A 56749-nucleotide genomic window follows, 5' to 3' on the forward strand; every position below is an offset into this window, starting at 1 on the left:
CGCTTCACCTTCCATTCCAGCCGCATGCGCATGCACAAGGTCACCAAGGAAGAACTCGAAGCCATGAACCGCGAAGGCCTGCGCTGCGCCGCCGAACTGGCCGACGCCCGCGTGGATGTCATGAGCACCGCCTGCCTGGTCGCCATCATGGCCATGGGCCTGGGCTACCACCGCCAGACCGAACGCGAGCTGACCGAGGTCGCGCGCGCCAACCACTGCGACGCGCCCGTCATGACCTCGGCCGGCGCGCTGGTCGAGGGATTGCACCGCCTGGGGGCCAAGCGCATCTCGCTCATGGCCCCCTACATGCGCCCGCTGACCGACCTCGTCGTGAAGTACATCGAGAACGAAGGTATCGAGGTGGTCGACGCCAAGTGCTTCGAGATCCCCGACAACCTGGAGGTCGGCCGGCGCGACCCCATGCAGCTGGTCGAGGACGTGAAGACGCTGAATACCCGCGGCGTCGACGCCGTGGTGCTGTCGGCGTGCGTGCAGATGCCGTCGCTGCCGGCGATACAGGTGGTGCAGGACCGGCTGGAGGTGCCGGTGGTCTCGACGGCGGTGTGTACGGTCAGGGGGATGCTGGAGAGGCTGGGGCTGGAGGCCGTGGTGCCGGGGGCGGGGGCGTTGCTGGCGGGGTAGGCCGGGTCAGGACGCGTAGCCGTCCGGATTCTGCGATTGCCAGCGCCAGCCGTCGGCACACATGTCTTCCAGGGTGCGGGTGGCTTGCCAGCCCAGGAGAGCCTGGGCGGCGGAGGGGTCGGCCCAGCATTCGGCGATGTCGCCGGGGCGGCGGGGTTGGAACTCGTAGGGGATCTTTCTGCCGCTGACCGTGCTGAAAGTGCGCACCAATTCCAGGACGCTGGTGCCCCGTCCTGTGCCCAGGTTGATTGCGGTAAAGCCCCCCATCGTTTCCTGGGCGTGTTCAAGTGCCTTGACGTGGCCGATGGCCAGGTCCACGACATGGATATAGTCGCGCACCCCGGTTCCATCCACCGTGGGGTAGTCGTTGCCGAAGATGTTCAGATGGGAACGTTTGCCAACCGCGACCTGGGTGATGAACGGAAAAAGGTTGTTGGGTATGCCCTGCGGCGCCTCTCCCAGCATCCCGCTGGGATGGGCTCCGATGGGGTTGAAATACCGCAGACAAATGGCCCGTCGTTCGGGGAACGCCGCGCACCAGTCACGCAGGACTTGCTCCACCATGGCTTTCGTCTGGCCATACGGATTCACCGGCGCGATCGGATGCCTTTCGGTGTACGGCTGTTCGCGCGGAATACCGTAAACGGTTGCGGATGAACTGAAGACGATGGTGCGGACCCGTGCCCGGTCCATCGCCTGCAGCAAGGTCAGCGTCCCGGCGACGTTGGTCTGGTAGTAGTCCAGGGGTGCAGCGACGGATTCGCCCACCGCTTTCAGGCCGGCGAAGTGCACCACCCCCTGGACGGAGGCTCCGCGTGCCGCGGCCTGGCGAAATACTGCATCCAGCGTGGCGGCATTCCTGATGTCTCCTTCGATGACATCGAGGGCATGGCCGGTCAACGCTTCGACACGCCTGAGCGCATGCACCGAACCGTTCGAAAAATCATCGAGGACGATCGGACGATAGCCGGCTTGGATGAGCTCGATCAGGGTATGGGGCCCGATGTAGCCGGCGCCGCCGGTGACGAGCAGGGTCGGGCTGGAAGCTCGTTGCAAGGCGTGACCTCGAAGGCTGGATGACATGGCGCCAACCATACCGGACCGGCGCGTGGGCATTGTAACGAAAAGCGCGGGTATTCCCGTGGATGAGCGAGGTGGTCGGGTTAAACTGCGGCTTCGCCGTCGGCCGGCCCCGTGTCGGGCTTTTTTTCTTCGTCTTCTAGGACTACTGCCAGATGGGACTTGTTCCAATCATCCTCTCCGGAGGCAAGGGTACGCGCCTGTGGCCGGTGTCTCGGGAACTGCATCCCAAGCCTTTCATTCGTTTGGCGGATGGCGAAAGTTTTCTCCAGAAGGCGTATCGGCGGGCCATCGGGCTCGACGGCGTCTCCCGGGTCATTACGGTCACGAACCGGTTGCTGTCGTTCAAGACGATGGATGAATATCGGGCGCTTGGCCTGTCCGAAATCGAATGCGGCATGATTCTGGAGCCTGTGGGACGCAACACGGCGCCGGCCTTCGCCGCCGCCGCGGCGACTGTGTCTCGGCGATTCGGGCCGCAGGAGGTATTGCTGTTTCTGACCGCCGACCACCTGATCGAGGATATTCCCGCGTTCACGCAGGCCGTGGAGCAGGCGGTTCGACTGGCAGAGTCCGGCAGGATCGTGACGTTCGGAATCCGCCCGGACGCGCCGGAGACAGGCTATGGCTACATCGAGGCATCGGGATCCGACGTGCTGCGGTTCGTTGAAAAGCCTACCCAGGAACGGGCGCAGGAGTTTCTTGCCAGTGGCCGATATCTTTGGAATTCGGGCATGTTCTGCGTGCGCGCCGACGTGGCCGAGGCCGAGCTGAAGTTGCACGCAGCCGATGTCTGGCAGTTCGCCGAGCAAAGCGCCGCATCGGCGCGCGTGCTGGAAGGGCGCCACGAATGGCAGGTCATGCTCGACGAGGCGGCCTTTGCCCTCGCGCCTGATATTTCCGTCGATCACGCTCTCATGGAAAAAACCGAAAGGGCGTCGGTCGTGCCTTGCGACATAGGCTGGAGCGACATCGGGTCCTGGGCGGCGTTCGGCGAGCTGTTTCCCAAGGACGGCGACGGCAACCGGATCGATGGCGACGTCATCGCGGTCGATACCGTGAATTGCTATGTCCATAGCGATGCCAGGGTCGTCGGTACCGTAGGTTTGAAGGATCTGGTCATCGTCGATACGCCCGATGCCTTGCTGGTCGCACATCGGGACAACTTGCAGGATATCAAGCAGGTCGTGGCGCGGCTCAAGCAACGGGGGGACGATGCCTACCAGATTCATCGAACGGTTCACCGTCCTTGGGGCACCTATACGGTCTTGGAAGAGGCGCAGCGGTACAAGATCAAACGCATCGTCGTTCATCCCGGGCAGACCCTTTCCCTGCAGATGCACCACCATCGCAGCGAGCATTGGGTCGTCGTAAGCGGCATGGCGAGCGTGACGAATGGAGATCAGACTTTCCTCGTGCGTAGCAACGAGTCCACGTATATCCCTTCTGGCCACAAGCACCGGCTGGAGAACCCGGGGATCATCGATCTTGTCATGATCGAAGTGCAAAGCGGGGAGTACCTGGGCGAGGACGATATCGTCAGGTTCGAGGATGCCTATGGCAGGGGCTGAATGGGGGAGGTGGAGCGCATGGCCATGTTCATCGTGCCGGAGGCATCGCCTGAAACATGTCTGATGTGAACGAGCCTTTCATTTCCGGCCTTGTCTCGGTCGTCATGCCTGCGTACAACTCGGCTGCGACCCTTGCTGCCGCCATCGAATCGGTGCTTGCCCAGGAGTACGGCGAACTCGAGCTCTATGTCGTGGACGACCATTCCATCGACGCGACCCGTCGTCTTGCCGAGGCATTCGCAAAAAAGGATGCCAGGGTCCGTGTGCTGAGCACGGACTCGGGAAAAGGCGTCGCTCCTGCTCGCAATACCGCGTTGCGCCGTTGCAGGGGGGAGTTCGTAGCCTTTATCGACGCGGACGACAGGTGGGACCCTGAAAAACTTCGGGTGCAACTGGCAGCCCTGTCCGATTCCGGCCTTGCCCTTGCCGCGACGAGTTACCGTGTCGTGGACCAGCATGGCGCAGACTGCGGCCTGGTCCGGATCGACGGAACCGCCGGCTATGGCGACCTGCTGAAAGGCAATGTGCTGGGCTGTTCCACGGTCGTGGTCGATCGCACACGGACAGGCACTTTTCTGATGCCCGAGGAAGTCAATGAAGACTACCTGACCTGGCTGGCTTTGACGAAAAAATACGGGCCGGCGTTGTGCGTTCGCCAGGTGCTTGCCACCTACACCAAATCCAGCGCATCGCTATCGGGTTCCAAGCTGCGTGCGGCACAATGGCAGTGGCGCGTCTATCGCGAGGTGCTGAAGTTTTCGGCCGTTCGCTCCGCGTATCTGTTCGCTCACTACGCCTGCAGAGGCGTGGGAAAGCATTTCTTTTCCGGCCGATCGGCTGAGCGGCCGTCGTCGAATTCAGCATGATAGTTTTCATCCGCTCACATGTTCCCCAGCTCGATGGAAGGATGCGGAAATACCGGCAGGCCTTGGCGGAAGCCGGCATGCGGACTGTCGCCCTGGGCTGGCTGCGGGGCGAGAGCATCCCGAATGTGGACGAAGCCAACGACGCCTTTTACCGGCGCCCGGCTCCGCTGGGAGGCGGCTGGCGGAACGTGCTGAATCTCGTGCTGTGGAATGGTTTCGTATTGCGGTGGCTGTGGCACAACCGGCGCGATATCGATCTCGTCCACGGTGTGGATTTCGACTCCTGTCTTCCCGCCTACGTGTTCAGTCGCTTGCGCCGGGTGCCTTTCGTGTTCGACCTCTACGACAAATATACGGAGACCCGCGGCATGGCGGGCCCGGTCGCGGCTGTGATCGACACGCTGGAATCCTGGGTGGCGAGCAAGGCCGATCTCGTCCTGCTGGCCGATGCATCACGCTACGAACAGCATGGCTTGCGCCCGTCTTCCCGCATCCGGGTGCTTGAAAACGTGCCAGTGTCCGGGCACGACTTGTCCTACCGGACGGTTCAGCCGCAGGTGCCGATACGTATCGGCTATTTCGGTGTCCTGGAGGAACGCAACAGGGGACTGGAAGATCTGATCGCCGCCTGCACACGCTCGGCGGGCAAGGTGGAGTTGCATCTGGCCGGTTATGGTCCGGTGGCGCCGTTGGCGCGAGAGGCGGCCCGACAGCATGAAAACGTGACGTTCCATGGCGCGATGGACGTGGCGGCGGGCCTCTCCTTGATGTCGTCGATGGACGTCGTGGCGGGTTTCTATTACCTGACCGTGCCCAATCACCGCTTTGCCGCTCCCAACAAGTATTACGAGCATCTGCTGCTGGGGCGACCGTTGCTGACGACGAAGGGGACGCCACCCGGGGACAAGGTCGGTCAATATGAAACGGGCTGGGCATTGGACGAAGGTGAAGCCCCTATTCTGCAGTGGCTGGCTGATGTCGGCCCGGCAGAGATCGAAAGGCGTGGCCGAAATGCCCGGATGAAATGGGATACGGAGTACGAGAACTATTACGAGGAGAACTATGCCGGGTTTTATGCCGAGTACGTGCGCGGCCGAATTGCGGCGCGCAGGAATGATCGGGTGAAATGATGAAAGTCCTACTCGTATTTGGCACTCGCCCCGAAGCCATCAAGATGGCGCCGGTATACAAGGCGCTGATGGCCGCCAAGGGCGTGCAGGCGGAAGTGTGCGTTACGGGACAGCACCGGGAAATGCTGGATCAGGTTCTTGACTGGTTCCGGATGAAGCCCGCCTACGACCTGAGCGTCATGAAGAAGAACCAGTCCCTGTCGGACATCACTTCCCGCATTCTGACTCGGATGGATGAGGTCTTGTCGGCATCCAGGCCGAACCTCGTGCTCGTCCATGGAGACACCAGCACGACCTTCGCTGGCGCGTTGGCGGCCTTCTATCACAAGATTCCCGTGGGCCACGTCGAAGCCGGCTTGCGCACGCACAATCTGCTGTCGCCGTGGCCGGAAGAGGCCAACCGCCAACTGACTTCGGTGTTGACCCGCTTCCATTTCGCTCCGACGACGACGGCGCAGCGGAACCTGCAGGGCGAAGGGGTCGCCGCAAGCAACATTCACGTCGTGGGTAATACTGTCGTGGACGCCTTGCTCGAAACGGCTGCGCGTTTGAAGAGCGAAACGCTGGAACTGGAGATGCGTGCGCGTTTCTCCTTCATTCGCCAGGATGCCCGCATGATCCTGGTGACCGGACATCGGCGCGAGAATTTCGGAGCCGGTTTCGAACAGATCTGCGCGGCGTTGAAACAACTGGCGCAGCGGAAAGATCTCGACATCGTCTATCCCGTCCATTTGAACCCGCAGGTGCGAGAGCCGGTTCAGCGGGTGCTGGGGAAAATCAGGAACGTGCACCTGATCGAGCCGTGCGACTACATGTCCTTCGTGTGGCTGATGCAGCGCTCGTACCTCATCCTGACCGATTCGGGAGGCGTCCAGGAAGAGGCGCCGTCGTTGGGCAAGCCAGTCCTGGTCATGCGGGATACGACCGAGCGGCCCGAAGCCGTGGAGGCGGGAACGGTCAAGCTCGTGGGGACCGATTCGGACAGGATTCTGGACGAGGCCTGGGCCCTGCTGGATTCCACGGAAAAATATCGCGCCATGGCGGAAAGGCACAATCCCTACGGAGATGGCCGCGCCGCCGAACGGATCGTGAGCTGCCTGCTACAGCAGTTGCCGTCCTGAAGACGGGGCTGCTGTGTCACGTGTCTGGCGTGTCACCTGCCTGTTTCCAATTGCTTGAATAGCGCATCCCACAGCGCGCCTACTTTCTCCATCCTGTAAGCCTGCGCTGTCTTCAGCGCTACGAGGCTCATGGCTTGTCTGACGGCGGGGGCGTCGATCAGCGTTTTTATTCCCTTGGCCAGCGCACCAACATCTTCCGGGGCGCACAGCAGGCCGTCGACCTGATCCGTGATGATGTCCCGCGGACCGAAGTCGCAATCGAACGAGACGATGGGCAGTCCGCAGGTTTGAGCCTCCAGCATGACCAGGGGAAAACCTTCGAATCGAGAACTCACCGCCAGCAGTGACGCGGTCTCGTAGAACGAAGCCAGATCGTTCGAAAAGGGAAGAAACTCGACCGAACTTCCCAGGTCCAGTTCCTGGGCCTGCCGCTCCAGCTGTGTGCGCAGTTCACCTTCGCCGATTATCGACAGGCGCCAACCGGCAACATCACTCCTTATGAGATGCCATGCCGCCAACAACAGGTCGAACCCCTTTTGATGGCTGCAACGTCCCACGGCTAGAACAATTGGCTGTCTTGTCCGTCCAGCGGACGGCACGAGGTTTACCGGATTCGGTATTTGCACGACAAGCCGGTTGTATCCGTGCGCTTCATAGTAGCGTCGTTGCGTGGAGGTCAGTGCGATCAGGGCGTCGGCCCTGGGGTACAGCAACCGGCATAACCAGCGAGTGTGCCGTCCAAACCCGCGCGGGTTGTTGTGGTCGCATATCACCAGTTTGAACCTTCGGCCGAGCATGAGCAGGAGCAGGGCCGACCAGGGGCCATTTGCGACCACGACATCGGCCGAGGCCAGCGCCGCACTCTGTTTCAGGCGGCGTAGAGCCTTCCAGTATTCGAGCAGGCGCTGCCAGCGGCGGCTCCTTTCTTTCCCGCCGAGGCTGTGAACCGCCACCCTCGCATCGAGATCGTACGGAGGAATGACGGGTTCTTGCCTGATCAGTAGCGTCACTTCGTGGCCTTGTTCCGCCCAGTGGCTGCTCATCAAGCTCATGACGCGCTCGACTCCGCCTTTTATCCTGAACTCATCGTAGACTGAGACGATTCTCAAAGCGCACGCACTCCCATACGCGATTTACGAAGCTTGAAAAATACGGTGCCCATGCCGATTGATGCGGCGGTCGTATATCCAGCGATCAGCCCGGCAATGCCAGTCAGCCATTCGCCCCGATCGCCCAGCCACAGCACCAGGAAGCACACCAGGAATCCGCCCAGCCACTTCGCGGCAATCAACCTGAAGTACCTCAGGCGTACCAACAAGGCCGTGACCCCGGTATCGAAGAAACCGACTACCGTGATCCACGAGGCTGCGCGCAAGATTTCCTGCACTTGCACGAATCTTTCCCCAAAAATCGCGGTGGTAAGTAAACCGGAGAAGAGATAAAAACCAATGACGGCTGCGAGCCCCAGGCACGTCAATATTATCAAGAGCCGTCCGGCGTTTCTGGCCACTATTGACAGGTTCTCATGTCGATACAAGAGTCTTGGGGTCAGGGCTGTCATGACGACAGGCCCGAAGAACATGACACTATCCATCAGACTCATGGCCGCGGCGTATTCGCCAAAAATCGCTGGCGGCAGTGAAATGCCTAGAACCAGCCGGTCCATGCGCTGCATGCCTATCATCAAGGCAAGCCCCAACCATACGGGGACGCTCGCCCGAAGCAATCTCGCCGTGTGTCGCCGCGTTGGACGCCAGTCCCAGGGCCGCCCGTCATCCGCGATGAGGTAGACGTAGGCAGCGGCGATGACGATGGTTTCAGCCAGGTAGATTGCCAGCATCGAGAGGACACCGCCGCCCAGCGCGGCGACCCCGGCGATAGCCACCAGCTTCAGGACACTTGTCTGGAAGCGGATGCGCGCGATCACTCTGGTATTGGACGCGGATTCTCTGATGATCCGCAGGATATTGAAGGGTTCCGCGATGAGCAGACTCAGCGCCATGATGGCCACCCCTTGTCCGACCGTGCCGCTGAACCAAAACAATCCGCTCGTTGCCATGAGAAGCATGGCAACGCCGCCAAGGGCCAACCGGATCAATAGTGCAGAACCCAGGATGCCTTGCCGGGATTTTACGTAGGACAGTTTCACCAGATCCGGAGCGATGACTTCCGCTCCGCAGCCCAGCGTAACTGCGGAAAAAATGAACAGCACGGCAAGTACGTACTGAAATTCGCCGTAATGCTGGGGACCCAATGCCCGGGCAATGATTCCTATGGATATGAAGGAAAAGGCCAGTTGCACGGCCTTCTCTATGGATAGCCATGCCAGACTATGTATGCTGGGATTTCGCAGCAGATTTGCGCAGCGGTCGAAACGCATGGAGGGCGGGCCTATATCGATAGTCGCGGCATTCAAGCAGATTCAGAGCTTTCTTCGGATAGATGCTTTCGTGATGCTCGCGCGAGCCCGCATACCCGTGCTCCTTGCCCTGGAGCCCCTGGGGGCCACGGTTTTCAGAAGATGCGTGCGCGGATCATGCCTGGCGAACTGCTCTACAGTCCGTGTCATGTCGTTTCGACCGACGCCATGCAAGCCAACGGTTCCATGCAGAGCCGGCGGCGATTGCATCGGGACTGATGGCGAAGAACAGCCACAGGAAGGGAAGATGGAAGTACGCGCCCTTCAGCAGGAATACCCCTATCAGTAATAATGTTGATGGCCGGTAACTCGTGAACAAGTAGGCAGAAAAAACAAGCAGGATGACGATGCCGACACCCAGGCCGTAGGTGGTAAGAGTGGTGATGGGAAAGGTCAGGTCGTTCAGCGCCTGGTAGTACATCGGGTCGCCGCTGATATAGCCTTCCAGTCCATAGCCGGTTGCCCACAGCGTCGGGGTTTTCAAAAATTCTTCGATTACCTGGAATTTTACCTGCGTGCTCGGATCGTTGTTGTTTCCAACCTCGGCCGAACGGGTCACGGCATGCCCCAGCGGGCTGTAGGCGTCGCTCGGGATTATTTGTGAAAGAAAATATTGTCCGCCGAAGTAAACGACTATCGCGATCAGGCCGACACGAATGTTGATGAATAAGAGAATCAGGAAAAAAACGACCAGAGCGAGCAGCGACGAGGTAAGCACAAGGGATATCATGCCCGCCCACCAGAGCGTGGTCATTTTTCTCTGGCGGACATAAAGTGCAATGCAGAGCCCGGCCATGACCATGGCGTAAAGGGCTGGCTCGTCAAAAACCCCGGTCGGCCGGTACAAATCTCCCTGGAGCGATCGGTGTCCCTCTCCTCCCAAGGCATTGCCTATGTCCAGATCATAACCCCAGCCGTACCATGCGATGAGTTGCGCGACCATGACCGTCAGGTGGAGCGCAAGGCACAGCTTGATGGCTTTTGTGGTTGCGTCGGAGTACTGGTTGTAGGCATGAACGAGCGTGGGAGTCAGCACGCAGCCGAAGCCGATCATCAGCGTATTTTTCAGAGATCGGCTGGAAACGGGAGGAACGAGAATATATCGGGCGACGAAATAGGCGGCGATGATGGCCGCCAATAATATCAGGCGCCGGTCGATCTCGAACCGCTGTCCAGAGGACACATGCAGTGCGACGAGCCCGCATGCGGACAGGGCCCAGCCGTAGGCGGCGATCGATGAAAAACCCAATGCGGTATCGAAATACAAGGTGGGCAACAAGATGGAGAGGAAAATCAGTCCATCGTGCAACGGTTTCGAATTTTTCAAAGAAAAAATCACTAAAAATATGATGTAAAAATCATGATGGCTGGCTGCGCCGGAAAACATGGATTTTCCGGCGCTTGACCGCATTTCGTCAAGGTTGAGCGCGGAGTTTTTTGTCGACCGAGGTGTTTCTTAGGTTTTTACTCTTTGGCGCCATGTCTGCCTGTAACTGATGGCGACGACATGCGAACTGTCGTGCGCCCGTCCTTGGTGATCGGAATACTCCATCAGGTCAAAATTGGATTTACTGCGAAGGCCACGGCGATGCCAATGCCGATACCAGCGGCAATTTCCAACGAGTATGCCCCATGCGGTCAGAGGCGGTGGATGACCGAAACACCCTACGGCCAGTTTGTTGATTGCCGTCGCGTGCTTGCCCACTTGCCGGCGCAGGCTGCTGGCGTCGAGCGTGACGATAAAGGCCAGCGTGATAGCTACGCCGAAAGCGGGATGTTCGACTCCCCTCTTGAGGGCGATCAGCGCGGCCGTGCTGCTGACGAGGGCGCTATGGTTGCTGGGCAGGCCACCGTACCACAACACCAGCGGCGCGAACAGCGTCCGGCCGCACGCCGTCGCAAGTATTTTGCGCGATGACGGTACGCTGACCTACACCTACGATGCCAACGGCAGCATGCTGACGGGGGCGGGTCACACGGTAACCTACACCGGCTTCAACATGCCGGCCACGATCACCGGCAACGGCACCACGCTATCCTTCGTGTACGACGACACGCATCAGCGGGTCAAGCAGATCGCCCCTTCGGGCACGGTGTACTACGTGCACCCGGACAACGTTGGCGGCCTCTTCTACGAGAAGGAGGTCAAGACCGGCGGGGTGATCGAACACAAGCACTACATCACCGCCTCGAGCGGCACGGTTGCGATCTACACGACGCGCAGCACCAACGTGACGACGCTGCGCTATCTGCACAAGGATCATCTGGGTTCGACCAACGCGGTCTCGGATGAGACCGGTGCGGTCGTTGAGCGGCTGGCCTACGATGCGTGGGGCAAGCGCCAGTTCCCGAACGGCACGACCGATCCGGGCAATACCCTCGCGGGCGTCAACACGGATCGGGGCTTTACGGGGCATGAGCACCTCGAAGAGGTGGGGCTCGTGCACATGAACGGACGGATCTACGATCCGGTCATCGGGCGCTTCATGAGTGCCGATCCGATGATCCAGGCCCCGTACAACCTGCAGTCCTACAACCGATACTCCTATGCCTTTAATAGCCCGCTGAACGGCGTCGATCCGTCAGGGTTTGGACTATTCGATTTCGTTGGCGACGTGCTCGGAGGCGTCGCGGACGGAATCGGTGCTATCGGCGAGGGGATCGGCGCTATCGGCGAAGGGATCGGTAGTATCTTAGACTCCAGAATCGGACGTATGGGCCTGGCCATCGGTGTGGGTTATATGACTGGAAACTGGTATCTGGCAAATTTTGGAGGGTGGAGCGGAGCGCCCGTGGCGGCCGGCGCGCTAGGAGGTTTCTCCGGAACGATGGTAGCAACGGGTGGGGACTTCGAAGCTTCGTTAAAAGGCGCAATTGTTGGAGCAGGGTTTGGTTGGGCAGGAGGGCTGGAGGGGAACCTGATCTATGCCGGGCACGCGGCCGTAGGATGTGCCAGTGGGGAATTGCAGGGTGGTGGTTGTCTGCGCGGCGCCGCCTCGGCCGTGGCCGGCAAGCTGATGACGGTCAATACAAAGGGCTGGGAGAACTATGAACGATTCGCCATGACCGTGGCGGTTGGCGGAACAGTCTCTGTTATTGGTGGTGGGCAATTCGCTAATGGTGCCATAACTGCTGCTTACGGGTATTTGTTCAATCAGGTCATGACGAAACTACAGGCTGAAGCAGCAGCAAATGCTCGAAATAATGCCGTCATGCGGGGAGAGTGCCCTGCAGGGTTTGAAAATAACTGTGCTGGCCTGCCCAGGACGACAGGGACTCGCAACGGAGTAGATGCATTGGAAACGATTGGAACATTTTCGGGTGCGGCTGCTGCAGTAGCCTTTAAAAACCCTCAACTTGCTCTCCGTCTGACGACCATTTCTTTTGTGTCATCTACTGGGACTCAACTTCTTGAGCCAAACTTCGGAAGGGCTGCTCTTGATTTTCAGTTGAATCTTTTGAGTCATCAACTAGAAACCCGCTTTCCTATGACTGCGCCAGTCAATTTTATTATAAGCGAGTCTTTCAAGTTGACTCCTACGTATCGACTCATGGCAGATAAGATAAATAATGAAGTGAGAGGGAAGTAGTGTTTAGGCGCTCAGAGCGGATTGCGTGGTGCGGTGCAATCTGTGGATGTGTTTTGGTGTGGGGGGGTATTTTATTTCTAAATGGTTTTTTGTTTAAATTGGCTTTTTTTGTGGGGTTGGGTATAGGCTCTGGCTCCGGAATTGTCTTGCGCTGGATAGGCATGGAGCGTTTAAGAGAGGAGTCCAAGCTGAAACCACCTTTTGACTAAGCCTTACTTATCTTTAGTTTGGCTGTGCCCATATACGCAAGCTTTTGATACCGCTGGCTACTTTCGGGCGAGACGCCAGTGCAGAGGCTCAAGCCCGGTGCGAGAAAAACGCACCGGGTCTGTCAGGAATTCAGTGTTCAAGGCGGGTTGAACATCAGGGGTGCGGGGCACACGAACCGCTCTTCATAAAGAAGAGCGAATGATTCATGGCTGTCTTCCAGTCATGGGCAGAGCGGCTCCACTTGGCGGTGATATTGCGCAGCGCCATCCAGATCAGCTTGGTGGCGGCTTCGTTAGTGGGGAAGTGGCCTCGGGTCTTGATAATCTTGCGCAATTGCGAGTTGAGATTCTCGATGGCGTTGGTCGTGTAGATGACCTTGCGCACGCCAGAGGGGAACGCAAAGAAGGGAATTACGCGATCCCAGGCGTTACGCCAGGCGACACTGACCGTCGGGAATTTCTGACCCCACGGTCCATCCGCAAACGCGTCAAGCTCGGCCTGGGCCGCCTCTGCGCTGGGGCCGTGTAAACCGGCTTGATCGCGGCGGCCAAGCCACGACGATCCTTCCAGCTGGCGTAGTCCAGGCTGTTGCGGATCAGGTGGACGATACAGGTCTGCAGGGTGGTCGCCGAAAACACGCTGCTAGTGCCTCGGGCGTGTCTTTCAGGCCGTCGGTGACGGCGATCAGGATGTCGGCTACGCCACGGGCGGTGCGTCGAAGAACACGACGGGGCACATGGATTCCAGTGGCCGGGCCTGCCAGGCCGTCACCTCGGCCACGACTTCGTCCGTGACCAAACTGATGAACTTGGGCGACACCTCGGTGGCGTATTGTTCTTGCAGAAAGCCCTGGATTCTCCCGCACGGTCATGCCCCGGGTGTACATGGCGACGATCTTATCGTCGAAGCCTGTGAACCGTCGTTCGTGCTTGGGGGGCAGCACCGTCTTGGCCCCCTTGCCGTTGCGCTGATTGGTCACGGTGGCGGGCTTGGCCGCGCCAACTGAGTAGCCAAGATGATGGTTCAGATTCGCCAGCGGGGTCTTCGGTTTGCGGGGCATACAAACTCCTTGAGCGCATGTTATGCCTTAAACACGAAATTCCTGACAGGCCCATCCCAGACATGCCCTGTTGCTTCTTACCGCGCAGCATCGGCGTGCCCCCGCCGAACCAACCGCAGCACCCACTGCCCAAAATCATCCACAAACAAGAACACCACCGGTATCACCAGCAAACTCAAAAACGTCGACGTGATCAACCCTCCCAGCACCGCGATCGCCATAGGCGACCGGAAGCTCGGGTCCGCGGCTCCGTAGCCGATCGCGATCGGCAGCATCCCGGCGCCCATCGCCATGGTGGTCATGATGATGGGCCGGGCCCGCTTGTGGCAGGCGTCGATCAGGGCATCCCAGCGGCTCATGCCGGGCACGGCCGGCCGCACGTCGGTGGCGGGGTGTCCCCGCCGCGCCAGGATGGCGTATTCGACGAGCAGGATGGAGTTCTTGGTGGCGATGCCCATCAGCATGACCAGGCCGATCAGCGAGGGCATGGAGAAGCTCTTGTGCGCGATGAGCAGGCCGACGAAGGCGCCGCCCAGTGACAGGGGCAGGGCGGCCAGGATGGTGACGGGGTGCAGGAAGTGCTTGAACAGCAGCACCAGCACGACGTAGATGCACAGCACGCCGGTCAGCATGGCCAGGCCGAAGCTCTGGAACAGTTCGCCCATGACTTCGGCGTCGCCCACGGTGGCCTGGCGCACGCCAGGCGGCAGGTTCTTGATGGTGGGCAGGTCGGCCACGCGCTGGGCGACTTCGCCCAGGTCCATGCCGGCCAGCTCGATCTCGAAGTTGATGTTGCGCGAGCGGTCGTAGCGGTCGATGACGGACGGTCCCGCGGAGAAGTCCAGGGTGGCGACCTGGTCGAGCAGGACCGGGCCTCGCGTGCCGGGCACGGACAGGCGGCCGAGCAGGGAGAGGTCTTCGCGCGCGGCCTCGTCCAGGCGCACGACGATGGGGACCTGGCGCTGCGACAGGTTGAGCTTGGGCAGGGAGATGTCGTAGTCGCCGACGGTGGCGATGCGCAGGGTGTCGGCGATGGCGCTGCTGGTGACGCCCAGGTCGGCGGCGCGGGCGAAGTCGGGGCGCACGGCGATCTCGGGGCGGATGAGGCTGGCGGTGGACGAGATGTTGCCCAGGCCCGGTATGGTGCGCAGTTCCTTGGAGACGGCCAGGGCCGCCTGGTTCAGCGCGTCGGGGTCGTCGCCGGTCAGGACGAGCACGTATTTGTTGTTGGACCCGCCCAGGCCGACGCGGCTGCGCATGCCGGGGATTTCCTGCAGGGCGGCGCGCATGTCTTCTTCGATGCCTTGTTTCTTGGGGCGGTCTTCGCGCGGGTCGAGCTGGATGGTCAGGGTGGCCTTGCGGACCTCGGCCGCGCCGGACATGGAGAACGGGTCGCCGCCGGCGGTACCGCCGCCGATGGTGGTGTAGACGCTGCGCACGTGCGGGACCTTGGCCAGCCGCAGGCGGACGAGTTCGGCGGTGTCCAGGGTCTGGGCCAGGGTGGAGCCAGGCGGCAGCTCGACCACGACCTGGGTCTGGGAGTTGTCGTCGGCGGGCATGAAGCCGGCGGGCAGCAGCGGAATCATGCCGATCGACAGGATGAAGAACACGGCGGCCCCGAGCACGGTCAGCCAGCGATGGCGCAGGCAGGCAGCCACCCAGCGCATGTAGGTCTGCAGCCAGCGCGGCTCCTTGCCCGCGTGCACGGCGGGCTTGAGCAGGTAGGCGGCCATCATGGGCGTGAGCACGCGTGCGACGATGAGCGAGGCGAACACGGCCAGCGAGGCCGTCCAGCCGAATTGCTTGAAGAAGCGTCCGGCGACGCCGCTCATGAAGGCGGTGGGCAGGAAGACGGCGATCAGGGTGAAGGTGGTGGCGACCACGGCCAGTCCGATTTCGTCGGCGGCTTCCATGGCGGCCTGGTAGGGGCTCTTGCCCATGCGCAGGTGGCGCACGATGTTTTCGACTTCCACGATGGCGTCGTCCACCAGGATGCCGATGACCAGGGACAGCGCCAGCAGGGTGATGACGTTGATCGAGAATCCCAGGAAGTACATGCCTGCGAAGGCGGGGATGACGGACAGCGGCAGCGCGACGGCGGAGATCAGCGTGGCGCGCCAGTCGCGCAGGAACAGCCAGACGACCAGCACGGCCAGCAGCGCGCCTTCGTACAAGAGGCGCATGGAGCCGTCGTATTCCTCCTGGACCGGCGTGACGAAGTTGAAGGACTCGGTGATCTGCAGGTCGGCATGCTGGGCCTTGAGTTCGTCCAGCGCGCGCTGCACGCCCGCGGCAACGTCCAGTTCGCTCGCGCCGCGGCTGCGGGCCACCTCGAAGCCGACGACGGGCTGGCCGTCGAGCAGGGCGGCCGAGCGCCGCTCGGCGATGGTGTCGGTCACGGTGGCGACGTCGGATAGCCGGATGGACCGGCCGTCGCTCAGGACCAGCCGCAGGCCGGCGAGTTCTTCCGCGGTGCCCACGGTGGCCAGGGTGCGCACGGGCTGTTCGGCGTCGCCGATGTCGGTGCGGCCGCCGGAGCTTTCGCGCTGCACCTGGCGCAACTGGCGCGAGATGTCGGCGGCGGACGCCCCCAGGGCCTGCAGGCGCTGCGGGTCGAGCGCGATGCGTATCTCGCGGGTTACGCCGCCCACGCGGTTGACCGCTCCCACGCCGGGCACGTTCAGCAGTTTGCGGGCGACGTCGTTGTCGACCAGCCAGGACAGCGCTTCGTCGTCCATGCTGCTCGCGCGCACGGTGAAGGCCAGCACGGGCTGGCCTGCCAGGTCGACCTTGTTGATGATGGGGTCGCGCAGGTCGGCAGGCATGTCGGCGCGCACGCGCGAGACCGCCGAGCGTACATCGTCCACCGCTTCCTGCAGGGGCTTTTCCAGCTCGAACTCGGCGGTCAGGCTGACGCTGCCATCCTGGATCTTGGTGTAGACGTGCTTGAGGCCCTGCAAGGTGGCGATGGAGTTCTCCAGCTTGCGGGCGACGTCGTTCTCCAGTTGGCTGGGCGAGGCCCCGGGCAGCGAGGCCGTGACCATGACCATGGGCAGGTCGATGTCGGGGAAGTTCTGCACCTTCATGGCGCTGAACGACAGCAGGCCGGCGAAGGTCAGCAGCACGAACAGCATGACCGACGGAATGGGGTTGCGTATGGACCAGGTCGAGACGTTCATCGCGTCGGCTCTCAGCGCGTCACGGCGGTGGCAGGGGTGGCCGCGGGAGCGGGCGTGTCGACCACGCGCACCAGGTCGCCGTCGGTCAGGAAGCCCGCGCCGCGCACGGCGACGCGGTCGGTGGGCGCGAGGCCGTCCAGGACCTCGACCCGGTCGCCGTCGCGCCGTCCCGCCTGGATCTTGCGCTGGGCCACCCGGTTGTCCGCGCCTACGACGAAGACGTAGTTGAAGGCCTCGCGCATGACGACGGCCTGCTGGGGCACCGTCAGGCCCTGCGCGGAGCCCAGTTCGAATTCGCCGCGCGCGAACATGCCGGCCTTGGCCGAGGAGTTCGGCGCGCCGGCGCCGGGCAGGTCGACGTAGACCAGGGTATTGCGCGTTTGCGGGTCGACGGTGGGGCCGATGGTGCGGACCTTGCCTTGCAGGCGTTCGCCGCTGGCCGCGACGACGGTGACGGGGTCGCCCACGCGCACGCGGCCGACCTCGGCGGAGGTGACCTCGCCGCGCCATTCCAGGCGGCCCTTGCGGATCATGCGGAAGAGTTCGGTGCCGGCGCCCACGACCGCGCCTACCGTGGCGGTGCGCGACGAGATGACGCCGCTGTCGGGCGCGCGGACCTGCGTGAATTTCAGGCGCAATTCCTGCGCGGCAAGGCTGGCCCGGGCGGACTCCACGCGCGCCTGGGCGGTCTGGCCGCCGGTCACGTACTGGTTGATCTGCGATTCGCTCAGGGCGCCGGAGGCTTTCAGGGACTGGGCGCGCTCGGCGTTGGCGCGGGCCTCGGCGGCGCTGGCCTCGGCCTCGGCCAGCGCGGCGCGGGCCTGGGCGATGTCCGCGCGCACGGTTTCCTGCGCGAAGGTGGCCAGTACCTGGCCGGCCTTGACGGTATCGCCCACGTCGACCAGGACGTCCTGCAGGCGCAGGCCGCCGATCTCGGCGCCCAGGCTGGCTTCCTGCCAGGCCATGATGTTGCCGTTGGCCTGGAGGGCGACGCGCAGGGACCGCATCTGCGGCTGGGCGACGGTGACGGTCAGGGCTGGCCGGACAGCCGGGGCGGCGCCGGTGTCGGCCGCGCGCAGGGCGGGGGTGAGGAAGGCACCGGCCAGGATGGCGCCGAGCACGGCGGCGGCGATGAGGGGGCGTAGCGGCATGGACGGGATCATGGTTGGGGTGGGGCCGGGGCGGGAACGAGCCCTGCGGCGGCGAGGTTCGTGAGATGTCGTCAGGAAGGGTTGGCGGCAGGCATCGCGGAGGCCGACGGCGGCGTGTCCGGAGGCGCCGGCGCGTCCTGCCGCCAGCCGCCTCCCGCCGCGCGGTACAGCGCGATCCAGGCCGCCATGCGCTCGCGCTCCAGCGCGGACTGGGTGGTGCGCGCCGTCAGCAGCATGCGCCGCGACTCCTCCAGTTCCAGCAGGCTGGCCAGGCCGCCGCGATAGCGCTGCTCGGTGGCTTCGAACGAAGCCTGGTATCCCTCGACCGCGGCACGCGCGTCGGTGGTGCGCGCGGCCGTGCTTTCCAGGTTGACCAGGGCTTCCTCCACTTCGCGCACGGCCTGGCGCGCCGTGGCGCGATACTGCGTGACGGCTTCGTCGTAGCGGGCCCGGGCAGCGTCGATGTCGGCGCGGTGGCGGCCGCCGTCGAACAGCGGCAATGACACCGACAGCGGACCGATGGACCAGGTCGAGACATCGACGTTCATGCCGCGTGCCTTGAACGAGGCCGCGCCCACGCTGCCGGCCAGGGTCAGGCGCGGGTAGCGCTTGGCCTGGGCGCTGCCGACCTCGGCGCTGGCCGCCGCCACGTTGCGATCGGCGTTGAACAAGTCGGGGCGTTGCGCCAGAACGGCGGCCGGCAGGTGGTCGATGGCGAACAGCGTGTCGGACGGAGGTTGCGCCGGCGCGGCCAGCCGGGCACGCAACTCGGGTTCGTCCAGCGCGGTCAGCGCCACCAGCGCCTTGACGCTGATGTCGCACGAGGCCCGCTGCTGGCGGGCGCGGGCGGCGGCTTCGGCGCTGCTGGCGCGCGCCAGCGCGGCGTTGGCGGTGGACTGGAAGCCCGCGCGCATGGCGAGGTCGGTCAGGCGCGCGCTTTCCGCGCGCGAGGCCGCGTCCGATTCCTGGATGGCCAGCTCGCGGCGGCAGCTGCGAAAGTTATTCAATTCGTTGGCCACTTCGGCGGCGACCGAGATGCGCGCGTCGTGCCACTGGGCCTGCGCGCCCTCCACCCGGGCCTGTGCGGCATCGCGCGTCGCGGCGTTGGCGCCGAACAGGTCGATCTCCCACGAGGCCTGCAGGCCGGCCTGGTTCTGCGTGGCGATGCCGCCCGCGATCTGCGAAAAGCCGCGGCTGGTTTGCGCCGTGGCGTCGAGCGTGGGCCCCAGGGCGGCGCCGGCGGACACGCGGGCGGCCCGGGCCTGCAGGAAGCGCGAGCGCGCCGTGCCCACGGTCGGGCTGGCCGCCTGGGCCGCCTCGATCAGTCCGGGCAGGGCCGGGTCGCCGGTCTGTTGCCACCATTGCAGCAGGCGCCGCGGGTTGGAGCCATGCGGCAGGGAAGGTTCGGCGGAGGCGGGCAGCGGGGCCTGCCAGCCGGCCGGCGTGGCCAGCGGCACGGACGGCGCGGGCGCTTGCAGGCTGCAGCCGGCAACCAGCAGCAGCAAGGCCAGGCCCAGGACGGGGCGTGGCGACGACGAAACAAAGGACTGGGCGCGAGCGAGAGGCATGCTGGAGGCGCGGAGGCCGGCGGGATCGCCGCCGGTCCGCGCAGTTAGAGTGCATGGACGACTCGATAGCGTAATCGAAAAGGTATTAGGAAGTCGTGAATATCGAGAACATTTCTCGATACGGAAGGGCACGGATGCAGCCCGGGGGCGGGCGGGCCGCCCGCCACGCTCCTACCGGGACAGCGAGGCCAGGTCGTAACCCGCCACGCGCTTGTAGCCGTTGGATATGGCGGCCAGCTCTTCCTGGCTGATGACGTCGTCGATGTGCCGGAAGGGGCGATCGCCCGTGCGCTCGTAGACTTCCTTCAGGATGGCGTCCGGGGGCGTCTTGCGGTTGGCCAGCACGATGTCCGTCGTCGCGGGGCGGCGCTGCGATTCATATCGCGCCAGCGCGGCCGGCACGTCCGGCTCCGCGGCCAGCGCGGCAGCCAGGGCGCGCGCGTCCAGGATGGCCTGCCCCGCGCCGTTCGAGCCGCGCGGCACCATGGGATGCGCCGCGTCGCCCAGCAGGGTGACCCGGCCCTGCGTCCACCAGGGCAGCGGGTCCTGGTCCACCATGGGAAATTCCAGCAGGACGTCCGCGGCGCGGATCATGGCGGGCACGTCCAGCCAGTCGAAGCGCCAATCCTCGAAGACGCCGATGAAGTCCTCCAGCCGTCCGCGCCGGTTCCAGTCGCGGCGCTCGTAGCGGGGCGTCGTCACTTCGGCCACCCAGTTGATCAACTGGCATCCATCGGCGTCGAGCGCGTTGCGGATCGGGTAGATGACCATCTTGCCCGGCGTCAGCCAGCCGCCGCGGACATAGGTGGCGCCGTCGAAATAGGGCTTCCAGCGGGTGACGCCGCGCCACATGTTGACCCCGGAGTAGACCGGCTCGCCTTCGGCGGGATGCAACTGCTTGCGGATCACCGAGTGCAGGCCGTCGCAGGCGATCAGCGCATCGGCCGCGCGGGGACCAAGGGAGTTGCCGGCGGGATCGACGAACGAGGCGGTGACGCCGCCGGGCGTCTGCGTGAAACCGGTGCAACGATGGCCCGCGACGATGCGGTCCGCGCCCAGGCGCTCGCGGCAGGCCTCGAGCAGGATCATCTGCAGGTCCCCGCGATGGACCTGGAACTGCGGCCACTCGTAGCCCGCCTGTCGGCCGGTCGACTCGGAATAGACGTGCTGTCCGAAGCGGTTGAAGAAGGTGGTGGTCGTGGTGGTGACGGCCACCTTCGCCAGGGCCTCGTTCAGGCCGAGCTCGCCCAGGACCCGGGTCGAGTGGGGCAGCAGGCTCACGCCCACGCCCAGCGCCTGGATTTCCGGCGCCGCCTCGAAGACCCGGGCGGCGATGCCCATCTTGTGCAGCGACAGCGCCAGGGTCAGGCCGCCTATGCCGCCGCCCACGATCATGACTTCCATGAAGACTCCTCTTGGTGTGGTTGGGATATGCGTGCTATTGGGACGCCAGGCCGGCCTGGCGGATGACGCCGGCCCAGCGCCTGAGGTCGTCCCGCGTCAGCCTGGCCAGGTCGTCCGGCGTGCCGCCGCTGGGCTGCAGGCCTTGCATGGAGAGGCTCTTGACCACGTCCGGCATCTTCAGGATCTGCGCGACCTCGGCGTTCACCTTGCCGACGATGGCCGGCGGCGTGCCGGCGGGCAGGTAGAGGCCGTACCACATGTCGACGTCGACGTCGGCGATGCCGGAGGCCTCGGCCAGCGACGGGATGTCGGGCGTCACGGCGGTGCGCCGCGTGCCGCCGGCGGCCAGCATCTGCATCTTGCCGGCGCGGGCGAATTGCAGCGCCTGGTGGACGGGAACGAAAGCCAGGTCCACCTGGCCCGACAGCACGTCGTTGACCAATCCGCCCGAGCCTTTGTAGGGCACGTGGACCACGTCGATGCCGGCGCGCTGCTTGACCAGCTCCATGGCCAAGTGGTGAGGCGTGCCGGTGCCGGGCGAGCCGTAGTTGAGCTTGTGCGGCTGTTTCCTGGCCAGCTCGATCAGTTGGGACACCGACTTGGCCGGGAGGTCGGGGCGGGTCACGAGCGCCAGGCTGCCGATGGCGATGGGCATCACCGGCGTGAAGTCCTTTACCGGATCGAAGGTGACGCCCTGCATGAAACTCGGCGTCATGATGATGGTGTTGGCCGTCATCAGGTAGGTGTAGCCGTCGGGCGCGGCCCGCGCGGCCAGGTCGGTGCCGATGTTGCCGCTGGCGCCGGGGCGGTTCTCGACTACCGCCGCGTACTGCCAGGCCTCGGATAGTTTCTGGCCTATGGTCCGGCCCAGCACGTCGATGCCGCCGCCTGCCGAGAAGGGCACGATGATGCGGATGGGGCGAGTGGGATAGGGTTCGTCCGCCTGGACCGCGCCGGCGGCCAGCGCCAGCAGCCAGGCACTACAGAACGAGCGACGGGAGAAGCAGCGGCGGGTGGGCATATCGACCTCTCTGGTGGGACAGGAACGATCGCCATTCAATACGAGCTTTATACGCGAGTGAAATATGAATAAAGTATGAATTGATCAGGTATCTGCATCAATGCACCGACATGAACATCTCCCACCGCCAGCTCAAGGCCTTCCTGCTGCTGGCCCAGCAGCGGAATTTCTCCCGCGCGGCCGAGCAGCTGCACATCGCCCAGTCGGGCCTGAGCCTGATGATCCGGGAACTGGAAGGGCAACTGGGTTTCCGTCTGTTCGACCGCACCACGCGGCAGGTCACGCTGACGCAGTTCGGCGCCGAGTTTCGCGCCGTGGCCGAACAGAACGTCAAGCGGATCGAGGAGATCGTGGAGCAGGTGGGGAGATCGGCGCAGCGTGCCAATACCACGCTGTCGATCGGTGCGCCGCCGCTGACCTGTTCCTATCTGCTGCCCCCGGTCGTTGCGGCCTTCGAGCAGCGTCATCCGGGCGTGCGCCTGACCGTCGTCGACACCGACCTGCCATCGGTGTCCAGCATGGTGCGTGCCGGGCACCTGGACGTCGGGCTGGGCATGTTCATCAAGGCGGCGCCGGGCATGTTGCGGCAGCCGCTGTTCCACTTCTCGCTGGTGGCGGCCAGCGCCGCGCCGAAGTTCCAGCTGGCGCGGTCGCCACGTTCCTGGAGCGCGCTGGCGGGCGAGCAATTCATCAACCTGCCCTTCGACAACCCCTTGCAGCAGTTGATCGACAAGAACCTGGCCCTGGTGGGCCACGAAGGTCCGCCGCGCTTCGTCGTCAATTTCATCGAAACCCAGATCGGCCTGGCCGAGGCCGGGCGCGGCATCGCCATCCTTCCCTCGACCGCCGTCCCCGCCTGCCGGGGCCGCGGCATCCGTCTCGAGCCGCTGGGCCCGCCCCTGGTCGAACTGGAGTTCTACGAACTGCGCGACCGCGGCCGCAAGCTGCCGCCGTGCGCCGACGATTTTTGCGATCTGCTCAAGCGCTCCATTCCCCGCGCCGTGCGACGCGGGTAGGGGGCGGCAAAAAAAAACCGGACCGTTTCCGGTCCGGTTTTCCCAGCGTACGCCCAGGGGGTTCTGGGCGCTTGCAAGGAGCGCGCGAGGCGCTCCCGCCGCCGATTTAGAACATGTGACGCAGGCCGACGCCGAACTGGCGGGTGGTCTTGTCGCCGGTCGTGACGGCGCTGCCGTAGTGACCGACGTTGTCCATGTTGCTGAAGAAGGCATAGGCGTTGGTACGACGCGACAGCGGGTAGGTGTAACCGACGCTGAAGCCTTCGATGTCCCAGTCCTTGGCCTTCTGGTACGAGCCGAACAGCGAGCCGGGGCCGACGGGAGCCGACGCGCCGACCATGTACGACAGGGTCTTCTTGGCGAAGCGGCCGTTCCAGCCCGGGATGTCGCCAACGTTGACCGCGACGTTGCGCTGGTCGGCGATGGCGGCATGCAGCTTGACCACGCCGAAGTCATAGGTACCGCCCAACTGGGTCGAACGGCCGACGTTGCCGCCGGTCGAGGGCTCGACCTGGTCGTAGGTCAGGGCGACTTCGACGGGACCGTTGGCGTAGCGCAGGCCCGAGGTGATGGCGCGGTTGTTGGTGCCGGCGACCGGGGTTTCGCTGGTCGAGCGGTTGAAGCTGTAGCCGATGGCGCCTTGCAGGCCGTTCCAGGTCGGCGTGAAGTACATCACGCTGTTGCTGTTGCGGACTTGGTTGGCGGCGATGAAGGTCGAGCCCATGCCGGCCTGACGGAAGGTCGTGCCGAACGGATCGATGTTGGTGAAGAATTGCGAGCCCAGGATGAACTGGCGGCCCAGGCGGATTTCACCCAGCGTGTTGGACGACAGGCCCACCCACGATTGGCGGTTGAACAGGCCGGACTGGGTGGTGGTGCCGTCGTCGGCGTTGATGCCGGCTTCCAGCAGGAAGTTGGCCTTCAGGCCGTTGCCCAGGTCTTCCGAGCCACGCAGGCCGAAGCGGGAATCGCTCTGCAGGCCGCTGTCCAGCGCGTTGCGCGCCTTCATGCCTTCGGTCTTGGTATACAGGTAGCCCATATCCATGATGCCGTACAGGGTGACCGAGCTTTGCGCTTGCGCGGTACCAGCCATGCCGGCCAGAACGGCGGCAGCGATCAGGGTCTTTTTCATTCGTACATCTCCATGATTGATCTGGCTGTCGCGGCAGACGGGGGGTGCGAGGCGCCGGATGGAATGCGCGGATCCATCGTCGGGTATCCGTTTGCTGCGGGAAAACCAGAGCTTCCTGGTAGGAAGTTGTTCATATTGCAGCAAAGAATGCGGGTTACTACCAAGCCGAGAGACGAATGGAGGCCGGGTTTTTACTTATTCTTACGGCTTTCGTTGTTTTTGCGCAAAAAACCAACGAAAAAGCCCGTCTCCAGGCAAGCCGAAGACGGGAAAACACTCACTGCTGAAGTAAGCACTTCGAAACATGGGCCAGATGCCCCAGCCCATGCCTGAGCCGGGCTTAGAACTTGTGCTGCAGGCCGATGGCGATTTCGCGCTTGTCGCCCAGGGCCTTGTTGTCCGTGCGGACGATCACGTCGGTGTACTGGTTGAACAGGGCGTAGATCATGGTGCGCTTGGACAGCGTGTAGTTGTAGCCGATGGCGTAGCCATTGATGGCCTTGTCGGCGCGGCCGGCGTTGATGTTGGCGTTGTCGTTGCGCTGGTAGGTGGCGAACACGGAGTGCGCGCCGAACGGCACGGTCACGCCCAGCAGGTACGAGTTCTCCTTCTCGGCGTTCGACTTGTAGCCGGAGTTCTGCAGGCGGCCGTAACCGGCGTGCAGCTTGGCCACGCCGAAGTCGTAGGTGGCGCCCAGCTGGATGTTCTTCAGGTCGGAGCCGCCCACGCCCGCACCGGGAGCCAGGTCGGCCGCGTTCTTCTGTTCGTACGTCAGGACGGCCAGCAGGGGGCCGTTCTGGTAGCGCAGGCCCAGCGAGTAGGCGGCGTTGTCGGCGTCGTTGCCGGCGGTTTCGCTGCCGTTGGCGTTGAAGCTGTAGCCGGCGCCGACCTGGAAGCCGCTGAACTTGGGCGACAGGTAGAAGGCGCTGTTGCTGAAGCGGTCATCGATGCCGCTGACGTTGAAGACGGTCTTGCTCTGGGCCTGCGAGTAGGCGTTGCCGAAGGGGTTGATGGCGCCGCGGAACCAGTTGAAGCCCAGGGAGTCCTGGCGGCCCAGGCGGATTTCACCGAAGTTGCCCGACACACCGACCCAGGCGGCGCGGTCGAACAACTGGCCGCTGGCGCTCTGGATGCCCGTGTCGGCCTTGAAGCCGCTTTCCAGCTGGAAGTTGGCCTTCAGGCCGTTGCCCAGGTCTTCCACGCCACGCAGGCCGAAGCGCGAGCTGCCGGCGATGCCGCTTTCCAGCCCGTTGGTGGCCGATTGGCCATCCTGCTTGCTGTTCATGAATCCCATGTCGACGATACCGTACAGCGTCACGCTCTGGGCTTGCGCGGTGCCGGCGAAGCCAGCCAGCAGCGCGGCGGCGATGAGGGTCTTTTTCAATTGAGAACTCCAGATGGATTTGTGTGATGTGGCACGAGGGCGTTGCTCAAGTGCTCGGACGAGAGGATGACGATCCAACATGAGGCGAAAATGACAACGGGGTTGCGTCGCGCCGGACGTTGTTCAAGAACAACGAATCGGGGATTGCCTATACTGGAATCTGTTCATGTCGCTGTCCGGCCATGTCCGGACCGGAGGTCGCAATGTCGGGAACCGCATCCTTTCGCCGTATTTCCCTGCTGGACCGGGTGCTGTCCGAGGCGGATCGCGCCGTGCGCGTGCTGACGGGGTCGGTGTCGGCGCAGCGGCCGAATCCGGCGGGACGCCTGTCCGCCGCTGCCGAGGGGACGTCCGGGGACGCTTCGGGCCCGGCGTTGACGGAAACCGAGCGCAAGCACGCGGCCGGCCTGATGCGGGTCAATCATGTGGGGGAGGTGTGCGCCCAGGCGCTGTACCGGGGCCAGGCGCTGGTCTGCGACAAGCCGGAGACACGCCAGGTATTCCTGGACGCGGCGGCCGAAGAGACCGATCACCTGGCCTGGCTGGACGACCGCCTGCGCGAGCTGCGTTCGCATTCCAGCCTGTTGAATCCGTTCTGGTATGCGGGGGCCTTCGGGCTGGGCATGCTGGCGGGCAAGGCGGGCGAGGCCTGGAACCTGGGCTTCATGGCGGAAACCGAGCGGCAGGTGGAGCGCCATCTGGACGGACACCTGGGTACGCTGCCGGCCAGTGATGCGCGTTCGCGCGCGATCGTCGAACGGATGGCCGCCGACGAGCGCCAGCATCGGGTGACGGCGGAGCAGCGTGGCGGCGTCGAGCTGCCCGCTCCGGTGCGGGCAGCGATGCGGTGCGGGTCCAGGCTCATGACCTCCACCGCGTATTACCTCTGACGCGCTTCAGTCGGCTTCGACGATTTCCACCGACCAGGTCAGTTCCGCGGTCTTTTCGAGCATGGCCGAGGCCGAGCAGTACTTTTCGTGGGAAAGCTGCACTGCACGCTCGACCGCCGCGGGCGGAAGGTTCTTGCCCGTTACCGTGAAGGCGAAATGGATCTTGGTGAAGACCTTGGGGTCGGTGTCGGCCCGCTCGGCCTTGAGCGCCACCGTGCAGCCGCGCACGGCATGGCGGCCGCGCTTCAGAATCAGGACGACGTCGTAGGCCGTGCAGCCGCCTGTTCCGGCCAGCACCAGTTCCATCGGCCGGGGCGCGAGGTTGTTGCCCCCGCCGTCCGGCGCGCCATCCATGACGGCGACGTGTCCGCTGCCCGTCTGGGCGGTGAACAGCATGCCCTGGGGGCCGCCCCAGCTTACGATGCATTCCATGATATTCCTCGTGCTGCGATAGAAAGTTGACGATCAGCACGATGATAGCGGGTGGGAGGCAGGTTTCGCGGTTGTCGCCGGCTCCGGCCATGTTGCGATGCGGCGAAAACTGCGACAAATGGTCGCGCCCCCTGCCGGAGCTGTTCCAGGGCCGGATTTTTTCTCCGCAACGTTGCGGAGTGGTGGGATGGTTTGTGTATAACTTATTGATTGGTAAGGGGTTTTTTATCGGCATCCACATCGGTTTTTGTACGTAGGCAACAACCCTTAGGGGTTCTTGCATCGCACAAAAGATCTCTCTATAATTAACCCAACGGATGACGCTTTGTATGTCGACACGGCCTCGGGCCCCTCGGCATCGTCGGATAGCCCCGCAAAGCCCATCTACCGGTGTCTCCTCCACCCTCCTCCTTTGGTGGATTAGCCCGAAGCCGCAAGGCTTCGGGCTTTTTTTTGCCCGTACCATGCTGCTTCGCATCAAAATATGTCGACAGCACATCCGCATCCATGGCTGAGCAAGCCTGAGTCGCCTGAAAAGGATGGGGAGGGGCGCGCAGAACCGCGCTAAAAAAGGACTTAACTTGTTGATATAAAAAGAATTTTGCCTGTTGAAAATTGATACCGCATGGTGGTGAACAGGTCAAAAAAACTTCTTGCATCGCACAAACCGCTTCCCTATAATGGGTTCAACGGATGACGCTTTGTATGTCGACACGGCCCCGGGCCCCTCGGCATCGTCGGATAGCCCCGCAAAGCCCATCTACCGGTGTCTCCTCCACCCTCCTCCTTTGGTGGATTAGCCCGAAGCCGCAAGGCTTCGGGCTTTTTTTTGCCTGTTTTCGGATCAGCGCATCATCGTGCCGCCACCCGTGGAGCCGCCATAGCTGCCGCCGGTCGAGCCGGCGCCTTGCATCAGCGCGCCGTACCGCTGCATCAGGGCAGGATCCTGCTGGACGGCTGCGTTGATGGCGTTGAACTCCCGCACGGTCAGCCCTTCGCTCCAGACAGCCTGCGCCTTGCGGCCATTGGCTTCGTCGAAAGTGGCGTTGGTGGGCTCGCCGCCCGCGGTGGTGGCGGCGGCCGCCCCGGTTCCGGGCGACACCGCGTTCACTTTCCTGGCGGCGTTGGCGAAGCGCTGCAGCTGATCGTCGGTAACCGACTGCGGCGATATCGTCGAGGCCTGCTGGGTGGACGTGTCGCGCTGGGGCGCCGCGCAGGCGGCCAGTCCCGCGGCCACGGCTCCGGCGGCCAGCATCGTCTTGATCGTTTTCATCGGACGGTTCTCCATAAGGCACTGTGAACGGCCTAGTGTCTGCCCTTAAGTGGCGCCGGGATCTTTTCTTATGTATGGATGTTTATCAAAGCATGAAGCGCGGCCGTGGCATCACAGGGGAAGCGGGCGGTGGCGTCGGATATCGTTACAGCTGGACCGGGGGCCGGATGGCGGCCGCGGGTGGGTCGGCGCATGGCCTTTGACTTTGCGGGATATTCCGGGTTACCATCTTCTGCTTACCCTTTTTCCGTACCTGCAGTTCACAATGCCGAGGCGGGATCGGGGTGACTGCCGTCAGGAAGCCCGTAGGGGGCTTTACGGGCACCAGATATGTCACAGAGATCATCATGAAAACCTTCGTTGCGAAACCGCATGAAGTGACGCGTGACTGGTACGTGATTGACGCCAAGGGCAAAGTCCTAGGTCGTGTGGCCAGCGAAGTCGCACGCCGTTTGCGCGGTAAACACAAGCCTGAATTCACGCCTCACGTCGATACCGGCGACTACATCGTCATCATCAACGCCGCCGATATCGTCGTCACCGGCAACAAGGCGCAGGACAAGCGCTACTACCGCCACTCGGGCTATCCCGGCGGTATCACCGAAACCACGTTCCTGAAGATGCAGCAGCGTTTTCCTGGTCGTGCGATCCAGAAGGCCGTCAAGGGCATGCTGCCCAAGGGTCCCCTGGGCTACGCCATGATCAAGAAGCTGAAGGTGTACGCAGGATCCGAACATCCGCACACCGCCCAGCAGCCCAAGCTGCTGGACATCTGAGGAGCCGCGCATGATCGGTAACTGGAATTATGGAACCGGCCGCCGCAAGACCTCGGTGGCGCGCGTGTTCCTGAAGAAAGGCTCGGGCAAGATCACCGTCAACGGCAAGCCCGTCGACGAGTACTTCGCTCGCGAGACCGGCCGCATGATCGTTCGCCAGCCGCTGGAACTGACCGGCCACCTGGAAACCTTCGACTTCCACGTCAACGTCCACGGTGGTGGCGTGAACGGGCAGGCCGGCGCGGTGCGCCACGGCATTACCCGCGCGCTGATCGACTACGACGCGACGCTCAAGTCCGCGCTGTCGCAAGCCGGCTTCGTGACTCGCGATGCCCGCGAGGTCGAGCGCAAGAAGGTCGGTCTGCACAAGGCGCGACGTCGCAAGCAGTTCAGCAAGCGCTGATCGGCTTCGATCCCCCTCGTCCCGTTCCGGCTCCGGCCGGCGGGCGAGACAAGAAAGGCCGCAGCGATGCGGCCTTTTTTTCGCTTTGAGCGGCGTTCGCCCGAAGGGGCGTCACATCGATGCTGCCGAGCGTGGGGTATTCTTATTCATCACATGTCGCAGGGCACCGTCCCGCTTTCCCGGGCCGGGAAGCGCAAGGGACTCCAGGAGATTGCAATGGCCAAGATCAAGGTAGGTATCGTCGGCGGCACGGGCTACACCGGCGTGGAACTGCTGCGCCTGCTGTCGCAGCACCCGAACGCGGAGCTGACCGCGATCACCTCGCGCAAGGAAGACGGCATGCCGGTGGCCGACATGTACTCCAACCTGCGCGGCAAGGTGGACCTGGCGTTTTCCTCGCCCGACAAGGCCAGGCTGACCGAGTGCGACGTGGTGTTCTTCGCGACGCCCCATGGCGTGGCCATGGCGCAGGCGCAGGAACTCCTGGCCGCCGGCGTCAAGATCATCGACCTGGCCGCCGATTTCCGCCTGCAGGACCTGGCCTCGTTCGAGAAGTGGTACAAGATGCCGCACGCCTGCCCGGACGTGCTGCGCGAATCGGTCTACGGCCTGGTCGAACTGAACCGCGAGAAGATCCGCGGCGCACGGGTCGTGGGCAATCCCGGGTGCTACCCGACCACCGTGCTGCTGGGCCTGGCGCCGCTGCTCGAGGGCCGGGCCAAGGCGTCGCCGCTGGTGGACGCGTCCACGCTCATCGCCGATTGCAAGTCGGGCGTGACCGGTGCCGGGCGCAAGGCCGAGCTGCACATCCTGTTCTCGGAAGCCAGCGACAACTTCAAGGCCTACGGTGTGTCGGGCCATCGCCACCATCCCGAGATCGTCGAGCACCTGCAGACCCTGCACGGCGGGCCGGTAGGGCTGACCTTCGTGCCGCACCTGACGCCCATGGTGCGCGGCATGCATTCGACCATCTACGCCCGCATCGACCCGAAGGCGCGCGACGTCGATTTCCAGAAGCTGTTCGAGCAGCGCTATGCCGATGAGCCGTTCGTCGACGTGATGCCCGCGGGCAGCACGCCCGAGACCCGCTCGGTGCGTGCCTCCAACATGATCCGGATCGCCGTGCACCGGCCCGGCAACGGCGACCAACTGGTCGTCCTGGTGGTGCAGGACAACCTGGTCAAGGGCGCATCCGGCCAGGCCGTGCAGAACATGAACCTGATGTTCGGATTGCCCGAGGACGCCGGGCTCGGCCAAGTGGCGGTGCTGCCCTGATGAAGCGGCGGCCGCTGTTTCCGGCGCTCGTGCCGCGCAGGCTGCGGCGCGGCGCGGGGCCGGCTGCGCGGGCCGACGGGACGGGACTGCCCCCTGCCTCGCCGTGGCGGATCGTGGTCCTGGTATTGCTGCTGGCGCTGGGCGCTGCCCTGGGAACGGGGCTGTACGAGTCGGCACGCCGAATCTTCGGCGGGCCGCAGGTCTCGGCATCCGAACTGGCGCAATTGCGCGCCGAGCACCAGCGGCTGATCGCCGACAACGAGCGCTTGCAGGGCAGCCTGGCCGCCGCGGAAAGCCGCCTGGAGATCGAGCGTGCCGCCAAGGACCAGCTCGCGGCCGATTTGCGGGCCGCGCAGAAGGAAATGGGCGACATGCGCAATGACCTGGCCTTTTTCGACCAGCTCATTCCCATGGATCCGCGCCAGGCCCAGGTCAATATCCGTTCCGCGGAACTGGAGCGGCAGGGCGAACTGCTGCGCTATCGGGTGCTCCTGATGCGCGGCGGGCGCCCCTCGGGCGAGTTCAGCGGGCGCTTGCAATTCTCGGCGTCCGGCGTGCGCGCGGGCGCCGCCACCACGATAGACCTGCATCCGTTCTCGGTCCCGACCGACGCGCTTGCAGGGGACGGCGCCCCGGTCGCGGCCCGGCCGGCCGCCGACCCGCTGGCCGTGCGGTTCCGGCAGTATCAGCGCGCCGAGGGATCGCTCGCGGTCCCGGCCGGCTTCGTGGTGCGCAGCGTCACGGTGCGCGTGGTCGAGGGAGGCGTGGTGCGCTCGCAAAGCACCGTCAACCTGCCGGCCTGAGGCCGCGGGCTTGAACCTTGGCGGTGCGCCCGCATCTAACGGGTGTGGCCGCCGACCGGAGTGTCCCTGGCGGCGCCAGGGTTGAAATCAAGCGCCAATAGCGGTTGAATTACCCATTAACCAGATGATTTACAGCGCATGCGCGGCACGGGCCGTGCCTACGCGCAGGCAAGGAGCAGTCATGAACGCAGCAGTCGAACAAGCCAGCCTCGAGGCCCCGCCGATGGGCCTCGTCTTCACCGATGCGGCGGCCGCCAAGGTCAAGGAGCTGATCGATGAAGAAGGCAATCCGGCGCTCAAGCTGCGCGTCTTCGTGCAGGGCGGCGGCTGTTCCGGCTTCCAGTACGGCTTCACCTTCGACGAAGACGTCAACGAAGACGATACGCAACTGGACAAGAACGGCGTGCAACTGCTGATCGATTCCATGAGCTTCCAGTACCTGGTCGGTGCCGAGATCGACTACAAGGAAGGCCTGGAAGGCGCGCAATTCGTCATCAAGAACCCGAACGCCACGTCCACCTGCGGCTGCGGGTCGTCGTTCTCGGTATAAGGCAGGGGCCCCGCAGGGGCCGCGCCTTTCTGTCCTTTCTTCCAGGGCGCCCTCGCGCAAGCCAGGGCGCTTTTTTCGTTTTCGCTCCTGGCCGGTCCGCCCGGCGTGCTTCATGGCTCTCATCGCTCTGACCGACATCGAACTGGCCTACGGCCACGTCCCCCTCTTGCACCGTGCCAGCTTCTCGGTGGAGGCGGGCGAGCGGGTGGGGCTGATCGGCCGCAACGGCACCGGCAAGTCCTCGCTGCTCAAGCTGCTGGATGGCCGCTCCCTGCCCGACGACGGCCTCATCTCGCGCCAGGACGGCCTGAAGGTCGCCACGGTGGAACAGGAGCCGGTATTCGACGAGTCGGGCACGGTGTTCGACGCCGTCAGCGAGGGCCTGGCCAAGGGGCGCGACCTCTTGCGTGCCTACCAGCGCCTGACCCACGAACTGGCGGAAACGGCCGGCGGAGCGGACCACGGCGCGCTCCTGGCCCGGCTGCAATCCCTGCAGGCGGAGCTGGAGGCGCACGACGGCTGGACGGTGCAGGCGCGGGTCGAGGCCACGCTGGCCCGGCTGAACCTGCCCGCCGACGCGCCGGTGGCCGGATTGTCGGGCGGTACGCGCAAGCGCGTGGCGCTGGCCCGGGCGCTGCTGGGCGATCCCGATCTGTTGCTGCTGGACGAGCCCACCAACCACCTGGATTTCCAGGCCATTGCCTGGCTCGAGGAATTGTTGAAGGCCTTTCCCGGCAGCATTGTCTTCATCACCCACGACCGCCGCTTCCTGGATGCCGTCGCCACTCGCATCGTCGAACTCGACCGCGGCGAGCTCGCCAGCTTTCCGGGATCCTTCTCCACCTACCAGATGCGCAAGGCCGAGATGCTGGAGGCCGAACGGCTGGAGCAGGCGCGTTTCGACAAGCTCTTGGCCCAGGAGGAAGTGTGGATACGCAAGGGCGTCGAGGCGCGCCGCACGCGCAGCGTCGGCCGGGTCAAGCGGCTGGAGCAGCTGCGCCTGCAGCGGGCCGAGCGCCGCGAACGCATGGGCAAGGTCAGCATCGACGTGGCCGAGGGACAGCGTTCGGGCAAGCTGGTGGCCGAACTGACCGATGTGTCGAAGTCGTTCGGCGACAAGGCCGTCATCCGCTCGTTCTCGACCACGGTCATGCGCGGCGACCGTATCGGCCTGATCGGACCGAACGGCGCGGGCAAGACCACGCTGCTCAAGCTCATCCTGGGCGAACTGGCCCCCGACACGGGTTCGGTCAGGCAGGGCACCAATCTGTCGGTGGCCTACTTCGACCAGATGCGCAGCCAGCTGGACGAGGACATGGCCCTGGCCGACGTCATCAGCCCGGGCAGCGAGTGGATAGAGATCAACGGCCAGCGCAAGCACGTGATGAGCTACCTGGGCGACTTCCTGTTCGCGCCCGAGCGTGCCCGCTCGCCGGTCAAGAGCCTGTCCGGCGGCGAGCGCGCGAGGCTGCTGCTGGCGCGATTGTTCGCGCGGCCGGCCAACGTGCTGGTGCTGGACGAACCCACCAACGATCTCGACATCGAGACGCTGGAACTGCTGGAGGAACTGCTGCAGGACTACTCGGGCACGGTCTTCCTGGTCAGCCACGATCGCATGTTCCTGGACAACGTCGTGACGCAGACCATCGCCTACGAAGGGGATGCGCGCTGGCGCGACTACGTGGGCGGCTACGACGATTGGGCGACGCAGCGCGCCAGGGCCGAGGAAGCCAGGTCGGCTGCGGCCAAGCCCGCGCGCGAGGCCGCCCGCGACGAACCAGCCGCGCCCGCGCCGGAGAGAGCCGCTCCCGCCAAGCCTGGCCGTTCGCGCCTGAGTTCCTGGGAAGCGAAGGAACTGGAGGGCCTGCCCGACGCCATCGCCGCGCTGGAGGCCGAGCAGCAGGAACTGAACGGGAAACTGGCCGACGGATTGATCTATCGCGAGGATCCGGCCGGTGCGACCGCCATCCAGCAGCGCCTGGCGGCGATCGAGGACGAACTGATGGCCAAGCTCGAGCGTTGGGAACTGCTGGAAAGCAAGCGGGGCTGACCCTGCGCGGTTTCAGCGCGCACCAGGCCGTCCGGTGTCGTCGCCCTACGCGGGGTAATAGGCGCCCAGCACGCGGGGACCGGCCGCGCCGGTCACGGCGGGCAGGTTGCCGGACAGGCCGGCGACATGGCGATGGGCCAGCCAGGCGAAGGCCAGGGCCTCCATCTGCTGGGCAGGCACGCCCGCGTCGTCGCTGGGTGCGACGGGGCAGGGCAACGCGTCGGCCAGGGCCCGCATCAGGCCGCCGTTGCGTGCGCCGCCACCGCAGACCCACACCTGCTCGCAGGCGGGAAGCTGGCGGCGTATCTCGCGCGAGACCGTTTCGACCGTCAGGGCTTGCAGCGTGGCCTGCACGTCGGCCGCGGCCAATACGCCGTGGCGGGCCTGCCAGGCCTGCAGGCGCTGGTCCAGCCATGACGTGTTGAACAGGTCGCGTCCGGTGGATTTGGGCGGCGGGGCCGCCAGCCACGGTTCGGAGGCAATGAGTTCCGCCAGCAGGTCTGGCCGCATGGTGCCGGAGGCGGCGTAGCGGCCGTCTTCGTCGTAGTCCCGGCCGGTATGCCGGGCGCACCAGGCGTCCAGCAGCAGGTTGGCCGGGCCGGTGTCGTAGCCCACCACGCCGGCGGGCGACAACAGCGTGACGTTGGCGATGCCGCCCAGGTTGACCACGGCGCGCGGCCGGTCGGTGCCGAATATCGCCGCGTGGAAGGCCGGCGCCAGCGGGGCGCCATGCCCGCCCGCGGCCAGGTCGCGACTGCGCAGGTCGGCCACGACCGCGATGCCGGACAGTTCGGCCAGGCGGGCGGGGGCGTTCAATTGCACGGTGTAGCCGGCATCGGGACGGTGACGGACGGTCTGCCCGTGGGCGCCGATCGCGCGAACCCGCGCGGCGTCCAGGCCGGTCCGGGCCAGCAGTTCGGAGACGACCTGCGCATAGAGGTCCGCCAGGGCCATGCCGGCTTGCGACATCCTGTGGATCTCGTCCGGGCCCGGCGTGTTCAGGGCCAGCAACTCCGCCCGCAAGGCCGGCGGCATGGCGACGTCGGCATGCGCGAGGATGCGGGGCCGGCCGCCGTCGAACACGGCGGCCACGCCATCCACGCCGTCCAGGCTCGTTCCGGACATCAGGCCGATGTACGGTTCGGCCATGGCGGACGGCCTTATTGGGCGGCCAGCGACATGTCGCCCGCCGGCATGCTGTAGTCCTTCAGCTGGGCGAGCAGCGACATCTGGTGGCGCAGGGGATCGGTCTGCTGCTTGAACAGCGCCAGGCCGCGGGCGCTGAGCTCGGGGGCCTGCGGCAGGGCGACGGTGAGCGGATCGACCGGCTTGCCGGCGATGCGGAACTCGTAGTGCAGGTGCGGGCCGGTGGCCCAGCCGGTCGAGCCGACGCGGCCGATGAACTGGCCCTGGCTGACGCGGGAGCCCTTGGACAGGCCCGGCGCGAACGCGCTCATGTGGGCATACAGCGTGGAATACTGGCCGTGGTGGCGGACCACGACCACGTTGCCGTAGCCGTTCTGCTTGCCGATGAAGTCGATGGTGCCGTCGGCGGTGCTGCGGATGGGCGTGCCGGTGGGCGCGCCGTAGTCCACGCCCTTGTGTTCGCGCCAGGTTTTCAGGATGGGGTGGAAGCGGCGCGAGAAACCGGAAGTGACCCGGGTGAACTCCATGGGCGCGCGCAGGAAGGCCTTGCGCAGGCTCTTGCCGTCGAAGGTGTAGTAGCCGCCGCTGACGCCGGGCTGCTGGTCGAACCAGACGGCCTGGTAGGGCGTGCCCTTGTTGACGAATTCCAGCGCGATGACCTTGCCGGCCCGCACGTAGTTGCCCTGGTGCGTATAGGTTTCGTAGACCACGTTGAAATGGTCGCCGCGGCGCAGGTCGCGGTGGAAGTCGATGTCGCCCGACAGGATCTCGGCGATCTGGGTGGCGACGCTGTCGGGGATGTCGGCGGCATCGGTGGCGCCGAACAGCGAGCTGTAGATCTCGCCGTGGGCGATGCGGGTCTCGCGCTCGGTGTCCAGCTGCACGTCGCGGGCCGACAGGCCTTGCGCGGAGCGTTCGATCTGCAGCATGCGCGAGACGACCTTGTCGCCGGACTCCGCGCCCGGGGTATGGATGTAGCGCAGCCAGCGGACTTCGCCCAGCGCGTCGGTGGAAGCCTGGACCACGCGGCCGGGGTAGAGCTGGTAGAAGCTGCGGGCGTCCGGCGAGGTGCGGATGAAGCGCTCGAGCTCGGGATCGTCCACGCCCAGGCGGTTCAGCAGCGTGGCGACCGAGTCGCCGCGCTGGACGCGTTCTTCGCGGATGAAGTCCGGCGCCTTGGCCTCCTGCTCGGCGACCTGTTCGGACAGGTCCGGCAGGGCCAGCGACTCGACGATGCGGGTCGTGGGCAGGGTCGAGGCGTCCGGCGCCAGCGGCGCGACGCCGATGGCGGCGGCGGTCACGAACAGGCCGGCGGCGCCGGTGCCGATGACGATGCGGCGTTTCAGCGGCGACGAGGTGATGGTCAGGGTGGCGGGATGGGAGGTGATGCGGGAGAGGGTTTGTTGCACCGCTGCGGCGATGCGCTTGAGCATCGCGCCGGCGATGCCGGAAAACTTACGATTCATGCGGCCTGGCCCCTGGGGTCGGTTGGGCTAGAATTGCTTCGGAGTGCGGGTCCGGAGCGCGGCGTGTCTCGGGCCCCGTTGTATTGCCGCAACTTTGTTGCGAAGCACAAATAGCGTCGCTGGGCTCGATTCATGAACCGAACCCGCGCCTTCATATTTGTAACAACGGGATGTCGCCGAAACGGGCCGAGTATATAGAAACTCCCCCTGGCCTGCCAATACGATTGTTTACACTTGACACACTTTCCAGAGCTGTCCGCGCCATGACCGAAACGAAACCCGACTCGTCCGTATCCCTCCCCTCTGGCACGCCCGGGGCGGCGGCGACATATCCGGTTACACCGGAGGTCGAGCGGGACCTGGCGATCGTGCGGCGCGGCTGCGACGAACTGCTGGTCGAGGCCGAATTCGCGCGCAAGCTGGCCCGCAGCCGGGCCACCGGCGTGCCGCTGCGCATCAAGCTCGGCCTGGATCCCACCGCGCCCGACATCCACCTGGGCCATACGGTCGTCCTGAACAAGATGCGCCAGTTGCAGGAACTGGGCCACACGGTCATCTTCCTGATCGGCGACTTCACCTCGATGATCGGCGACCCCAGCGGCCGCAACGCCACCCGCCCGCCGCTGACGCGCGAGCAGATCGAGGCCAACGCCAAGACCTACTACGCCCAGGCCAGCCTGGTGCTGGACCCGGCCCGCACCGAGGTCCGCTACAACTCGGAATGGTGCGACCCGCTGGGCGCGCGCGGCATGATCCAGCTGGCCTCGCGCTACACCGTGGCCCGCATGCTGGAGCGCGAGGATTTCACCAAGCGCTTCAAGGGCGGCGTGCCCATCTCGGTCCACGAGTTCCTGTATCCCCTGATGCAGGGCTACGACTCGGTGGCGCTGAAGGCGGACCTGGAACTGGGCGGCACCGACCAGAAATTCAACCTGCTGGTGGGGCGCGAGCTGCAGAAGGAATACGGCCAGGAGCCCCAGTGCATCCTGACGATGCCGCTCCTGGAAGGGACGGACGGCGTCGAGAAGATGTCCAAGTCCAAGAACAACTACATCGGCATTTCCGAGGCGCCCGAGTCGATGTTCGGCAAGCTCATGTCGATCTCCGACACGCTGATGTGGCGCTACTACGAGCTGCTGTCGTTCCGGTCGCTGGAAGAAATCGCCGGCTTGAAGCGCGAGGCCGAGGCCGGCCGCAATCCGCGCGACATCAAGGTGATGCTGGCCCAGGAAATCGTTACACGTTTTCATTCGGCCGCCGCCGCCGAACAGGCCCTGGCGGACTTCGAGGCCCGCTTCAAGCAGAAGGCCATTCCCGACCAGATGCCCGAGGTCTCGATCGCGGGCGCGCCGCTGGGCATCCTCCAGGTGCTGCGCGAGGCGGGGCTCTGCGCCTCGGCCTCCGAGGCGCAGCGCAACATCGAACAGGGAGGCGTGCGCATCGATGCGGCCAAGGTCGAGGACAAGGGCCTGAAGCTGGACGCCGGCACCTACGTCGTACAAGTTGGTAAACGAAAGTTCGCGCGCGTCACGGTACGATGAGGGACCGGAGTCGCTTTCCGGGCCGGCGCGAACCATCCCGCCCCGCGCCGCCTTTGGCACACCATGCCAGGTAGACGATTTTTAGGAGTATCGCGATGAAGCTCTGGAGCAATTCCTTCATGGATGGCGAACCCATCCCGGCGCGTTATGCCTTCGGCAAGATCGATCCCAAGACGCAGGTGACGCTGTCCGACAACGTCAATCCCCACCTGGCCTGGGACGACGTGCCCGCCGGCACGCAATCGTTCGCGATCATCTGCCATGACTACGACGTGCCCAGCAAGGGCGACGACGTCAACCAGGCCGGCAAGCAGGTGCCGGCCGACCTGCCGCGCGTGGACTTTTTCCACTGGGTATTGGTGGACGTGCCCGCGGGCAAGACCGAAATCGAGGAAGGCGAGTTCTGCAACGGCGTGACGCCGCGCGGCAAGGCCGGCCCGATGGCTCCCGGCGACACCCGCCAGGGCGTCAACGACTACACCGGGTGGTTCGCCGCCGACCACGACATGAGCGGCGATTACTACGGCTACGACGGCCCGTGCCCGCCGTGGAACGACTCCATCATCCACCACTACGTGTTCACCGTGTATGCGCTGGACGTGCCCAGGGTCGACGTCGACGGCAAGTTCGGCGGGACCGACGTGCGCCGCGCGATCGACAAGCACGTGCTGGGGCAGGCGGCCATCACGGGCACCTACACGCTGAATCCGGCCCTGGCGCCGCGCCGGATCGCGCCCAATGACTGAGCTCTGGCTGATCCGGCACGGCGAGACCGAATGGAACCGGTTGCGCCGGGTGCAGGGGACGCTCGACATCGGCCTGAATGCGCTCGGCCGCGCCCAGGCCGAGCAGGTCGCCGCCCGGTTCCGGCCCGGGCGCGACCGCGTGCATGCCATCTATAGCAGCGACCTGGCGCGGGCCCACGATACCGCCCGTCCCACCGCGGGCAAGCTGGGACTGGAAGTGCGGCTCGATGCCGGCCTGCGCGAACGCAAATACGGCGTCTTCGAAGGGCTCAGCTTCGACGAACTGGCCGAGCGCCACCCGCAGGCCGCGGTGGCCGTGCGCGAACGGCATCCCGACTACGAACTGGACGGCGGCGAATCGCTGCGCCAGTTCCATCATCGCGTGGTGGCCACGCTGGACCGCATCGCCGCCGCCCACAAAGGCGAGCGCGTACTGGTGTTCACCCACAGCGGCGTGCTGGACACCGCCTACAGGCATGCCGAGGGATTGTCGCTGCGCGCCGAGCGCCGGCACACGCTGCACAACGTCAGCATCAACCGCCTGCTGATCGACGGCGCCCGCTGGCGGGTGGAGAGCTGGGGCGACGTGGCCCACCTGGAAGGCGCCGGGCAGGACGCCTGGGAAGAGCCGGCCGACGCGGCCTAGGCTGCGGGGCCAGCCAACTCGCCGTGGACCTCAAGCAACTCGAATATTTCGTCAGCGTGGCCGAGCTGGGCGGTTTCACGCGGGCGTCCATCGCGCTCGGCATCGCGCAGCCCGCGCTCAGCCGGCAGGTGCGCCAGCTCGAGATCGAACTGGGGCAAAGCCTGCTCAGGCGCACCGGGCGCGGAGTGGTGCCCACCGAGGCGGGACAGATGCTGCTGGAGCACGGACGGGGCATCCTGCACCAGGTGGCGCGCACCCGAGAGGAGCTGGGACGGTTGCGCGGGGCCCTGGCCGGCCGGGTGGCGATCGGCCTGCCGCCCCGCTTCGCCAAGATGCTGACCGTGCCCTTGACCCGCGCCGTGCGCGCGCGGCTGCCCGAGGCGGCGCTGTCCATATCCGAGAGCCTTTCCACCGGGCTGCAGGAGTCGCTGCTGAGCGGCCGGCTGGACATCGCGCTGTTGTACAACCCGGCACCGTCACCGGACATCGACAGCGTCGTGCTGCTGGAGGAGGACTTCTACCTGGTCACCCGCCGCCAGGGGCGGGCGCGCAAGTCGATCAGCGTGCGCGAGCTGGCCGACGAGCCCTTGGTGATCCCGACCCGGCCCAACACCATACGCATGCTGGTCGAGGCGGAACTGGCCAACATCGGGCTGCATCCGCGCATCGCCATGGAAATAGACGGTGTGGCCGCCATGCTCGACCTCGTGGCCGAGGGCGTGGGAGGCGCGGTGCTGTCGGTCAATGCCGTTCGCACGTCGGGCCGCGAGGAGGTGTTCCGCGCGGTACCCATCGTCAAGCCGCGCCTGCGCAGCAAGCTGGCGCTGGCGGTCAGCGCGCAGCGCCCCGCCACGCGCACCCAGCAGGCCATGCAGGACATCATGCGCGAGCTGGTGCTGGGCCTGCGCATGTAGCGGCGCGAGCCCGGCGCAGCCACGCCAGCCCCGCCGACGTGCCGCCCGGCTGCGCGCCCAGCCGGGGGTGGTATTCGCAGCCGACCCAGCCGTCATAACCCAGTTCGTCCAGCAGCCCGAACAGATAGGGATAGTTGATCTCGCCGGTATCCGGCTCGTGCCGGTCCGGCACGCCCGCGATCTGCACGTGGCCGACGTGCCCGGTGGGCAGGTAGCGGCGCAGCCGGGCGGCCAGGCCGCCTTCCACGATCTGGCAGTGATAGAGATCCATCTGGATCTTCAGGTGGGGCGAGCCCACTTCGCGGACGATCCCATGGGCCTGATCCTGGCGGGTCAGGAAAAAGCCCGGCACGTCGCCAGGGTTGATCGGCTCGATCAGTACCGTGCGCCGGTCGCGCGCGGCCAGGTCCGCGGCCCAGGCCAGGTTCTCGACGTAGGTGGCGTGCAAGGCCGGGAGATCCGCCTGCGCAGGGATCCGGCCGGGCATGACGTGGAGGTTGTCGCAATCGAGCGCCGACGCGTAGTCGAGCGCATGTAGGAAGCTGTCGCGGAATTCGCGGCGCCGGTCGGGCAGGCAGGCGATTCCGCGTTCATCCGGGTGCGACCTGGGCGTGGCGTTGAAGAACACCAGGCGCAGCCCGTGATCGCGCAGCCGGGCCGCCAGCTCCGCTTTGGCATGGCCGTAGGGAAAGAAGAACTCGACCGCCGTGAACCCGTCCCGCATCGCGCAGCCGAACCGCTCCAGGAAGGGGCGGTCGGGATAGAGCATCGAGAGATTGGCGGCGAAGCGGGGCATGGTCGATGGCTCCGTGGGGCGTTCAGACCGGGGTCAGGACCTGTCCGCCGCGGAAGTAGGCGTCCAGGTTGTCGCACACCAGCCGTTCCATGTCGGCGCGCGACTCGCGCGTGAAGCCGGCGATGTGCGAGAGCGCCACGACCTGGTCCATGTCCAGCAGGGGCTGGGGCACGTCGGGCTCGTTTTCGAACACGTCCAGGCCCGCGCCGCCCAGCCGGCCTTCCTGCAAGGCCCGGACCAGCGCCGCCTCGTCGACCACACTGCCGCGCGCGATGTTGACCAGGATACCTCGCGGGCCCAGCGCATCCAGCACTTCCGCGTCGACCAGGTGGCGGGTGGCAGGGCCGCCGGGGCAGGCCACCACCAGGAAATCGGCCCACCGGGCCAGTTCCACCAGCGAGGGCTCGTGCTCGTGCGGGCTGCCCGCGACCGGCCGGCGCGTGTGATAGCGCACCACCATGTCGAAGCCGGCCGCGCGGCGCGCGACGGCCTGGCCGATGCCGCCGAAGCCCAGCAGGCCCATGTTCTTGCCATGCACGCGGGTCATCAGCGGGCGCTGGCCGGTCTTCCAGCCGCCGGCCCGCACGAAGCGGGTCGTGACGGAAATGCCGCGCGCCACGTCGATCGCCAGGCCCATGGCCAGGTCGGCGACGCAGCCGTCCAGGACGCGCGGGGTATTGCTGACCTGCATGCCCAGGCGCCTGGCGGTTTCGACGTCGATCTTGTCGTAGCCCACGCCGAAGTTGGCGATGACGCGGACATTGGGCACGGCGTTCAGGATGTCGGCGCCGCAGGCGTCGCGCACGTGGATCGCGATGCCTTCGAACGCGGGGCCGTGCTCGGCCAGGAAGGCGGCGCGATCGGACTGCTTCCACAGCGGGGTGACGTCGTAGTCGCGCGCCAGCCGCTCGTCGGCGGGGGCGGTGATGGGGCCGATCTGCAGGATGCGGTGTTTCATCGTGGGCTCTCCCGGGGTCAATCGCGGTAGCTCGTATCGCGTCGGTCCAGCATCCGCAGCAGGGCCGGCCACTCGCGTTCGCCGTGGGGGGGATGGGTGCCGTCCGGATTGGGCGTGGGCGCGTGGCGCAACTGCTGATAGGCGCGCTCGGTCACGGCCGGCGCCGGCATGTGCAGCGGGCTGCCGGCCGACAGCGTCAGCAACTGTGTCTGGCATGCCCGTTCGAGCCGCTGCATGTTGACGAAGGCCTCGGCCACGGTCCTGCCCACGGCCAGCAGTCCGTGATTGCGCAGGATCATGACGTCGCGGTCGGCCAGGTTGGCGGCCAGCCGCCGGCGCTCGTCCACGTCCACCGCCACGCCTTCGAAGTCGTGGTAGCCCACGCCGCCGGCGAAGCGCATCGCGGTCTGGTTCAGCGGCAACAGGCCGCATTCCAGGGCCGAGACCGCCATGCCCGCCGGCGTGTGGGTATGCAGGACGCAGGCCACGTCCGGGCGCGCGCCATGGATCGCGCTGTGGATCACGTAGCCGGGCAGGTTGATCGTGTACTGCGCATTGGGGTTGTGGATCACCTTGCCGGCCAGGTCGACCTTGATCAGGCAGGACGCGGTGATCTCCTCGTACATCATGCCGAACGGATTGATCAGGAAGTGCTCGTCGTCGCCCGGGACCCGCGCCGAGATGTGATTGAGGATCATGTCGCTCATGCCGAACAGGTCGATCAGCCGGTAGCACGCGGCCAGGTCTATCCTCGTTCGTCTTTCCGCCTCGGTGATGGCGGCGGTCGTTTCCTGCGGCGCCGAAGGCGCCGTGCTGCGGTGGGTCATGACGTTTCCGTTTGCCTGGTCGGGTTTCATTGCTTCTCGATGCCTGCTTCTTCGATGACGACCCGCCACTTGGCGGCGTCCTTGCGGAAGACCTCCTTGAGCGCCTCCGGCGTGCTGGCGCGCGGCTCTATGCCCAGCGCGATGAAGCGCTGGCGCACGTCCGGCGCCTGCAGGGCCTTGCCGATCTCCTGGTTGAGCTTCTGCACGATCGCGGGCGGCGTGCCGGCGGGGGCGACGATGCCGTTCCACGAATCGGATTCATACCTGGCCAGGGCCGGGTTGCCGCTTTCGGCGATGGTGGGCACGTCGGGCAGGAACCCTATCCGCGCGGGCGCCGTGGTCGCGATGGCTCGCAGCGACCCGCCGCGGATCTGGCCCAGCACGCCCGTGACGGTTTCCATCGCCACCTGCACATTGCGGCCGCGCAGCGCGGCGATGACGTCGCCGGTGGACTTGAACGGGACGATGGGCACGTCCAGTCCCGCCATCGTCGCGAACAGGCGCGCGGAAAGATGCTGGGCGCTGCCGACGCTGATCGTGCCGATGTTGAAGTGCGCCGGATCCCGGCGGGCGGCGCCGACGACGTCGTCGACGGTCTTGAGCGGACTGTCCTTGTCGGCCACCAGCAGGAAGTGGAAGGTACCGATGGTGGAGATCATCGAGAAGCTCTCGACCGGATCGTAGGGCAGCGACTTGAACAGATAAGGGCTGAACGCGTTCTGCCCGCTGACCAGCAGCAGGGTGTAACCGTCCGGGGCGGCACGGGCCACCATGGACGCGGCCGTGATGCCGCCGGCGCCGGGGGCGTTTTCGACCACTACGCTCTGACCCATGGATTCGGCCATTTTCTGCGCCAGGGTACGCACCACGGTATCGCCCAGCCCGCCCGGGCCGAAGCCGACGACGATCTTGACCGGCTTCTGCGGGAAGGCCTGCGGCCACGCCGCCAGCGGGGCCAGGAGGGTGGCGAGCGCTAGCAGCAACGGGGAAAGGAGCCCGCGCGGGGGCGGGCGATGATGGCGGTCCATGGCGTCTCCTGATGATCCGGCAGTGTCGTCCTGCCTGGAAGAGCATTGTGGTCGGGCGCGGCGCTGGCCGATACCGCGTTCCATGGACAGCTGTTATGCCGTTTTGATATGGCTGCCCTCGCCGTAGGGGTTTCCGCCGTCTGAGCGCCCGAAGTCGATCGGCTATGCTTGCGCCTTGATTTCCACGCACCTTCCCGACATGGCCACTTCCACCTCCCGCACCGTTTTCCGGGCGCCGGCGGCAACCTCGGCACGGAACTGGTGGTGCGCGCCGCGGCCGACAGCAATACCTTCCTGCTCGGGCATACGGGTACGATCGCCATCAATCCCGCGCTGTACAAGAACCTGTCGTTCAACGCCTCCACCGACCTGCAGCCGGTCGCGATGTTCGCGTCGTCGGCGCTGCTGCTGGTCGTGCCGGCGGCCTCGCCCGTCAAGAGCGTCGCGCAGCTGGCCGACGCGCTGAAGGCCAAGAATGCCGACCTGTCCTATGCGTCCAGCGGCGCCGGCACGGGCGGCCACCTGACGGCGGAAATGTTCCTGCACGCGCTGGGCGCGCGCGCCGTCCATGCGCCGTACAAGGGCACGGCGCCGGCGCTGGCGGATGTGGCCGGCGGCCAGGTGGATTTCAGTTTCAGCGTGATCCCGGCCGCCATGGCGCTGGTCAAGGCCGGCAAGCTGCGGGCCCTGGCCGTCACCAGCGCGAAGCGGCTGGCGCTGCTGCCGGACGTGCCGACCGTGGCCGAATCCGGCGTTTCCGCGCTGGCGGGTTTCGAAAGCACGCTGACCTACGGCATCCTGGCTCCCAAGGGCGTGCCGCAGGCGGACGTGGCGCAGCTTGGCGCCGAGATCCTGAAGGCGGCGTCCACGCCCGAATTCCAGTCCAAGCTGGGCATCGAAGGCGCCGAGCCACTGCTGGGCGGCGCGGCCGAGTACGCCCGTAAGGTCCAGGAAGAAAGCCGCAAGTGGTCCGAGGTGGTGAAGTTCTCGGGGGCGTCGGTCTAGCGGCCGTTGCGGGCGGAATCGGGAGGCTGCTCAGACCGGATTCAGCACCTGCCCCGTCCGGAAATACGCATCCAGGTTGTCGCACACGCGGGCTTCCATGTCCGCCCGCGATTCGCGGGTGAAGCCGGCGATGTGCGAGACGGCCACTACGTTGTCCATCTCCAGCAGGGCCTGGGGCACGTCGGGCTCGTTCTCGAACACGTCCAGGCCCGCGCCGCCCAGCCGGCCTTCCTGCAAGGCCCGGACCAGCGCGGCTTCGTCGACCACGCTGCCGCGCGCGATGTTGACCAGGATGCCCTGCGGGCCCAGCGCCTCCATGACTTCGGCGTTCACCAGGTGGCGGGTGGCGGCGCCGCCGGGGCAGGCCACCACCAGGAAATCGGCCCATCGGGCCAGTTCCACCAGCGAGGGCTCGTGCCGGTACGGGGTGCCCGCGACCGGCCGGCGCGTGTGGTAGCGCACGTCCATGTCGAAGCCGGCGGCGCGCCGGCCGATGGCCTGGCCGATGCCGCCGAAGCCCAGCAGGCCCATGTTCTTGCCGTGCACGCGCGTCATCAGCGGGCGCTGGCCGGTTTTCCAGCCGCCGGCCCGCACGAAGCGGGTCGTGACGGAAATGCCGCGCGCCACGTCGATCGCCAGGCCCATGGCCAGGTCGGCGACGCAGCCGTCCAGCACTTCGGGCGTGTTGCTGATCTGCATGCCCCGGCGCTTGGCGGCCTCGACGTCGATCTTGTCGTAGCCCACGCCGAAGTTGGCGATGACGCGGGCATTGGGAAGGGCGTTCAGGATGTCGGCGCCACAGGCGTCGCGCACGTGGATCGCGATGCCTTCGAACCCGGCGCCGTGCTCGGCCAGGAAGGCGGCGGGGTCGGCCTGCTTCCACAGCGGGGCGATGTCGTAGTCGCGCGCCAGGCGGGCGTCGACGGCGGGCGTGATGGAGGCGATCTGCAGGATGCGGTGCTTCATCGGGAGAGTCCTGGAAGTCGGTTGTCGGTCGCGGTCAGGGTGCCACGATAGCCCATGTTGCGCCGCCGCGCAGACGTGCGCCAGGGCGCTCGAGACTGGGGTAAACTAATTCTTGCCTTCACCCTGCGTGACTGGCGACTCTAGGCTTCGGGGCCTAGGTGGGTTTACCACAAGGAAGCGCAGGGTTTCGGCGGTTAGGTTCGTCCCGTCCGGGGCGCGGCCGCGCCGCCCGCCGTTCGCCTGGGCAGCCGTTAGGCAGATTCGTAGATCGCGTCACGCCGTCTTTCGTTTCGGCTGCCCTGCCGCGCAGGCGCAGCAGGGCGATGTGGCGCGGTTTCCGTCATATCGGCTGGCCGTCGCGTTGAATCCGTCGGTTGGCCCCCCGTTCTGCACAGGAAGGAAACCGTCATGTTCGACCGCAACCGCACCATCGCCCAGGCCGATCCCGAGCTCTGGTCCGCCATCGAGCTGGAAAACCAGCGCCAGGAACAGCACATCGAGCTGATCGCCTCGGAAAACTACGCCAGCCCGGCCGTCATGCAGGCGCAGGGCACGCAGCTCACCAACAAGTACGCCGAAGGCTATCCCGGCAAGCGCTATTACGGCGGCTGCGAGTTCGTGGACATCGTCGAGCAGCTGGCCATCGACCGCGCCAAGCAGATCTTCGGCGCCGACGCCGTGAACGTGCAGCCCAACTCGGGCTCGCAGGCCAACCAGGGCGTGTACATGGCCGTGCTCAAGCCCGGCGACACCGTGCTGGGCATGAGCCTGGCCGAGGGCGGCCACCTGACGCACGGCTCGCCGGTCAATGCCTCGGGCAAGCTCTACAACTTCCTGTCCTACGGCCTGAACGCCCAGGAAGAAATCGATTACGACCAGGTCGCGCGCCTGGCCGCCGAGCACAAGCCCAAGCTGATCGTGGCCGGTGCCTCGGCCTATGCGCTGCGCATCGACTTCGCCCGTTTCGCCGAGATCGCCAAGGCCAACGGCGCGCTGTTCATGGTGGACATCGCCCACTACGCCGGCCTGGTCGCCGGCGGCGCCTATCCCAACCCGGTCCCGCACGCCGATTTCGTCACCTCGACCACGCACAAGTCGCTGCGCGGCCCGCGCGGCGGACTGATCATGTGCAAGGCCGAGTTCGAGAAGGCCGTCAACTCCGCCATCTTCCCGGGCATCCAGGGCGGTCCGCTGGAGCACGTCATCGCCGCCAAGGCCGTGGCCTTCAAGGAAGCGCTGGATCCCTCGTTCAAGCAGTATGCCGCCCAGGTCGTGGCCAACGCCAAGGTGATGGCGGAGACGCTGGTCGAACGCGGCCTGCGCATCGTGTCCGGACGCACCGAGAGCCACGTCATGCTGGTGGACCTGCGCGCCAAGGGCATCACGGGCAAGGACGCCGAACTGGCGCTGGGCCAGGCTCACATCACGGTCAACAAGAACGCGATCCCGAACGATCCGGAAAAGCCCTTCGTCACCAGCGGCGTGCGTGTCGGTTCGCCGGCCATGACCACGCGCGGCTTCAAGGAAGACGAGGCCCGCCTGACCGCCAACCTCATCGCCGACGTGCTGGACAACCCGCGCGACGAGGCCAACATCGCGGCCGTGCGCGAGCGCGTCAACGCCCTGACCGCGAAGTTCCCGGTCTATGGTGGGTAGTAGGGCTCACCCCCTACGCCCTTCGGGCGCCCCCTCGAGGGGGCGGCGCTGGCGGACCGGTAGGAAAGACCACTCCCTGCGCCCTTCGGGCGCCCCCTCAAGGGGGCGGCGCTGGCGGACCGGCAAAGCCGGATCCGCTGCGCCCTGGGGGGCTGGTCTTAAAGAGGGAGTCGCACGCATGGACGCCATTTTGGCCGAGGACCGCAGATGAAGTGTCCTTTCTGTCGCCATGAGGACACCCAGGTGATGGACACCCGGGTGCTGGAAGAGGGCAGCGCCATTCGACGGCGCCGCCGCTGCACGCATTGCGATCGGCGCTTCACCACCTACGAGCGGGTGGAGTTGTCGCTGCCGGCGGTGGTCAAGCGCAATGGCAGCCGGTCGGAGTACGACCAGGGCAAGCTGCGCGGCAGCCTGATGCTGGCGCTGCGCAAGCGGGCCGTCAGCGCCGACGCGGTGGAAGCCGCCGTCACGCGCATCGAGGAAGCCCTGATGACCAGCGGCCTGCGAGAGGTGCCCTCCGAGCGCGTGGGCGAGCTAGTCATGCAGGAGCTCAAGAAGCTCGACAAGATCGCCTACATCCGCTTTGCCTCGGTCTACAAGAGCTTCGAGGACGTGGATGAATTCACCGACGTCGTGCGCGAGGTCCAGGGGCCCCGGCCTCCCGGCGCGAAGTCCTGATCGCCGATGAGCGCCGACATTCCCGAACGTCCCGAGGATGCCGCCTGGATGCGGCGCGCGCTGTCGCTGGCCGACGGCGTCATGTATACGACTTCGCCGAATCCGCGCGTGGGCTGCGTCATCGTGCGCGACGGCCAGGTCCTGGGCGAAGGCGCGACCCAGCCCGTGGGCGGGCCGCATGCCGAGGTGCGGGCGCTGCGCGACGCGCAGGCGCGCGGCTTGTCGGTGGCAGGCGCCACCGTCTACGTCACGCTGGAACCCTGCAGCCACCATGGCCGCACGCCGCCATGCGTCGATGCGCTGGTCGCCGCCGCGCCGGCGCGGGTCGTCGTGGCGATGGGCGATCCCAATCCGCGCGTCAACGGCGAAGGCCTGGCTCGGCTGCGCGCCGCGGGCATCGAAGTCACCGCGGGCGTGTGCCTGGACGAGGCGCTGGCGCTGAACGTCGGCTTCGTCGCCCGCATGAGCCGCGGCACCCCCTGGCTCTGGGCGAAGATGGCGGCGTCGCTGGACGGGCGCAGCGCGCTGCCCAACGGGCGGTCGCAATGGATCACCGGCGAGGCCGCCCGCGCCGACGGCCATCACTGGCGCGCGCGCAGTTGCGCCGTGCTGACCGGCATCGGCACCGTGCTGGCCGACGATCCCCGCCTGGACGTGCGCCATGTGGCGACCACGCGCCCGCCGCGCAAGATCGTGCTGGATACGCATCTGCGCATGCCGGCCGCTGCGCGCCTGCTCGACGGCACGGAAACCTGGGTCTTCACGGCGCGCGAGGATGCCGGGCGGGTCGCCGAACTGGCGGCGCGCAATGCGCGGGTCATTTGCCTGCCGGGCGCGGATGGCCGCGTCGACCTGCCCGGCGTCATGCGCTGGCTGGGGCAGCACGACATCAACGAAGTCCATGCCGAGGCCGGCGCGGTGCTGACCGGCGCCTTGCTGCAGGAGGGCTGCGTGGACGAATTGCTGGTCTACATGGCGCCCATGGTGTTGGGCGAGGGCGCCGGCATGGCGCGCTTGCCCCTGATCGAGGATCTGGGCCAGGCACGCCGTTTCCAGTTCGTGGACGTGCGCGGGCTGGGCCCGGACGTCCGGCTGCGGGCGCAGGACCCGCGGCGGCTGGCGGCGGCTCGCGCGGCCGCCACGCCCGCGCGGCGGGCCTGATCCGCCGCCGTCAGGGCGCCGTCCGGCTGCCCAGCGTGCGCGAGAGCTCGGCGGCTTCCCGCATCACCATTTCTCCGAATTCCTGGATGCGATCGGCGGGCAGCCGCGCGCCGGGGCCGAATACGCCCAGCGAGCCCGCCACCTGGCCGCTGCGATCGAAGAAGGGCGCGGCGATCGCCACCGCGCCCTGTATCAGTTCATCCCTGCTGACGGCATAGCCCCGGCGCCGCACCATGTCCAGGTCTTCGGCCGGCCGCTCGATGTCCAGGCCGCGCTCGGCCGCGTAGCGGCGGCGGTCCTCGTCGCCCTGGCCGATGTTGGCCAGGATGGCCCGGCCGCTGGCGCCCACCGATATGCGCTCGCGATAGCCGATGCCGCGCTTGAAGCTCAGGGGCTGGGGACTGGGCAGCTCGGCGATGCAGAGCCGGTCTCCGCCTTGCAGCACGAACAGGGCCACCGTCTCGCCGGTCTGCTCGCGCAGCCGCTGCATGGGCGGCGCCGCCAGCGCGCTCAGGTCCAGGCTGGAAGTCCAGACGTGGGCCAGCTGGCCCACCGAGGGCCCCAGGCGGAATTTCTGCGGATCGCCCTCCGATACCACGAAGCCGCACTGCTCCAGCGTGTACAGCAGGCGGTACAGCGTGGGCCGGCTCAGGTCCACGCGCTTGAGCAATTGCCCCACCGTCAGCTCGTAGTCCGTGGCCGTGAAGGCCAGCAGGATTTCCAGGGCCCGGTCCACGGCCCGCACGCTTTCGCCCGGTTTCTCGGTTTCCGCCACGCCTTTCCTCGTTCGTCTCTGTCCATCCAGCCCGACATCGTAGCCGAGCCGACGCCCGGTTCCGTGGGCGCCTGCCCGTTGACATTCCGTTTTATGTCCGTAGAATGGACTCAATTATCACAGAACGGACATTTCCTGCAGGAGGCAGTGGAGTCATGAACAAGGAAACCTCGGAAATCCTGGTGCGCACCGGCCCGGGCACGCCCATGGGCAATCTGCTGCGGCGCTACTGGGTCCCCATCCTGAAATCGAGCGAGATCGCCGAGCCCGACTGTCCCCCGGTGCGCGTGCAGATCATGGGCGAGAAGCTGCTGGCGTTCCGCGACAGCAGCGGGCAGGCGGGGCTGATCGACGAGTTCTGTTCGCACCGCGGCGTGTCGCTGTACTTCGGCCGCAATGAAGAGGACGGCATCCGCTGCGCCTACCACGGCCTGAAGTTCAACCGCCTGGGAGAGTGCGTGGACGTGCCGTCGGCGCCGCAAAGCTGCAGCCGCATGGGCATCAAGGCCTATCCGTGCATCGAGCGCGGCTCCATCGTCTGGGCCTACATGGGGCCGCCGGAAACCCAGCCCAGCCTGCCCGAGGTGGAGTGGTGCTGCCTGCCGGAAAGCCATATCTACGTGTCCAAGCGGCTGCAGGAGTCCAACTACCTGCAAGCCATGGAAGGCGGCATCGATACCAGCCACGTGTCGTACGTGCACCGCTACGAAGTCGACGTGGATCCGCTGCACCAGGGCACCAAGGCCAATGACTACATCAAGGCCGACGGCAACGTGGTGTTCGACATCGAGAAGAACGAGTTCGGCCTGTCCCTGTACGGCCGCCGCAATGGCGAACCCGATTCGTACTACTGGCGCATCACCCAGTGGCTGTTCCCGTGGTTCACGCTGATCCCGCCGTTCGGCGACCACGCCCTGGGCGGGCACGTCTGGGTTCCCATCGACGATCACAACTGCTGGGCCTGGAGCATCAACTTCCATCCCGACAAGCCGCTGTCCGAACAGGAGCGCGCGGATCTGGACGCGGGCCGGGGCATCCATGCGCCCTGCGATCCCGTTACCTTCCGCCCCCTGGCGAACAAGGACAACGACTACCTGATCGACCGCGTGGCGCAGAAGGAGAAGCGCGCCTACAGCGGCGTGTTCGGCTTCGCCATGCAGGATGCGTCGCTGCAGGAAAGCATGGGACCCATCCAGAACCATGAGGCCGAACGGCTGCTGCCCACGGATCGCGCCATCGTCATGGCGCGCCGCATGCTGCATGAAGCCGCCGTGGGGCTGGCCAACGGTTCGGAACCGCCGGCGCTGGACGGCGCCGCGCAGCGCGTGCGCGCTGCGGGCGTCTTGCTGGACCGTGGCGCGGATCCGATGGAGTGGGCCAGGAAACACCTGGCGGACGGCTTGAACGAGCCGGTCTACAGCGTGTAGCCGGCCGCTTCGATAACGAGAGGGTAAGGAGACTTTCATGCATGCATTGCTACGCAAGGCGGCCTGTGCGCTCGCCGTCTGTTCCGTCGTGCCGGCGGCCGCGGCCGCCGGCGAATGGGCACCCACCAAGCCCGTGCGCATCATCGTTCCCATCGTGGGCAGCACCAACGACGTGCTGGGACGGCTGGTGGCGTCCAAGCTCGAAGGCATACTGGGGCAGCCGGTCATCGTCGAGAACAAGCCGGGCGCAGGCGGCAACATCGGTGCGGACCTGGTGGCCAAGTCGCCGCCGGACGGCTACACGCTGCTGGTGGGCTACAACGGGCCCATCGCCATCAACAAGACGCTTTTCGACAACATGCCCTACGATCCGGTCACCGACCTGGCGCCGATCACGCTCGCGGTCAGCTCGCCGCAGTACCTGGTGGTCAATCCGGGGTTGCCGGTCAAGAGCGTGGCGGATCTGGTGGCCTGGTCCAAGGCCCATCCGGGCAAGCTGTCGTACGGGTCGGTGGCCACCGGCAGCGCCTCGCACCTGACCATGGAGATGCTGAACGAGGCCTCGGGGCTGGGCGCCACGCACGTGCCCTATCGCGGCGCCTCGCCGGCCCTGGTCGACCTGGTGGCGGGCAACGTGCAGGCGGCCTTCATGGTGCCCGGCAACGTCCAGCAGTATGTGAAGGAAGGGCGGCTCAGGCTGCTGGCCTCGACGGGCGAGAAGCGCTTTCCCAGCACGCCCGACATTCCGACCATGATCGAGTCGGGCTATCCCCACTTCGTTGCCACGTCGTGGATCGGCTTCCTGGCGCCGGCCGGCACGCCGCGTCCCATCATCGACCGCTACAACAAGGAGATCGTGAAGATCCTGCACATGCCCGACGTGCAGCAGAAGCTGCGCGACATGGAGTTCGAGGTCGTGGCCAACACGCCGGAACAGTTCGGCGCGTGGATACGGACCGAAGTCGAACGCTGGGGCAAGGTCATCAAGGCCACCGGCGCGAAGGCGGGGTAAGCCATGGCCAGACTCGCAGAACGCAGGGCCCTGATCACCGGCGGCGGCGCGGGCATAGGCGCCGCCATCGCCCGGGTCTTCTGTCTGGAAGGCGCGGCGGTGCTGCTGGTGGACCGCGATGCCGACGCGCTGGCGCGCAGCGCCGCGGCGCTGCGCGAGCAGCATCCGGAGGCCCGGGTCGAGTGCCTGGCCGCCGACGTGGCCGACGAGGATGCGGCATTGAACGCGGCCGAGCTGGCCCGGCGGACCTGGGGCGGGCTGGACGTCCTGGTCTGCAACGCGGCCATGCGCAACTACTCGCGCCTGTCCGAAGCCCGGCCCGAGGAGTGGCGCGCCATGGTGGACGTGAACCTGGTCGGTACGGCCAATTACTGCCGTGCCGCGCTGCCCGCCCTGCGCGAGTCGGGCAGGGGCAGCCTGGTGATCGTGTCGTCGTGCTACGCGGTGACGGGCAGGGCGGGCATGGGCATCTACGATGCGACCAAGGCCGGCCTGCTGGCGATGACCCGCACGCTGGCGTTCGAGGAAGCGTCGCACGGCGTGCGCGTCAACGCCGTATGTCCGGGATCGACCCTGACCGAGTTCCACGTGGACCGGGCCCGGGCGCGCGGCCAGGCGATCGAGCAGTTGAGGGGCGAGCGCAGCGATACCTCCCTGCTGGGCCGCTGGGCGGCACCCGAGGAAATCGCCTGGCCCGTGCTGTGGCTGGCCTCGGACGAAGCCTCGTTCATGACCGGGACCCACGTGCTGGTCGATGGGGGCCTGTCGGCGATGTGATGCGCAAGATGCGCACTACCGGCCCGTTTTCTTTATCATGTCCCCATGAAGCGTGGCCGGCGAGGGGGTGCCCGGCTCCGCCGAACTTGTCAGGGGGACGGGATCCGTGCATGCGTCGACGTCCGGGGGCCGGAGGTATCGCCCAAGTGGTGATGGGCAATGGCGGCGGAAGGCGGGTGGGTTTGCGGCCTGGCTGGCCTTTGTCCTGCATGCGGGCGCGGCGGCCCAGGCGCTGCCCGCCCTGAGCTATCAGGCGGCGCAGCAGCAGGTACTGGCGCGATCCGACAAGCTGGGCGCGGCGCGGGCGGCGGTCGAAAGCAAGGAGCTCCAGCTCGAAGGCGTGCGCCATCTGGGCGGGCCCTCGCTCAGCGTGTCCGCCTCCCACATCCGCTACGAAGCCAACGCCAATCTCAGCCTGTCGGGGCTGAACAACATCGGTATTCCACTGCCCCTGCCTTCCAGCGTGGAACTGGAGCGGCGCGGCTCCCTGACCAACAAATCCCTGATCGGCATCTGGCCGCTCTATCTGGGCGGGGCCACCGACGCGGCGCGCGGCCTGGTCAACGCCCAGGCCGACGAAGCGCGCGCGGACGCGACCCAGGCCGGCTACGAAGTGCAGACCACGCTGGCCAAGCGCTATTTCGCCGCGCAGCTCGCCGCGCGCGCATGGGACCTGCGCCGCGAGGCCCTGCGTGCCATCGGCGAACACGACCGCGCGGCCGAGCGCATGATGGCCGAAGGCACGATTGCCCGCGTCGACCGGCTGCAGGCGCGGGTCGCGCTGGAGGATGCGCGGCGCGAAGAGCGCAAGGCGCAGGACACGCTCGAACTGGCGCAGGTGGCCCTGGGCCGCACGCTGCGCATGGACGAGGCCGTGCGGCCTTCGACGCCGCTGTTCATCCTGACCCAGTCCATCGAACCGCTGTCGTACTTCCTGGAGGCCGCCATGCGCGGGCATCCCGCGCTGGGCAAGGTCGCGGCCAAGGAAGAACAGGCGCGCCAGCTGCATGCGGTGGAAACCGCCACGCGGCGCCCGCAGGTGTTCGCCTTCGGCGGCCACCAGATCCGCAGCGAGAACGGCAGCTGGCTGGTGGGCGTGGGCGTGCGCTGGACGCTGTGGGATTCGCTGGACCGGCCGGCGCTGGACGCCGCCAGCGACAAGACCATTCTCCAGGCCCAGCTGACCGAGGCCCAGGCGCGGCAGGACATCAGTCTACTGGTGGAAAGCAAGTGGCGCGCGGTGGATCAGGCGCGCCGCCAGTTCCTGGCGACCGGCGCCAGCGTCGAACTGGCCGACGAGGTGGTGCGCCTGCGCACCAGCGGCCTGCGCGAAGGCGTCAGCACCGCCACGGACCTGATCGATGCCGAGACCAACCGCGCCAAGGTGCAGACCGAAAGGGCGCAGGCCGCCTACGACTACATCCAGTCCCTGGCCGAACTGCTGGAGGCCAGTGGGCTGGGCGGCGAATTGACGCGTTACATCGAACGGGCGGACGTGCGCCTGCCGCTGGCGGCCGTGGCCGCCGATCCCGTCCGCGGCCCCTGACGACAACGAGACCGAGTTGCCATGAGCGCAAGAAAATCCACTCTCGCCATTGCCGTTGCCGGCATGCTGGTGCTGGCCGTCGTCGCCTATGGCTTCTGGCGCGCGTCGCGGCCCGCGCCCGAGCAGTTCCAGGGCTACATGGAAGCCCAGGAGACCGACGTCGCCGCCAAGATCTCGGCGCGCGTGGCCGAGGTGGCGGTGAAAGAAGGCGACAAGGTGGAGCGCGGCGCGTTGCTGGTGCGCCTGGACAGCCCCGAGGTGGCCGCCAAGATGGCCCAGGCCCAGGGCGCGCTGGCGGCGGCGCGCGCGGTGCAGGCCAAGGCCGATCGCGGTGCCCGCCCGCAGGAGATCACGATGGCGCAGTTGAACTGGCAGCGTGCGCAGGCGGCGGCCGACCTGGCGGAGGTCTCGTTCCGCCGCGTGGACAACCTTGCCCGCGAAGGGCTGGTGGCCGAGCAGAAGCGGGACGAGGCGCGCGCCAATTACCACGCTTCGCGCGATGCGGCGCTGGCGGCGCGGGCGCAGTACCAGCTTGCGCTGGACGGCGCGCGGCCCGAGGATAAGGAGGCGGCGGCGGGCCAGGCCCGGCAGGTGGCCGGCGCGCTGGCCGAGGTCGAGGCGGCCGAGGCCGAGGTCAATCTGAAAAGCCCCGTGGCCGGCGAGATCGCCAAGGTCTATGCCAAGGTCGGCGAGCTGTCGCCGCAGGGCGTGGCGGTGGCCACCGTGGTCGACCTGGCCGACCAGTGGGTCGTCATCAACGTGCGCGAGGATCGGCTCTCGCGTTTCGCCGTCGGCTCGAGCTTCCAGGCCGAACTGCCCGCACTGGACAACCGCCGCGCGGATTTCAAGGTCTATTACGTCTCCGTGCTGCCCGACTTCGCCACCTGGCGCACCACCCGCGCCAGCCAGGGGTTCGACGTCCGCACCTTCGAGGTCCGGGCTCGTCCGCAGGCGCCGATAGAAGGCGCGCGGCCGGGCATGAGCGTGCTGGTACGGTGACGCCATGAGCGCAGCGGCGGGACCTCCCCCGCATACGGCCGGCGGGGCCGCGCCCCGCGAAGCGCGGCCGGGCGCCTTCCGGCGCGCGGCGAGCCGGGAAGCCGCGTGGCTGCGCCGGCATCCGCGCGAACTGGCCATGATCAGCTGGGTACCGCTGCTGGCCGTGCTGCTGCTGTGGTGGATGTTCTCGGCCGGCATTCCCACGCGCCTGCCCATCGCCGTCGTGGACGGCGATCATTCGGCCCTGTCGCGCCAGTTCGCGCGCATGCTGGAGGCGGCGCCGGGCTTGCGCGTCGCGCGGCGCGACGCCAGCCTGGCCGAGGCGCGGGCCGGCATGGAGCGGGGCGACGTCTACGCGGTGGTGGCGGTCGAGCGCGATTTCTCCCGCGACATCAAGCGCGGGGCCAGCGGCCACGTCACGCTCTACCACAACGCGCAGTTCTACACGGTGTCGGGCCTGGTCCTGCGCGATGTGCAGACCGTGGCCATGACACTGTCGGCCGGCGTCGAGATGGCGGCGCGCAACCGCCGCGGCGAGCCGGCGCAGTCGGTGGCGGTCAGCGCCGAGCCGGTTCGGGCCAGTTCGCTGGCCTTGTTCAACCCCAGTCTCAACTACGAACAATTCCTGGCGGCCGCGCTGGTCCCGGCACTGCTGCACATCCTGGGGATGACGGCCGGCG

General features: G+C 66.2%; 51 protein-coding genes, 1 pseudogene and 1 riboswitch (2 of these 53 cut by a window edge). Of the genes and pseudogenes, 28 read left to right on the plus strand and 24 right to left on the minus strand.

All coding sequences use genetic code 11. The features are described 5' to 3' along the window. A protein-coding gene (locus ABD104_RS13580) for a maleate cis-trans isomerase family protein (protein WP_087841654.1) crosses the window boundary here: on the plus strand, nt 1-642 show its 3' portion. 108 nt of this gene lie to the left of the window's left edge; the window shows 642 of its 750 coding nt (coding positions 109-750); the start codon falls outside the window, past its left edge; its stop codon occupies nt 640-642. Nucleotides 643-648: 6 nt separating this feature from the next. On the opposite strand, the gene galE is transcribed toward ABD104_RS13580, so the two are convergent. Then, the gene (gene galE, locus ABD104_RS13585) at nt 649-1725 is read right to left on the minus strand and encodes a UDP-glucose 4-epimerase GalE (RefSeq protein ID WP_343927670.1); all 1077 of its coding nucleotides are present in this window, start codon (nt 1723-1725) and stop codon (nt 649-651) included. A gap of 152 nt (nt 1726-1877) precedes the next feature. Here galE and ABD104_RS13590 point away from each other — a divergent pair, with 152 nt between their 5' ends. The 4 genes from ABD104_RS13590 to wecB are packed head-to-tail and all read left to right on the plus strand — an operon-like array spanning nt 1878 to nt 6410. Further along, the gene (locus ABD104_RS13590; RefSeq protein WP_087841653.1) at nt 1878-3293 is read left to right on the plus strand and encodes a mannose-1-phosphate guanylyltransferase/mannose-6-phosphate isomerase; all 1416 of its coding nucleotides are present in this window, start codon (nt 1878-1880) and stop codon (nt 3291-3293) included. A gap of 56 nt (nt 3294-3349) precedes the next feature. After that, on the plus strand, nt 3350-4159 hold the full coding sequence (locus tag ABD104_RS13595) for a glycosyltransferase family 2 protein (protein WP_343927671.1): 810 nt from the start codon (nt 3350-3352) through the stop codon (nt 4157-4159). Next, nucleotides 4156-5289: a glycosyltransferase gene (locus ABD104_RS13600; protein ID WP_132980559.1), complete on the plus strand. Its 1134-nt coding sequence runs from the start codon at nt 4156-4158 to the stop codon at nt 5287-5289. Before ABD104_RS13595 ends, ABD104_RS13600 begins: the two co-directional genes overlap by 4 nt. Then, nucleotides 5286-6410 carry a non-hydrolyzing UDP-N-acetylglucosamine 2-epimerase gene (gene wecB / locus ABD104_RS13605; RefSeq protein WP_207958689.1) on the plus strand — a complete coding sequence of 375 codons (1125 nt, stop codon included), beginning with the start codon at nt 5286-5288 and terminating at the stop codon, nt 6408-6410. The genes ABD104_RS13600 and wecB overlap by 4 nt, the downstream gene beginning before the upstream one ends. 32 nt (nt 6411-6442) lie before the next feature. On the opposite strand, the gene ABD104_RS13610 is transcribed toward wecB, so the two are convergent. From ABD104_RS13610 to ABD104_RS13625, 4 genes are all read right to left on the minus strand, one after another. Continuing rightward, nucleotides 6443-7519, minus strand: coding sequence for a glycosyltransferase family 4 protein (locus ABD104_RS13610; RefSeq protein ID WP_256369636.1), 1077 nt, complete (start codon nt 7517-7519; stop codon nt 6443-6445). After that, the gene (locus ABD104_RS13615; RefSeq protein ID WP_343927672.1) at nt 7516-8790 is read right to left on the minus strand and encodes an oligosaccharide flippase family protein; all 1275 of its coding nucleotides are present in this window, start codon (nt 8788-8790) and stop codon (nt 7516-7518) included. Before ABD104_RS13615 ends, ABD104_RS13610 begins: the two co-directional genes overlap by 4 nt. 154 nt (nt 8791-8944) lie before the next feature. Continuing rightward, nucleotides 8945-10216, minus strand: a complete 1272-nt coding sequence (locus ABD104_RS13620) for a hypothetical protein (protein ID WP_343927673.1) — start codon at nt 10214-10216, stop codon at nt 8945-8947. A 69-nt stretch (nt 10217-10285) separates the two neighbouring features. Further along, complete coding sequence (locus ABD104_RS13625) at nt 10286-10693, minus strand: divergent PAP2 family protein (RefSeq protein WP_243724670.1); 408 nt, start codon at nt 10691-10693, stop codon at nt 10286-10288. Here ABD104_RS13625 and ABD104_RS13630 point away from each other — a divergent pair. Beyond that, nucleotides 10641-12419, plus strand: a complete 1779-nt coding sequence (locus ABD104_RS13630; protein WP_343927674.1) for an RHS repeat domain-containing protein — start codon at nt 10641-10643, stop codon at nt 12417-12419. The two genes, ABD104_RS13625 and ABD104_RS13630, sit on opposite strands and share 53 nt — an antisense overlap. A 363-nt stretch (nt 12420-12782) precedes the next feature. Here the strand turns inward: ABD104_RS13630 and ABD104_RS30325 are convergent. The 7 genes and pseudogenes from ABD104_RS30325 to ABD104_RS13660 form a co-directional block, all read right to left on the minus strand. Continuing rightward, nucleotides 12783-13267: pseudogene (locus ABD104_RS30325) on the minus strand (transposase). A 58-nt stretch (nt 13268-13325) separates the two neighbouring features. Then, entirely contained in the window at nt 13326-13448 is a 123-nt protein-coding gene (locus ABD104_RS30330) for a transposase (RefSeq protein WP_425543331.1), read from the minus strand. A gap of 318 nt (nt 13449-13766) precedes the next feature. Then, entirely contained in the window at nt 13767-16868 is a 3102-nt protein-coding gene (locus tag ABD104_RS13640; RefSeq protein ID WP_343927675.1) for an efflux RND transporter permease subunit, read from the minus strand. An 11-nt stretch (nt 16869-16879) separates the two neighbouring features. Beyond that, a complete protein-coding gene (locus tag ABD104_RS13645; protein ID WP_343927676.1) occupies nt 16880-18019 on the minus strand; it encodes an efflux RND transporter periplasmic adaptor subunit in 1140 nt (379 codons plus the stop codon). Nucleotides 18020-18090: 71 nt separating this feature from the next. Further along, entirely contained in the window at nt 18091-19587 is a 1497-nt protein-coding gene (locus ABD104_RS13650; protein WP_343927677.1) for an efflux transporter outer membrane subunit, read from the minus strand. 171 nt (nt 19588-19758) lie between these two features. Beyond that, a complete protein-coding gene (locus ABD104_RS13655) occupies nt 19759-20991 on the minus strand; it encodes a flavin-dependent oxidoreductase (RefSeq protein ID WP_343927678.1) in 1233 nt (410 codons plus the stop codon). Nucleotides 20992-21025: 34 nt separating this feature from the next. Further along, nucleotides 21026-22012, minus strand: a complete 987-nt coding sequence (locus ABD104_RS13660; protein ID WP_132980565.1) for a tripartite tricarboxylate transporter substrate binding protein — start codon at nt 22010-22012, stop codon at nt 21026-21028. Nucleotides 22013-22122: 110 nt separating this feature from the next. Between ABD104_RS13660 and ABD104_RS13665 the strand changes: the two genes are divergently transcribed. Next, nucleotides 22123-23028, plus strand: a complete 906-nt coding sequence (locus ABD104_RS13665) for a LysR family transcriptional regulator (RefSeq protein ID WP_343927679.1) — start codon at nt 22123-22125, stop codon at nt 23026-23028. A gap of 106 nt (nt 23029-23134) precedes the next feature. Here ABD104_RS13665 and ABD104_RS13670 read toward each other — a convergent pair whose 3' ends face one another. Both ABD104_RS13670 and ABD104_RS13675 read right to left on the minus strand, forming a co-directional pair. Continuing rightward, entirely contained in the window at nt 23135-24160 is a 1026-nt protein-coding gene (locus ABD104_RS13670) for a porin (RefSeq protein ID WP_087841641.1), read from the minus strand. Between the two features lie 340 nt (nt 24161-24500). Beyond that, on the minus strand, nt 24501-25544 hold the full coding sequence (locus ABD104_RS13675; protein ID WP_165963334.1) for a porin: 1044 nt from the start codon (nt 25542-25544) through the stop codon (nt 24501-24503). 203 nt (nt 25545-25747) lie between these two features. On the opposite strand from ABD104_RS13675, the gene coq7 reads away from it, so the two are divergent. Beyond that, the gene (coq7, locus tag ABD104_RS13680) at nt 25748-26434 is read left to right on the plus strand and encodes a 2-polyprenyl-3-methyl-6-methoxy-1,4-benzoquinone monooxygenase (protein ID WP_087841639.1); all 687 of its coding nucleotides are present in this window, start codon (nt 25748-25750) and stop codon (nt 26432-26434) included. A 6-nt stretch (nt 26435-26440) separates the two neighbouring features. On the opposite strand, the gene ABD104_RS13685 is transcribed toward coq7, so the two are convergent. Next, a complete protein-coding gene (locus ABD104_RS13685; RefSeq protein WP_087841638.1) occupies nt 26441-26866 on the minus strand; it encodes an OsmC family protein in 426 nt (141 codons plus the stop codon). Between the two features lie 844 nt (nt 26867-27710). Beyond that, nucleotides 27711-28139 (minus strand): DUF4168 domain-containing protein, encoded by a 429-nt coding sequence (locus ABD104_RS13690; protein ID WP_165963336.1) that lies wholly within the window; start codon nt 28137-28139, stop codon nt 27711-27713. Nucleotides 28140-28486: 347 nt separating this feature from the next. Here ABD104_RS13690 and rplM point away from each other — a divergent pair, with 347 nt between their 5' ends. The 6 genes from rplM (at nt 28487) to ABD104_RS13720 (ending at nt 33996) form a co-directional block, all read left to right on the plus strand. Beyond that, nucleotides 28487-28915 (plus strand): 50S ribosomal protein L13, encoded by a 429-nt coding sequence (rplM, locus tag ABD104_RS13695; RefSeq protein WP_087841636.1) that lies wholly within the window; start codon nt 28487-28489, stop codon nt 28913-28915. Between the two features lie 10 nt (nt 28916-28925). After that, complete coding sequence (gene rpsI / locus ABD104_RS13700) at nt 28926-29318, plus strand: 30S ribosomal protein S9 (RefSeq protein WP_087841635.1); 393 nt, start codon at nt 28926-28928, stop codon at nt 29316-29318. A gap of 216 nt (nt 29319-29534) precedes the next feature. After that, nucleotides 29535-30593, plus strand: coding sequence for an N-acetyl-gamma-glutamyl-phosphate reductase (argC, locus tag ABD104_RS13705; RefSeq protein ID WP_165963337.1), 1059 nt, complete (start codon nt 29535-29537; stop codon nt 30591-30593). Beyond that, nucleotides 30593-31396, plus strand: a complete 804-nt coding sequence (locus tag ABD104_RS13710) for a DUF6776 family protein (protein WP_087841633.1) — start codon at nt 30593-30595, stop codon at nt 31394-31396. The genes argC and ABD104_RS13710 overlap by 1 nt, the downstream gene beginning before the upstream one ends. Before the next feature lie 181 nt (nt 31397-31577). Further along, a complete protein-coding gene (gene erpA, locus ABD104_RS13715; protein ID WP_087841632.1) occupies nt 31578-31946 on the plus strand; it encodes an iron-sulfur cluster insertion protein ErpA in 369 nt (122 codons plus the stop codon). A 112-nt stretch (nt 31947-32058) separates the two neighbouring features. Next, the gene (locus tag ABD104_RS13720; protein WP_343927680.1) at nt 32059-33996 is read left to right on the plus strand and encodes an ATP-binding cassette domain-containing protein; all 1938 of its coding nucleotides are present in this window, start codon (nt 32059-32061) and stop codon (nt 33994-33996) included. A 45-nt stretch (nt 33997-34041) separates the two neighbouring features. Here the strand turns inward: ABD104_RS13720 and ABD104_RS13725 are convergent, their stop codons facing one another. Together ABD104_RS13725 and ABD104_RS13730 are read right to left on the minus strand one after the other, a co-directional pair. Further along, a complete protein-coding gene (locus ABD104_RS13725; RefSeq protein WP_132980568.1) occupies nt 34042-35145 on the minus strand; it encodes an anhydro-N-acetylmuramic acid kinase in 1104 nt (367 codons plus the stop codon). An 11-nt stretch (nt 35146-35156) separates the two neighbouring features. Further along, nucleotides 35157-36608, minus strand: a complete 1452-nt coding sequence (locus tag ABD104_RS13730) for a M23 family metallopeptidase (RefSeq protein WP_243724672.1) — start codon at nt 36606-36608, stop codon at nt 35157-35159. A 263-nt stretch (nt 36609-36871) separates the two neighbouring features. Between ABD104_RS13730 and tyrS the strand changes: the two genes are divergently transcribed. The 4 genes from tyrS to ABD104_RS13750 all read left to right on the plus strand — a co-directional run bounded on the left by tyrS (nt 36872) and on the right by ABD104_RS13750 (nt 40455). After that, nucleotides 36872-38149, plus strand: coding sequence for a tyrosine--tRNA ligase (tyrS, locus tag ABD104_RS13735; RefSeq protein WP_087841628.1), 1278 nt, complete (start codon nt 36872-36874; stop codon nt 38147-38149). Nucleotides 38150-38244: 95 nt separating this feature from the next. Next, nucleotides 38245-38895, plus strand: coding sequence for a YbhB/YbcL family Raf kinase inhibitor-like protein (locus tag ABD104_RS13740; protein ID WP_087841627.1), 651 nt, complete (start codon nt 38245-38247; stop codon nt 38893-38895). Then, complete coding sequence (locus ABD104_RS13745) at nt 38888-39541, plus strand: histidine phosphatase family protein (protein ID WP_087841626.1); 654 nt, start codon at nt 38888-38890, stop codon at nt 39539-39541. The genes ABD104_RS13740 and ABD104_RS13745 overlap by 8 nt, the downstream gene beginning before the upstream one ends. Before the next feature lie 23 nt (nt 39542-39564). Next, nucleotides 39565-40455, plus strand: coding sequence for a LysR substrate-binding domain-containing protein (locus tag ABD104_RS13750; RefSeq protein ID WP_087841625.1), 891 nt, complete (start codon nt 39565-39567; stop codon nt 40453-40455). On the opposite strand, the gene otnI is transcribed toward ABD104_RS13750, so the two are convergent. Genes otnI through ABD104_RS13770 form a run of 4 tightly spaced genes read right to left on the minus strand, consistent with a single transcriptional unit; the run spans nt 40421 to nt 44064 of the window. Next, a complete protein-coding gene (gene otnI, locus ABD104_RS13755) occupies nt 40421-41251 on the minus strand; it encodes a 2-oxo-tetronate isomerase (RefSeq protein WP_087841624.1) in 831 nt (276 codons plus the stop codon). The two genes, ABD104_RS13750 and otnI, sit on opposite strands and share 35 nt — an antisense overlap. Before the next feature lie 22 nt (nt 41252-41273). Beyond that, nucleotides 41274-42209 (minus strand): 2-hydroxyacid dehydrogenase, encoded by a 936-nt coding sequence (locus tag ABD104_RS13760; protein ID WP_343927681.1) that lies wholly within the window; start codon nt 42207-42209, stop codon nt 41274-41276. 17 nt (nt 42210-42226) lie between these two features. Beyond that, nucleotides 42227-43036 (minus strand): class II aldolase/adducin family protein, encoded by an 810-nt coding sequence (locus ABD104_RS13765; RefSeq protein ID WP_087841622.1) that lies wholly within the window; start codon nt 43034-43036, stop codon nt 42227-42229. Nucleotides 43037-43062: 26 nt separating this feature from the next. Further along, nucleotides 43063-44064, minus strand: a complete 1002-nt coding sequence (locus ABD104_RS13770) for a Bug family tripartite tricarboxylate transporter substrate binding protein (protein WP_165963390.1) — start codon at nt 44062-44064, stop codon at nt 43063-43065. Between the two features lie 168 nt (nt 44065-44232). On the opposite strand from ABD104_RS13770, the gene ABD104_RS13775 reads away from it, so the two are divergent. Beyond that, nucleotides 44233-45069, plus strand: coding sequence for a Bug family tripartite tricarboxylate transporter substrate binding protein (locus ABD104_RS13775; RefSeq protein ID WP_279815488.1), 837 nt, complete (start codon nt 44233-44235; stop codon nt 45067-45069). Nucleotides 45070-45099: 30 nt separating this feature from the next. On the opposite strand, the gene ABD104_RS13780 is transcribed toward ABD104_RS13775, so the two are convergent. Continuing rightward, complete coding sequence (locus ABD104_RS13780; protein WP_343927682.1) at nt 45100-46035, minus strand: 2-hydroxyacid dehydrogenase; 936 nt, start codon at nt 46033-46035, stop codon at nt 45100-45102. Between the two features lie 117 nt (nt 46036-46152). Next, a riboswitch (ZMP/ZTP riboswitch) is annotated at nt 46153-46288 on the plus strand. 155 nt (nt 46289-46443) lie between these two features. Between ABD104_RS13780 and glyA the strand changes: the two genes are divergently transcribed. The 3 genes from glyA to ribD all read left to right on the plus strand — a co-directional run bounded on the left by glyA (nt 46444) and on the right by ribD (nt 49533). Next, on the plus strand, nt 46444-47691 hold the full coding sequence (gene glyA / locus ABD104_RS13785; protein WP_087841619.1) for a serine hydroxymethyltransferase: 1248 nt from the start codon (nt 46444-46446) through the stop codon (nt 47689-47691). A gap of 207 nt (nt 47692-47898) precedes the next feature. Beyond that, nucleotides 47899-48372 carry a transcriptional regulator NrdR gene (nrdR, locus tag ABD104_RS13790; RefSeq protein WP_087841618.1) on the plus strand — a complete coding sequence of 158 codons (474 nt, stop codon included), beginning with the start codon at nt 47899-47901 and terminating at the stop codon, nt 48370-48372. A 48-nt stretch (nt 48373-48420) separates the two neighbouring features. Further along, nucleotides 48421-49533 (plus strand): bifunctional diaminohydroxyphosphoribosylaminopyrimidine deaminase/5-amino-6-(5-phosphoribosylamino)uracil reductase RibD, encoded by a 1113-nt coding sequence (gene ribD / locus ABD104_RS13795; protein WP_087841754.1) that lies wholly within the window; start codon nt 48421-48423, stop codon nt 49531-49533. Between the two features lie 10 nt (nt 49534-49543). Here ribD and ABD104_RS13800 read toward each other — a convergent pair whose 3' ends face one another. Next, nucleotides 49544-50308 (minus strand): IclR family transcriptional regulator, encoded by a 765-nt coding sequence (locus tag ABD104_RS13800; RefSeq protein WP_243724688.1) that lies wholly within the window; start codon nt 50306-50308, stop codon nt 49544-49546. 155 nt (nt 50309-50463) lie between these two features. Between ABD104_RS13800 and ABD104_RS13805 the strand changes: the two genes are divergently transcribed. The 6 genes from ABD104_RS13805 to ABD104_RS13830 form a co-directional block, all read left to right on the plus strand. Then, nucleotides 50464-51735: a Rieske 2Fe-2S domain-containing protein gene (locus ABD104_RS13805; protein WP_087841617.1), complete on the plus strand. Its 1272-nt coding sequence runs from the start codon at nt 50464-50466 to the stop codon at nt 51733-51735. Nucleotides 51736-51772: 37 nt separating this feature from the next. Continuing rightward, nucleotides 51773-52747, plus strand: a complete 975-nt coding sequence (locus tag ABD104_RS13810; protein ID WP_279815480.1) for a Bug family tripartite tricarboxylate transporter substrate binding protein — start codon at nt 51773-51775, stop codon at nt 52745-52747. A 3-nt stretch (nt 52748-52750) separates the two neighbouring features. After that, entirely contained in the window at nt 52751-53524 is a 774-nt protein-coding gene (locus ABD104_RS13815; protein ID WP_343927683.1) for an SDR family NAD(P)-dependent oxidoreductase, read from the plus strand. Between the two features lie 106 nt (nt 53525-53630). Then, nucleotides 53631-55070 (plus strand): TolC family protein, encoded by a 1440-nt coding sequence (locus tag ABD104_RS13820; RefSeq protein ID WP_343927684.1) that lies wholly within the window; start codon nt 53631-53633, stop codon nt 55068-55070. A 21-nt stretch (nt 55071-55091) separates the two neighbouring features. After that, nucleotides 55092-56069 (plus strand): HlyD family secretion protein, encoded by a 978-nt coding sequence (locus tag ABD104_RS13825; protein WP_343927685.1) that lies wholly within the window; start codon nt 55092-55094, stop codon nt 56067-56069. A 4-nt stretch (nt 56070-56073) separates the two neighbouring features. Beyond that, nucleotides 56074-56749: the 5' portion of an ABC transporter permease gene (locus tag ABD104_RS13830; protein WP_343927686.1), read on the plus strand. The gene runs 599 nt beyond the window's last position; only the first 676 of its 1275 coding nucleotides appear in the window; the start codon lies at nt 56074-56076; its stop codon lies off the right edge, out of view.

The sequence above is a fragment of the Pigmentiphaga daeguensis genome, from assembly GCF_039523035.1.
Lineage (GTDB): Bacteria > Pseudomonadota > Gammaproteobacteria > Burkholderiales > Burkholderiaceae_B > Pigmentiphaga > Pigmentiphaga daeguensis.

Bases quoted from the DNA above. Each gene is read 5' to 3' on its own strand.
- ABD104_RS13815 (WP_343927683.1), top strand. From the start codon at position 52,751: ATGGCCAGACTCGCAGAACGCAGGGCCCTGATCACCGGCGGCGGCGCG.
- ABD104_RS13745 (WP_087841626.1), top strand. From the start codon at position 38,888: ATGACTGAGCTCTGGCTGATCCGGCACGGCGAGACCGAATGGAACCGG.
- tyrS (WP_087841628.1), top strand. From the start codon at position 36,872: ATGACCGAAACGAAACCCGACTCGTCCGTATCCCTCCCCTCTGGCACG.
- ABD104_RS13665 (WP_343927679.1), top strand. From the start codon at position 22,123: ATGAACATCTCCCACCGCCAGCTCAAGGCCTTCCTGCTGCTGGCCCAG.
- argC (WP_165963337.1), top strand. From the start codon at position 29,535: ATGGCCAAGATCAAGGTAGGTATCGTCGGCGGCACGGGCTACACCGGC.
- ABD104_RS13805 (WP_087841617.1), top strand. From the start codon at position 50,464: ATGAACAAGGAAACCTCGGAAATCCTGGTGCGCACCGGCCCGGGCACG.
- glyA (WP_087841619.1), top strand. From the start codon at position 46,444: ATGTTCGACCGCAACCGCACCATCGCCCAGGCCGATCCCGAGCTCTGG.
- rplM (WP_087841636.1), top strand. From the start codon at position 28,487: ATGAAAACCTTCGTTGCGAAACCGCATGAAGTGACGCGTGACTGGTAC.
- coq7 (WP_087841639.1), top strand. From the start codon at position 25,748: ATGTCGGGAACCGCATCCTTTCGCCGTATTTCCCTGCTGGACCGGGTG.
- nrdR (WP_087841618.1), top strand. From the start codon at position 47,899: ATGAAGTGTCCTTTCTGTCGCCATGAGGACACCCAGGTGATGGACACC.
- otnI (WP_087841624.1), bottom strand. From the start codon at position 41,251: ATGCCCCGCTTCGCCGCCAATCTCTCGATGCTCTATCCCGACCGCCCC.
- ABD104_RS13730 (WP_243724672.1), bottom strand. From the start codon at position 36,608: ATGAATCGTAAGTTTTCCGGCATCGCCGGCGCGATGCTCAAGCGCATC.
- ABD104_RS13590 (WP_087841653.1), top strand. From the start codon at position 1,878: ATGGGACTTGTTCCAATCATCCTCTCCGGAGGCAAGGGTACGCGCCTG.
- ABD104_RS13765 (WP_087841622.1), bottom strand. From the start codon at position 43,036: ATGACCCACCGCAGCACGGCGCCTTCGGCGCCGCAGGAAACGACCGCC.
- ABD104_RS13600 (WP_132980559.1), top strand. From the start codon at position 4,156: ATGATAGTTTTCATCCGCTCACATGTTCCCCAGCTCGATGGAAGGATG.
- ABD104_RS13760 (WP_343927681.1), bottom strand. From the start codon at position 42,209: ATGAAACACCGCATCCTGCAGATCGGCCCCATCACCGCCCCCGCCGAC.
- ABD104_RS13720 (WP_343927680.1), top strand. From the start codon at position 32,059: ATGGCTCTCATCGCTCTGACCGACATCGAACTGGCCTACGGCCACGTC.
- ABD104_RS13655 (WP_343927678.1), bottom strand. From the start codon at position 20,991: ATGGAAGTCATGATCGTGGGCGGCGGCATAGGCGGCCTGACCCTGGCG.
- ABD104_RS13685 (WP_087841638.1), bottom strand. From the start codon at position 26,866: ATGGAATGCATCGTAAGCTGGGGCGGCCCCCAGGGCATGCTGTTCACC.
- ABD104_RS13615 (WP_343927672.1), bottom strand. From the start codon at position 8,790: ATGCGTTTCGACCGCTGCGCAAATCTGCTGCGAAATCCCAGCATACAT.
- ABD104_RS13725 (WP_132980568.1), bottom strand. From the start codon at position 35,145: ATGGCCGAACCGTACATCGGCCTGATGTCCGGAACGAGCCTGGACGGC.
- ABD104_RS13620 (WP_343927673.1), bottom strand. From the start codon at position 10,216: ATGTTTTCCGGCGCAGCCAGCCATCATGATTTTTACATCATATTTTTA.
- ABD104_RS13770 (WP_165963390.1), bottom strand. From the start codon at position 44,064: ATGGACCGCCATCATCGCCCGCCCCCGCGCGGGCTCCTTTCCCCGTTG.
- ABD104_RS13670 (WP_087841641.1), bottom strand. From the start codon at position 24,160: ATGAAAAAGACCCTGATCGCTGCCGCCGTTCTGGCCGGCATGGCTGGT.
- galE (WP_343927670.1), bottom strand. From the start codon at position 1,725: ATGTCATCCAGCCTTCGAGGTCACGCCTTGCAACGAGCTTCCAGCCCG.
- rpsI (WP_087841635.1), top strand. From the start codon at position 28,926: ATGATCGGTAACTGGAATTATGGAACCGGCCGCCGCAAGACCTCGGTG.
- ABD104_RS13690 (WP_165963336.1), bottom strand. From the start codon at position 28,139: ATGAAAACGATCAAGACGATGCTGGCCGCCGGAGCCGTGGCCGCGGGA.
- wecB (WP_207958689.1), top strand. From the start codon at position 5,286: ATGATGAAAGTCCTACTCGTATTTGGCACTCGCCCCGAAGCCATCAAG.
- ABD104_RS13810 (WP_279815480.1), top strand. From the start codon at position 51,773: ATGCATGCATTGCTACGCAAGGCGGCCTGTGCGCTCGCCGTCTGTTCC.
- erpA (WP_087841632.1), top strand. From the start codon at position 31,578: ATGAACGCAGCAGTCGAACAAGCCAGCCTCGAGGCCCCGCCGATGGGC.
- ABD104_RS13595 (WP_343927671.1), top strand. From the start codon at position 3,350: ATGTCTGATGTGAACGAGCCTTTCATTTCCGGCCTTGTCTCGGTCGTC.
- ABD104_RS13740 (WP_087841627.1), top strand. From the start codon at position 38,245: ATGAAGCTCTGGAGCAATTCCTTCATGGATGGCGAACCCATCCCGGCG.
- ABD104_RS13645 (WP_343927676.1), bottom strand. From the start codon at position 18,019: ATGCCGCTACGCCCCCTCATCGCCGCCGCCGTGCTCGGCGCCATCCTG.
- ABD104_RS13780 (WP_343927682.1), bottom strand. From the start codon at position 46,035: ATGAAGCACCGCATCCTGCAGATCGCCTCCATCACGCCCGCCGTCGAC.
- ABD104_RS13650 (WP_343927677.1), bottom strand. From the start codon at position 19,587: ATGCCTCTCGCTCGCGCCCAGTCCTTTGTTTCGTCGTCGCCACGCCCC.
- ABD104_RS13825 (WP_343927685.1), top strand. From the start codon at position 55,092: ATGAGCGCAAGAAAATCCACTCTCGCCATTGCCGTTGCCGGCATGCTG.
- ABD104_RS13660 (WP_132980565.1), bottom strand. From the start codon at position 22,012: ATGCCCACCCGCCGCTGCTTCTCCCGTCGCTCGTTCTGTAGTGCCTGG.
- ABD104_RS13710 (WP_087841633.1), top strand. From the start codon at position 30,593: ATGAAGCGGCGGCCGCTGTTTCCGGCGCTCGTGCCGCGCAGGCTGCGG.
- ABD104_RS13640 (WP_343927675.1), bottom strand. From the start codon at position 16,868: ATGAACGTCTCGACCTGGTCCATACGCAACCCCATTCCGTCGGTCATG.
- ribD (WP_087841754.1), top strand. From the start codon at position 48,421: ATGCGGCGCGCGCTGTCGCTGGCCGACGGCGTCATGTATACGACTTCG.